Consider the following 57,671-nt stretch of genomic DNA (forward strand, 5'->3'; position numbering starts at 1 on the left):
TGACGACTTTACCTATGCAAAAGAGGCGATTAGGCTTGGGGTGACAGAGTACATCCTAAAGCCTGTAAATGTGGATGAACTCACTGAAATTCTCAAAAAAGTCAGGGCGAAACTTGATGAAGAAATAGAGTCTGCAAGAAACATAGATAGCCTTAGAGAAAGCTACAAGGCAAGCCTCCCTGTGCTTAGAGAACAGTTTCTAAATAAGCTGATTATTAAAAAGGGATTTTATGATGAAAATGCAATAGATGGCTATCTTAAAGAATATGGCATGAACATTGGAAATGCCAATAAATGGGTGGTTTGTGCAGTAAACATAGAGCTTGAAAATGCGAAAATAAATGGCGAACTCCTTAAAGAAAAGGAATTGATACCTATCTATGTTAAAAAGTTTATAGAGGATAAGCTTAGCCCTTACTACAGAAATGTGGTCTTTGATTCGGTGCAGGATGCAGAGCCTGTTATCATTGTGGCTATTGATGATGAAAATAGCCAGACAGGACTTACAAATGTAATGAGAGATGTATGTAAGAGTGCGAAGAGAGTCTTGGGAGTTGGCATTACTGTGGGAATAGGAAGGAGCAGCCAGACGCTTTCTGACATTTCAAATTCATACAAGACTGCTACTGATGCAGTAGGCTACAAGAAAATAGTAGGAGCTGAGGATGTAGTCTACATCCACGATATGGAGCCTGTGAGTACTGGAGTATTAAGGCTCGATGAAAGGGAAGAGGGAGAGCTAATCTCAGCCATCAAGTTTGGTGGTGAGGAGAAGATTGCAGAGGCTGTCGGAGTTCTTGCTTCCAAAATAGACGAAGTTAAGGTACATTCAAATCAATATCAGGCTTATATGATGAGGGTGTTGACGGGGATTATGGACCTTATGCAACAGTATGAAATAAGTCTTTCGGAGCTTGACAACTATATAGAAACAGTTTCCAAGATGAAAGACGGGGAAAGCTTCAAGAAATGGCTGGTCGGAATCTGCAACAACATCAATCTCGGAATGCAGCAAAAGAGAGAATCGACCTCCAAGCAGATTGTGAAAGAAGCTAAGGACTATATCTCAAATAACTACACCAATCCCGAGCTTTCGCTTGAAGTTATCTGTAGGCATTTACACCTTAGTCCGGCGTACTTTTCAAGCCTTTTTAAGAAAGAAACGGGGCAGACCTATATTAACTATCTCACCGATATAAGGCTCAACAAGGCTGTTGAACTCTTAAATACAACAGATGAAAAGACCTATATGATAGCAGAAAAGGTGGGATATTTGGAGCAAAATTATTTTAGCTATGTATTTAAGAAGAAATTTGGAGTGTCACCAACCAAATACAGAACAGGAAAATAAGAGATGCAGGCTGAAAGAAAGAAAATCGTTTATAACAGTAGCATTAGAAATTCAATTTTCATTTATTTTACAATCACATCGCTTGTTGCGGTGCTTTTGATTGTGATATCCATCTACTCAAGGCTCTCTTCACAGCTTTATGACACAGTTAAGCAGGAGAATGTAAGCCTTGTTAACCGCGTAGATTCATCGATGGAAGTGTATCTTAGAAATATAATGAAGCTTTCTGACACGATTTATTATGGAATTGTAAAAAATGCTAATCTCTCCGAAGATTCAATTGGCGAAAAATTGACTCTTCTCTATAACAATAATAAGGTGCAGGTATCAAACATTGCTCTCATTTCAAAGGAGGGAGAGCCAATAAGTGTGGTACCCGCAGCGAGATTTAGGAAAAATTTCAAGGCCGAAGATGAAGAATGGTTTGTAAATGCGCTTAACAAAACTGAAAACATACATTTCACCCTCCCCCACGTGCAGAAAATGTTTGAAAAGGGAGATAATGGCTACAACTGGGTAATAAGCATGTCAAGAGCAGTTGAAATAACTGTAGGAGGAAGCACAGAGCAGGCGGTTTTGCTTATAGAAATGGCATATCAGGGGCTTGACGAAGTGCTTGATGAGGTAACCCTTGGAAATGGCGGCTATATCTATCTTATGGATTCAAAGGGTGAGATAATCTGGCATCCGAAATTTGAGCTCATAGCCTCAGGCAGGGTGAAGGAAAATAATCTTGTGGCAGCTGGCTATGATGATGGCAGCAGGGAAGAAGTCTTTAACGGCATAAGACAGACGGTGGTAACAAAGACTGTGGGATATACAGGTTGGAAGCTTGTCGGTGTGATAAAGGGGACTGGAATCTCCTTAAATATGCTTAAAACAAGGCTTTTCATCGTGTTTGTCATCCTCCTTATCATTTTCATAGTCATCATTATCAATTCTTACATTTCATTTAGGGTAACCAATCCGATAAGGGAGCTGGAAAAGTCTGTAAAGGAGCTTGAAGAGGGCAATCTTGATGCTGATATCTACATGGGTGGCTCTTACGAGGTACAGCACCTGGGCAAGTCTGTTCAGGATATGAAGTTTAGGATAAAGGGGCTTATGCAGGACATTGTAAATGAGCATGAGGAGAAGAGAAAGAGTGAATTTGATTCGCTTCAAGCACAGATTAACCCGCATTTCCTCTACAATACCCTTGATATCATAGTTTGGCAGATTGAAAATGAAAAGCAGTCTGAAGCCGTACATACTGTTACTGCCCTTGCGAGATTTTTCAGGCTTTCCCTGGGTAAGGGCAAAAACATAGTTACAGTCAAGGATGAGATAGACCATGTGAAGAATTATCTTATGATTCAGCATATGCGCTTCAAGAATAAATTTGACTATGAATTTGATATAGCTGAGGATGTGCTTGAACTTCCGTCCCTTAAGCTGATGTTACAGCCTTTGGTAGAAAATGCCATTTACCATGGCATGGAGTTTATGGACGGAGATGGTATGATTACAGTAAAAGCATGGCGTAAAGAGGATGAACTGTATCTTTCTGTGGCGGACAACGGGCTTGGTATGACTGAGGATAAGGTGGAAATGATACTTACTGGAAAAAGTTCCTCAGGCAATGGGCGCGGCTCAGGCATAGGAGTTAAGAATGTAAATGAGAGGATAAAGCTCTACTTTGGAGAGGCTTACGGCTTAACCATTGATTCAGAGCCGGATGAAGGCACGAAGGTAACGATACATTTACCTGTAAAGGCTGAGAGGAGATAATATCTGGTTACCTTGCGGGTAAAGAGCCGGACTATAATAATGATATTGTGAGAGGAAAACTTATGAACAAAAAGTCAATAATATTTTGGGTATTATATGCTACCCTCCTCATATTCTTATACATCCTCTCGGCTACGGATCTAATAATAAAAGAGAATGAAACCAAGGTTTACTCTATATCCATACTGGTGGATGGGATATCGGGGGAAAATTTTGAAAATATGAAAAAGGGAATGGATGAGGCTGCCTACGAGTATAACGTGGATATGAGATTTCCGTCAGTAGCCGAGAACCTTACTTTGGAAGAAAAGGTGGAGATAGCAGAGGATGAGATAGAGACAGGTGCTAAGGCGCTAATTCTAGGGAATGCACACAAAAGTGAGGTTGCAGATAAAATAAGGGAAAAACATCCTGAATTTCCTGTGCTTGTACTAGGTGAAAAGGGAGATATTTCCTTGGATAATACCCGTATATCCGAGTTTTTATTTAAGAATATAAATAAGACTAAGGGAAAGGTAAATGAGATATGCTTAGTTGCAAAAAGCCTTGAGGGAGAGGACATTAAAGGTCTAGCACAGAGTTTGCGAAATAAATTTGAAGACGCAGGGTGCAAGGTTATCATGATGGAGGGAGAAGGACCGAAGCTTGAAAAGAGACTTAATGAGTTTGGCAAGGATGAAACTGTTTTTATTTCCCTAGATAAAGAAAGCTCACAGCGCGTTGTCAAGTATGCAAATGATAATGAAATAAACAAGAGTAAATTCAAAATATACACAGTTGGAGCTACCGATTATCTGCTTGGAAAACTTGAAGAGGGAGACGTAGATGGAATAGTGGCTTGGAATGAGTATGATATGGGATATTCTATGATTGAGAAACTAATCAATCGACTTGCAAATAAAGAAAAAATTAGCAAAGAAGTAGTAGAAACATTTTACCTTACAGCAAGTGATATGAAGAACGAAAAATATATTAAAATACTTTATCCGATAAGCGGGTAAGGAGGGTATGATGAAAAAGAAAGCAATAATTACTCTTATAGCTGTTATAATTGCCTTTGCCGCTGCATTCATTATATTTATGTGTGGAGGAAAGGATACTTCGGATAAGAAAACCATAAGAATCGGAGTTAGTCTCTATCGCAGTAACGACACCTTTATATCAAGCATTAAAAAGGAAATGGAGAATTATGTCAAGTATTATGAAAAAAGAAATAAAATAAAACTTAACATGGAAATAGTGGATGCTGGAGGCAGTCAGTCTACTCAGAATAAGCAGGTAGACAGGTTTATTTCTCTGGATTACGATGTGATTTGTATAAATCCGGTGGAGAGGGCAAATGCCTCAGTGATTATAGATAAGGCACTTGCGGCGGATATCCCTGTTGTGTTTTTTAACAGAGAACCAGTGGAAGATGACATGAAGCGCTCGGAGAAGTTCTGCTATGTTGGCGCTGATCCTAAGGAGTCTGCAGTACTTGAGGGTAAGATTTTGGTAGATGCTTATAACAATGACAGGAAATCTCTTGATTTAAATGGGGATGGAGAGGTGAGCTATATCCTCCTTGAGGGAGAAGCCAGCCATCAGGACTCCATAGTGAGAACAGAATGGTCTATAAAAACCCTAAAAAGCGGCGGAGTGCCTATAAAGAAGCTTACAGGGGACATTGCTAACTGGGACAGAAGTCAGGCGGCCGCACTTATGGAAAACTGGGTTAAGGAATATGGAAATGACATAGAGCTAATCCTATCAAATAATGATGACATGGCACTTGGAGCAATTGACATTATTAAAAATGAAAAGTCACTTAAGGATGTGAAGGTAGTAGGGGTGGATGCCACTGAGCCCGCGCTTGAGGCAATAAAAAAAGGAGAGCTTTTTGGCAGTGTATCAAGCGACAAGCCTGAATATGCCAGAGCGATAATAGAACTTGCCATAGCCAAGGCTACAGGGAATGAGCTTCCTGAGGATATAAAAGATAAGTGCCCAGACGGCAAATACTACAAGGTAAGCCAGTACATAGTAACTACGGAAAGCCTGTCAAAAATTACACATTAGCATTTCTTAAAATGAGGCTTATGAGCCTATTTTATAGGTAAATGAGAATATTTTAAACTTTGACCTGTCAAAATAACTAAAAAAATCATAGAAAAACAGAAAAAAATTCTATATATTAACTTTCCAAATTTTGATATACTCACCATTGTAAATGATTGAACCCATAGTCAAAGGGGTTCTGAAAAAAGGAGGAAAGATTTAATATGAAAAAAAGAGCATTATCACTTATGTTGGTTGCGGCTACGGCAATTTCTTTATCAGCTTGTGGCGGCAGTGGAGCAAAGACAACTTCCAGCACAAAGACTTCAAGTGCAGCTAAGAGCAGCACTGCAGCTTCTGCATCTAAGACTTCATCAGCAGCACAGACTTCAGGTGAAGTAGCAAACGCAAAGAAGCCTTTAGTTTGGTTTAATCGTCAGCCATCTAACAGTACTACAGGTGAGCTTGATATGACAGCACTTAACTTCAACGAGAACACCTACTATGTTGGCTTTGATGCTGCTCAGGGCGCTGAATTACAGGGAAAAATGATTAAAGAATACATCGAGAAAAATGCAGATAAGATTGACCGTAACGGTGATGGAGTTATCGGCTATGTACTCGCTATCGGTGATGTAGGCCACAATGACTCAATTGCCCGTACAAGAGGTGTTCGTAGTGCACTTGGTACAGCAGTTGATAAGGATGGTACTGTAGTTAGTGATCCTGTTGGAACCAATGCAGACGGTAAGGCTACAGTAGTTAAAGATGGTGAGATTGAGGCAGGAGGAAAGAAGTACAAGGTACGTGAGCTTGCTTCTCAGGAAATGAAGACAGCAGCAGGTGCTACTTGGGATGCTCCTACAGCAGGTAACGCTATCGGAACATGGTCATCTTCTTTTGGAGACCAGATAGATGTAGTTGCTTCTAACAACGATGGTATGGGTATGGCTATGTTCAATGCTTGGTCAAAAGAGAAGAAAGTTCCTACCTTCGGTTACGATGCTAACAGTGATGCAGTTGCTGCAATAGCGGACGGATACGGCGGAACTATCAGCCAGCACGCAGACGTTCAGGCTTACTTAACTCTTCGTGTACTTCGTAATGCTTTAGACGGCGTTGACATCAATACAGGTATTTCAACTGCTGATGAGGCTGGTAATGTACTCAAAGAGGGTGAGGACTATGTATACAATGCAGATCAGAGATCTTACTATGCATTAAACCTTGCTGTAACAGCGGATAACTATAAGAACTTCCTTGATGCTACTGTTCCTTTTGCAGCAGTTTCTAAGCAGCTTGACGCAGCTAAGAGTCCTGAGAAGAAGGTATGGCTTAATATCTACAACTCAGCTGATAACTTCTTAGGTGCTACATATCAGCCACTTCTTCAGAAGTATGACAAGTTATTGAACCTCAATGTTGAGTACATTGCAGGTGATGGACAGACAGAGTCTAATATCACAAACAGACTTGGTAACCCAAGTGAGTATGATGCATTCGCAATAAACATGGTTAAGACAGACAATGCAGCTTCTTATACAGCTCTTCTTAAGAATTAAGAAAGGCTATAAAGAATTAAAGGCATTAGGTGGCGGCTCATGCCGCCACCTTTTTAGATATTATCAAAGATTCAGGTGCCTTTATTATTTGACTGATATATGAATAAGGTTATAATACTGCGGGAAATGTGAATGAATTAAGTATTTGAATAAGATATAACAGGGGTATGAATATGGAAGAAAAAAACAATGAGACTATCTTATCGATACGCGGCATGAGTAAGTCTTTTGGTAGAAACAGGGTTTTACAGCATATTAATCTGGATGTAAAACGTGGCACCGTTATGGGACTTATGGGCGAAAATGGTGCAGGTAAGTCAACCATGATGAAGTGCCTTTTCGGAACATATCAAAAGGATGATGGAGTAGTTGTTTTAGACGGAAAAGAAGTAAATTTTTCAGGGCCTAAGGATGCACTTGAAAATGGAATAGCAATGGTTCATCAGGAACTCAATCAATGCCTGGAAAGAAGTGTTGTAGACAACCTCTTCTTAGGCAGATGCCCCGTAAATTCGTTAGGTATAGTAGATGAAGCAAGAATGAGAAAAGAGGCTTCAGAGCTCTTTCGTAAATTAGGTATGACTATAAACCTGACTCAGCCAATGGGTAAAATGTCAGTTTCACAGCGGCAGATGTGTGAAATAGCAAAGGCCATCTCTTATAATTCGAAGGTAATTGTACTGGATGAGCCAACCTCTTCGCTGAATGTTCAGGAAGTAAATAAATTGTTTGAAATGATGAGAATGCTTAAAGAAAAGGGAATTGCCCTTATCTACATTTCTCATAAGATGGATGAGATTTTTGAAATCTGTGATGAAATATCGGTACTAAGAGATGGTAATCTGGTTATGACCAAGCCGTCAGCAGAGACTAATATGAATGAGCTTATTACAGCGATGGTTGGTCGAGTGCTTGAGAATCGTTTTCCTCCTGTGGACAATATCCCTGGAGAGCCGGTGCTCTCTATCAAGAATCTTTCTACAAAGTTTAAGCCTCAGCTTCAGGATATAAGCTTTGATGTTAAAAGAGGAGAAATCTTTGGGCTCTACGGACTCGTAGGAGCTGGAAGAACAGAGCTTCTAGAGACTATTTTCGGAGTTAGAACTAGGGCATCGGGAAGAGTTTATTTTAAGAATAAGCTAATGAACTTTAACAGCCCTATAGAAGCTATGGAGAGTGGATTTGCAATGATTACCGAGGAGAGAAAGGCAAATGGCCTCTTCCTTAAAGGTGACCTTACATTCAATACCACAATTGCCAACTTAGGTCAGTATAAGTCAGGAGCTGTACTATCAGATCAGAAAATGGTCAAAGCAACTTCTAAAGAAATAAAAACAATGAGCACAAAGTGTATGGGACCATCAGACCTTATTTCTAGTCTTTCAGGTGGAAACCAGCAGAAGGTTATTTTTGGAAAATGGCTTGAGCGTCAGCCTCAGGTATTTATGATGGATGAGCCAACCAGAGGTATTGACGTTGGTGCAAAGTATGAGATATATGAGCTTATTATAAAGATGGCTAAAGAAGGTAAAACTATCATAGTTGTTTCCTCTGAAATGCCTGAGATACTTGGTATTACAAACCGTATCGGAGTTATGAGTAATGGAAGGCTTTCAGGTATAGTAAGTACCAAAGAAACTAATCAGGAAGAGCTTCTTAGACTAAGTTCAAAATACCTATAAATGAGGGAGATAAAGTTTATGAGTAAAATATTAACAGTGGAAGAAGAGAAAAAGCTTCGTAAGCCTATAGATGATTATGTGGGTGAGATACAGGGGAAAATCGATGCACTGAGAGTTGAGGGTACCGATAAGATAATTGCTATACAGAGTCTGATGGAGAGTATCAAAAGAGATAAGACCCTCACTAGTGACGAAAAAAATTCTGACCTTTCAGAACTTGTGGCAAAGCTTAAAAAGGCTGAGGAAGTCGAGAGGGAAAATAAGGATCAGATAGCTAAGTATATAAGTGAGGCAGAGGCTTATATAGATGCGCATTTTGACAAAGAATACTATCATCCATTAGTCTCAAGCTGTAATGAAGCAAAAAAAGCAGCCAAGTCAGACTATCAGGCAAAACTTGAGAAGCTTTCCGCTGAGCATAAGGAAAATCTTGAGGGGCTTAAGGACAGTCAGGAGATAAAAGACGAAAAATATGTGTACAAGAACCGTCTTTTTGACGCAAAACTTGAGTATGAAAAGCAGCTTCAGGATATAAAGGACAGGAAGATGGAGGCATTCAGCCACAAGTACCATCTCATTGACCTGCTTAGAATGTCTAAGTTTACCTTTATGCAGAATCAAAAGATTAAACTTGAAAATTACAAGTACAGCTTCAGCCTTAAGAAATACTTTTTGCAGAACGGTCTGTATCTGGCAATTATCCTGATATTCATAGGACTTAGTATACTTACACCTGTGTTAAAGGGGCCACAGACACACCTGCTTACTTATAACAACGTGCTTAACGTGTTACAGCAGGCATCTCCAAAGATGTTTCTTGCCCTCGGTGTTGCAGGACTCATTCTTCTTACAGGTACCGACCTTTCTATCGGTCGTATGATAGGTATGGGTATGACTGTAGCAACCATAATAATGCATCAGGGCGTAAATACAGGTCAGGTATTTGGCTATGCATTTGACTTTACAGGTCTTCCTGTAGCCTTAAGAGTTATACTTGCACTTGTTGTGTGTATATTGCTTTGTACCTTATTTACATCTATAGCGGGCTTCTTTACCGCAAAGTTTAAGATGCATCCGTTCATTTCAACCATGGCTAACATGCTTGTAATCTTTGGTTTAGCTACCTATGCTACAAAGGGTGTATCTTTCGGAGCTATCGAGTCAAGCATACCTGATATGATAATTCCTAAGATAAACGGCTTCCCTACTATTATTCTTTGGGCAGTTGCAGCAATTGCTGTGGTTTGGTTCATTTGGAATAAGACACCGTTTGGAAAGAACCTTTACGCTGTAGGTGGTAACCCTGAAGCGGCGTCAGCTTCCGGTATCTCAGTATTTGCTGTAACCCTTGGTGCCTTCATCCTTGCAGGTATCCTTTACGGCTTCGGTGCTTGGCTTGAGTGTGCGAGAATGGTGGGTTCAGGTTCTGCGGCTTATGGCCAGGGCTGGGAAATGGACGCTATCGCAGCCTGCGTAGTTGGTGGTATTTCCTTTACAGGTGGTATTGGTAAGATATCAGGTGTAGTTGTCGGTGTGCTTATCTTTACAGCACTTACCTACTCCCTCACCATCCTTGGTATCGATACCAACTTACAGTTCGTATTTGAAGGTATCATCATCCTTGTAGCGGTTACTCTTGACTGCTTGAAGTATGTACAGAAAAAGTAATTAGATATTTATCATCCCCCGGTTAGCCGGGGGTTTTGCTATACCCTTGTCTAAGGTAATGAATCCTATAAAGAAGTTTTTTCATGTTACACCGAACTAAAAACGTAATATAAAAGTTATAAATTATTTAAATAAAAAGTAAACTATATATGATATAGTATCATCGTCAATATTAGAAATTCGGAGGTAACGATGAAAAAAATCTATTTTAAGTTGTTGTTGTCGATGATGATACTCCTTAGCCTTTCATTTCTGCCAACATTTTATGAGAGTGCAAGTGCAGATACAGGTAGGGCAGTGGTTGCTGCAAAGAGCAATGTAGTAGCCTATGGGAAACTTGAAAAGGTAAACACCAGAAAGCAGCTTAAGAAAGCGGTTGCAAGACGTGTGATTAACCTTGACAGTAGAATCAGATTGTTGGTAAACAGAAAAGCTATGAAATACTCCTTCAACGAGTATAAGAAATTGCTTTATGAGATATCAGACAATCAGAAATACAACGAAATAATGGAGTATACCTCATACTGGGATATCGACAGTTATAATTACAATAAAAACTACTATGTATGGGAATTCAGACCTAGGTACACCATAAACAAGGCTCAGGCTAAGAAGATTCTTGCCAAGGTGAAGCCTATCATCAAGACCAGAAAACAGCTTATCAAGCAGGTTGCAAAGCATGTTAAGAATCTTGACAGTGAATACACCTTAAACATTAGCAGTAAGCTGGTAAAGATAGAGAATAAAGCATCATACACCAAGTTCTGGGATAAGTTATATGCTAATCCTACTATCAGTGATATTAATCATTACAGAATTAACTTTGATGATAAGTATAAGAAATACAAGAATTATTATAAGTGGAGAATCCGTGTAAAGTATAATATCTCCAAGAAGGAAATCAAAGCCTTAGACAAGTTCGTAAATAACTGGGTAGCAAATAATATAAACTCAGGGATGACACAGGAACAGAAGGTAAGAGCTATCAATGATTTCATGGTAAGCGAGTACAGATATACCTTCGGCGACAATGTTAAGCCACCTGCTAAAAATGCGAAAGTATACCCTGACGGAAAGCTTGGCAAATACTCAGTATATACCTGCTTCTCCCTTTTATACGGAAAAGGCGGGGTGTGTGATGCAAAGGCTAAGATGTTCTACAGACTTGCTAAAAAAGCAGGAATAAAGGTGCTTTACATTACAGGTCGTGCAGGAGGAATGCTTCACGCTTGGAACATGGTAAATATTGACGGCAACTGGTATCATGTTGATGTTACATGGAACAGAGGGCATTATGAAGGAAGCGGAGAGAACGAATACGTTGCAAGACTTGACTACTACCTTAAGAGCGATGCAACACTTAGGAAGGATCATAGCTGGAATGCAAAGGACTATCCTGCGGCAAACTATGATTATCCTGTATCGTAGAAGCTCTTTTCATAGCAGCTATTCATCTTGAAGGTTAACTTGTAAAGAGGTGTTATGTTAGAAACTAAATATTAAATAAATGTAACGAGGGAAGAAGCCTAGAATATTAACAGGCTTCTTTTCTCATTTATTTGGCAATTCAAAGCAAACTTATTTAAAAAAATACTAACTTATGATAATATATTGTGGTCAGAACTAAATGCTATGGAGGGTAAAATGAAGAGGATATCATTTATATTCAGCTTCGTGCTGATTTTGTGTATAACAAGTGGTGCATACACTAAAGTGAATAGTGTAAATGCAAATACATCAAGGATTGCAAAGGTCACAGTAAAAAAGAGTAAAGACGCTAAACAAAAGCAGAAAAAAATCAATACAAAAAAGCAACTGATAAACTCGATTATAAAGCATGTAATCAACCTCGATAAGGACATTAGGCTAAAGATATCAAAGAAAGCAGTCAAAAACAGTGATAATGAATTTAATAAAATATTCGATAGACTTTCTGAAAATGTAGAATATAATGAGATAATGTCGCACACAAAGGGGTATAAAACATCAACACAAGATAATGGAGGCAAATACTATTATTTCACACTAAAACTTGATTATAAGATAAACAAGGCTAAGGCAAAGACTATTTTAGCTAATGTTCAGCCCATTATAAAGACTAAGGCAGAGCTTATTAAGAGTATAGTTGCACATACAGAGAATCTGGATGAAGAATTTTCTGTTAATGTAGATAACAGAGTCTTATCGTATAACAATCAAAAAGAGTATAATGCGCTATGGGATGAACTCTACGCAATACCTGAAGTTAATGACATAGTTCACTACAGCAAGGGAGATGATTCGGATTTTATTCAGTACAAGAATTATTTTAAGTGGAAAACAAGAATAAAGTATGATATCACAAGAAAGGAAGTAGCTGATCTGAATAATTTTGTGCAATCTTGGGTTACAGAAAACATAAAGCCTGAAATGACTGAGGAAGAGAAGGCGAGAGCAATTAATGACTTTATGGTTAAAGAATACAGATATACCTATGGTGAAAAGAAACTTTCGTCAACGGATACTTTATCGTGTCCGGGAGGAAACCTGGGGAAATATTCTGTGTACACAAGCTTTGCCCTGCTTTATGGTAAGGGAGGGGTATGTGATGCAAAGGCTAAGATGTTCTACAGGCTTGCAAAGGCTGCAGGTCTTGATGTCATTTATATAACAGGAAATGTTGATGATGGGCTTCATGCCTGGAACTTGGTGAAGATTGACGGTAACTGGTATCATCTCGACAATACCTGGAATAGAGGGCAGTATGATGGAAGTGGAGAATATGACTACTTTGAAACCAGAAATTATTATTTAAAAGGAGATGCTACAATGAGTAAAGATCACAGCTGGGATAGAACAAAATACCCAGCTTCCAAGGCTGACTACCCTCTGGGGCCGGAACAGGCATTGCCAGACGATACAGAGAAAAGTTATGACTCGTTTTCTCTAAAGAAAGCCTCCTAACTGTCTATAGATTATTGGCAGAAATTGTGATATCATTATGAAGTTAGGAACGAGTTAACTATAAATTAGTATAGATTCAACCTCGGAGGAAGACATGGGGAGAGTAATTGCGGTAGCAAATCAAAAAGGTGGAGTGGGCAAGACAACCACGGTAATCAACCTGTCAGCCTGCCTTGCGGAAAAGGGCAAAAAGGTACTGGTTATAGACATTGACCCACAGGGGAATACTTCAAGCGGACTGGGAGTGGATAAGAACAATGCTGAAAACACAGTGTACGAGCTCCTCTTAGGAGAGAGTGAGCTTAGTGACTGCATTATAGAGAATGTGTATGACGGTCTGTCGGTTGTGCCTGCAAATGTAAATCTTGCAGGGGCTGAGATAGAACTTATAGGAATACCTGACCAACATTATATTCTTAAAAAGCATATCGAAACAGTAAGGGCAGACTACGACTTTATTATCCTTGACTGTCCGCCATCCTTAAACACCCTAACCGTAAATGCAATGTCAGCAGCCGATTCGGTGCTTGTGCCTATACAGTGCGAATATTATGCGCTTGAGGGACTTAGCCAGCTGATACATACAATAGAGCTTGTAAAGGCTAGGATGAATGATAAGCTCTATATAGAGGGAGTGGTCTTTACCATGTACGACGCTCGTACCAACCTCTCACTTCAGGTGGTTGAGAATGTAAAGGATACCTTGAAGCAGAACATATATAAGACGATAATACCAAGAAACGTTAGGCTGGCAGAGTCACCAAGTCATGGTGTGCCAATCAATATCTATGATTCCAAATCAGCAGGTGCAGAGGGATACAGGGCGTTGGCTGACGAGGTTATAGAGAGTGATGTAACTGGATACTAGTAGAAAGAGGATAGAAATGGCAATGAAAAAAGGCTTAGGCAAGGGACTTGATTCGATGATTCCCGAAAAAAAGACGAAGGCAGAGCTAAAAGAAACCGCCGATAAATCATTTTTAGAAATAAAAATATCTGAAATAGATCCCAATATGGGGCAGCCAAGAAAAAGATTTGACGAAGATGAGCTCTTAGAGCTTTCAGAATCCATCAAGATACACGGTGTCATTCAGCCTATCATCCTCACAAAAAGAGGAAAGCGTTATGAGATAATAGCGGGCGAGAGGCGTTGGAGGGCTTCAAAGCTTGCAGGACTCACGAAAATTCCTGCGGTAATAAGAGAGTATACCGACAAAGAAATAATGGAAGTATCACTTATTGAAAATATCCAGCGTCAGGACTTAAACCCTGTAGAAGAGGCTGAAGCATTTAAGAACCTTATAGACGAGTATAAAATGAAGCAGGATGACCTTGCTGAAAGAGTGTCTAAGAGCCGTTCTGCAATCACCAATGCACTAAGGCTTCTTAAGCTCGATGACAGAGTTAAGTCAATGCTTGCGGAAGGACTTATTTCACCGGGACACGCTAGGGCATTGCTTGCTGTTGAGGATAAAAACAAGCAGCATAACCTCGCAACAAGGATATTTGATGAGAAGCTAAGTGTGAGAGAGACTGAAAAGCTGGTTAAGCATATCTTAGAGAATAAGGAGCCTGAAAAAGAGAAGGAAACCTCAGAAAGACTTGCTTACAAGAAGCTTGAGGACAGTCTAAAGAGCATTTTGGGCAGTAAGGTAAGCATCAAGGGCAGAAACAACGGCAAGGGAAAGATAGAAATAGACTATTATTCTGTTGAAGAACTGGATAGAATAGCGGAACTACTTTCCACAATCAAGAAATAGGGATATAAGAGGTAAGCAAAATGAAGTTGTTTGGTTATGATTTTATTGCGGAGTATATAATCTGTGGCTTGGCAGGAGTAATACTGCTGCTTTTTATATTTGATATCATTCAGTTTGTTAAGATTTCAGGACTTAAAAAGAGGATAGAAAGATTAACTGAAGGCAGCAAGGGAAGCCTTGAAGATAAGATAGCTGAGAAATTTGCTCAGATTACTGAGATTAAAGAGGTTCAGAATAAGAACAGCAAAGATATTGAAATGATATTTAGAAGGCTTAAAGCCGCCTATCAGAAGGCAGCCATATACAGATATGATTCTATGGCTGACATGGGAGGTCAGTTAAGCTCAGTTATCGTTATGCTTGATGAGAGAGACAATGGTTTTCTCATTAACTCCGTACACAGTACCACAGCAGGTACCTACACATATGTTAAGAAAATAACAGATGGCCTTGCAGATGTGGAGCTTGCTGAGGAAGAGGCAGCCGCAATTGCAGAGGCAATTGGAAACAAGAAAACAAGATAGACACCTACAGATAGGAGAGACTCATGCAACCTTTATTTTTAAGGCCGGTATTTAAGGAAATGATATGGGGCGGAACTGCCCTAAGGGATTTATACCACTACGATATACCAAGTGATAAAACGGGAGAATGTTGGGCAATTAGTGCACATAAAAATGGCGGCTGCATAGTAGAAACCAGAGAGAAGTCCGAATATTCAGGAAAGAAGCTTAGTGAGCTGTGGCAAGATAACAAAGAGCTCTGGGGAAAGTCCGGAAAGGCAGAGGTGTTCCCTCTTCTAACCAAGCTTATTTCTGCTGAAACTGACCTATCCATCCAGGTTCATCCTGATGATAACTACGCTAAAGAGCACGAGGGCGGCTCTCTAGGCAAGACAGAATGTTGGTATGTGGCTGATGCAAAAGAAGGTGCAACCATAGTTATAGGGCACAATGCTAAGACCAAAGAGGAGCTCCATAAATATATGGATGAAAAGAACTTCAGAGGTCTTATCAGAGAAATCCCGGTAAAAAAAGGCGACTTTTTCTTTATTGAGCCGGGTACTGTACACGCCATAAAGGGAGGAACCGTAATACTTGAAACCCAGCAGAACAGTGATATAACTTATAGACTGTATGACTATGACAGGCTTCAGGATGGCAAGCCACGTGAGCTCCATATCGACAAGTGTTTTGACGTAATAACCTGTCCATTTGAGGAAAAAGAGCCTTCACATAGAACTTGCAAGACCTTAGAGGATGGTTCCATCGTTAGAAACCTTGTAGTATGTGACCTCTTTGAAGTAAGCTATATCAAGGTCGTGAAGCAGGTAAAACTCCCACAGGAGACAGACTTCACATTGGTGAGCGTACTAGAGGGTGAAGGAGTACTTATAAGTGGCGATGGTGATAAGTATGATATAAAAAAGGGAGAACATTTCATCCTCCCTTATGGCTTTGGTGCTTATGAACTTAAAGGTAATATGGAGCTAATAATATCTGGCTGCACTAAATGATAATATGGAGCTCATAATATCTTGTTGCACTAAACGATGATATGGAGCTTATAATATCTGGTTGCACTAACGACTAAATATATCCTCAAGTACAGGCTGTAAAAGGAGGATACCCTCTCCGTCAGCCTCGCTAAAACGCCCTAAGGTAGGACTGTCGATATCAAGTACAGCTACTACTTTGCCGGATTTATCGTGTAAAGGAAGGACTATTTCTGAGTTTGATGCAGAGTCACAGGCGATATGCCCCGGAAAGGCGTGGACATCCTTTACTAGCTGGAGGCTGTCAGTGGACACCGCGGTTCCACATACACCTTTTCCTAAAGATATGGTTACACAGGCAGGTTTACCTTGAAAAGGTCCGAGGATTAGCTTATCATCTTTAAGCAGATAAAAGCCGACCCAGTTTATATCAGTAAGCTCCGTATTTAAGAGGGCTGATACATTTGAAAGATTGGCAATGAGGTCGCTTACATCAGATGTAAGAGCCTCTATTTCTTTTGATATGAGTGAATAATTTGTCATATATTCTCCTTTGGCTGTAATATTTTGTCTCAGAATATCACAATTATTTGCTCATAACAAGTAGATAAACAGGTAACAGGAAAAAGTTTCAAAAAATTGTAAGAAAAGATTAAACTTAAGCCACTTGTAATTGACACTTATCTTGTTATATAATGAAATGTATATTTTTTGGATTTAACTTTATGTGGTAAAGGAAGAAACAGGATGAGCAATGAAGATGAATTTTTGAAGGAGATACGTAATTCTCTCGCAGAGCAGGTAAAAAAGGAAATGGACACTAAACAAAAGGGTGAAAGACACAATATGACTGATAAAAGGAAACCAAGGAAAAAGAAAAAGAAACTAAACATTTTTATTAAGGTGCTTATAGTACTCTTAGTTATTATACTGGCAGGTGGCTCTTTTCTTGTATTTACAAGACCGGGCAGAAAGATAATGTCCAATCTTGCAGTAGAATGGGCTTACTGGAGGATGGGTAAGAACGCTAAGACTGATGATAAGCCTGCTAAGAACGCTTCTGGCTCGGCGGTTGAGACAAAGGAAGAAGAGGAAGAAGGACTAAAGGTGGGTGAAATCACTGAGAACATAGACCCATCCAAGATGTCTGCCACATTTAGAAACGCACTTCACGAGGACGGAGTATATAACATCCTGCTTGTCGGAGTTGAGGCAATAGGTAATAACAGTGTGGCGTCAGGACGTACTGACTCCATTATGATAGCCACAATCAATACAAAGCAGAAAACTCTTGGACTAACATCTATTATGAGAGATAGCTATGTGACCATTCCGGGATACTATGATACTAAAATAAATGCAGCCTTTGGACATGGTGGAATTAACCTCTTATATGAAACTATTGCCTATAACTACAATTTAAGGCTTGATGGTTCAGCAATAGTAAGCTTTAAGACTTTTCAGAAGATAATAGATGAACTTGGCGGAATTGATATAGAAATTACACCGGCCGAAGCCCAGTACTTAAATACTACTAACTATGTTTCGAAAAAATCTAACCGTACCTTAAAGCCGGGAATGAACCATATGAACGGAAATCAGGCACTTGGCTATGCCAGGGTGAGATATAGAGCTACACTTGATGGTTCTGTTGATGATTTTGGAAGAACTTCAAGACATAGAAGGGTTATGGCTGCTATATTTAAGGAAGTGAAAAAGAGTAATCCTATTACTCTTGTAAAGCTGCTTGATACCGTATTCTCTCAGGTACAGACTGACATTAAGAAGAGTAACGCAAGTTCATACCTCGCAGAGGTGATGGAGCTTAGCATAGACGGTGTACCTCTTGATAATTTGCGACTTCCTATAGACGGTTCATATCAGGGCGTCAAGATAAATCGCCAAGCAGTAGTTACATTTGATTCTGCTATGAATAAGGATGCTCTGGCTAATTTTGTATTTGGCAGCCATAAAAAGCCTGCTACTGAATCAGCCATAGACGGCAAAAAGAAAACGAAGAATAAGTAAAATACAAATCTAACCGATGCAGGGCAGCCTGTGTCGGTTTTCTGTAGGAAGGAGGACGTATGGGAAATCTGTTGTTGATGTTTTCTATAATCATTTTTGCCTGTGTCCTTCTTGACAGAATATCAGCCAAGATAGGCATGCCAGTTCTTCTTGCATTTATTTTTCTGGGGATGCTGCTTGGATCTGATGGAATCTTAAGGATACCTTTTGAAGACTATAAATTTGCGGAGAATATCTGCTCAATAGCTCTTATATTTATTATATTTTACGGAGGCTTTGGTACGGACTGGGAGCAGGCAAAGCCCGTAGCCCTTAAGTCGGGACTTCTATCCACATTTGGGGTAGCCCTCACAGCATTTATAACTGCTGTATTTTGCCACTATGTGCTGGAACTTAGCTGGACAGTATCCCTGATACTAGGCTCTATATTAGGCTCCACAGATGCAGCCTCGGTCTTCTCCATACTTCGTTCCAGAAAACTAAACCTAAAATACAATACAGCGTCAATGCTTGAGCTTGAGAGCGGAAGTAACGACCCTATCGCATATATGCTTACCATTCTTTTTATTCAGCTGTTACAAAGTAGTGAGAATACATCAAATCCGGTTTTTTTGATACTAGGGCAGTTGGGCTTTGGCGTAGTAGTGGGAGTATTTGCAGCCCTTATCGCTATTTGGATCCTACACAACATACTTACAGAGGCAGACGGCTTTGATACCATCTTTGTATTTGGCGTAGCCCTGCTGTCTTATGCAGGAGCGGGTGCAATAGGTGGAAACGGATATTTAAGTGCATATATCACAGGAATAATAATGGGTAACAGCCGTATCAGGGATAAGAAGAACCTGGTGCATTTCTTTGACGGAACTACAAGCCTTATGCAGATGGTTATCTTCTTCCTTTTAGGACTCCTGTCAAGCCCTTCAAAGCTCCCTGGAGTAGCGGCTCCGGCCATATTCATATTTTTATTTATGACATTTGTGGCAAGACCGCTTGCAGTAATAGCGATACTCGGCCCTTTTAAGAGTAAGGTAAATCAGATAGCTCTTGTGTCTTTTGCAGGGCTTAGAGGAGCGGCATCCATTGTGTTTGCCATAATGGCGGTACTTGGCTCCGAACTTGACGAAAATCTCTTCCACATTACATTTTTTATAGTACTGCTTTCAATCATATTTCAAGGGGCATCCCTGCCGAAAATAGCAAAGCACCTTGACATGATAGACCACCAGGGAGACGTTATGAAGACATTTACTGACTATACTGAGGAGGTTCCTGTTCAGTTTATTCAGTTTACCATACCTGAAGGCCATTCCTGGGCGGGTAGGACACTTATGGATATAGAAACACCTCCCGAAACCATCATAGTTTCAGTACAAAATGAGTCGGGGACGAAGGTTCCAAACGGTCAGACAGTTCTAAATATAGGGGACAAGGTTATACTCTCAGCTGTTGTTCCGGAGCACATGTCGGGCACAATGCTAAGTGAAATACATATCAACAAGACAAGCAGCTACATTGGCAAGGCAATCTCCGAGATACCTACTGATGATGACACATTGATAATACTAATTAAAAGAGGGGATGATGTCATTATCCCTAATGGAAACATAGTGTTAAATGAAGGCGATATGCTTGTGATGAACAGTGTAGTCAGGTAGACTAGAAAGGGAAATTATGTTTAAGACAGGATTTGACAACGACAAGTATCTGAAAATGCAGTCAGAAAGGATAATGGAGCGAATTGAGAGTTTTGGTGGAAAGCTCTATATGGAATTTGGAGGCAAGCTCTTTGACGATCACCACGCCTCAAGAGTGCTGCCGGGATTCAAGCCTGACAGTAAGATAAGGATGCTTACACAGATTAGGGAAGACGTGGAGGTAGTGGTAGTCATAAACTCTGCTGATATAGAGAAGAATAAGGTGCGTGGAGACCTTGGTATAACCTATGACCTGGATGTACTTAGGCTTATAGACGCATTTAGGAGCTATGGCTTATATGTCGGAAGCGTAGTGCTTACAAGATTTGAAGGTCAGGAATGTGCCATCCAGTATCAGAAAAAGCTTGAAGCGCTTGGCATAAAGGTGTACAGACATTACCCTATAGCAGGTTATCCAAACGATGTGCCTACAATCATAAGCGATGAAGGCTATGGCAAAAATGATTATATAGAGACAAAGCACTCCCTCGTAGTTGTTACCGCACCGGGACCTGGAAGTGGCAAGATGGCAGTCTGCCTCTCACAGCTCTACCACGAGCATAAGCACGGAATAAAGGCCGGATACGCCAAGTTTGAGACATTTCCGGTATGGAATCTTTCTCTTTCACATCCTGTAAACCTTGCCTATGAGGCGGCCACAGCAGACTTAAATGATGTAAACATGATAGACCCTTATCACCTCGAGGCTTATGGCCTTACTACAGTTAATTACAATAGGGATGTAGCTATCTTCCCTGTGCTTAACGCAATGTTTGAAAAGATATACGGCTCATCCCCATACAAATCTCCTACAGATATGGGAGTAAATATGGCAGGAAACTGTATATTTGATGATGAGGCTGTAAGGGCAGCAGCAAGTCAGGAGATAATAAGGCGTTACTTTAAGGAAAGATGTGAGCTAAGAAAGGGTAACAGCAAGGAAGAGGTGGTAGAGAAGCTTGAACTCCTTATGAAGAAGGCAGGAACCGGAGTACAGGATAGAAAATGTGTTGCCGCAGCCAATACCAATGCTGAGGTGACAGGAGAGCCTGCAAGTGCCATAGAGCTGGCTGACGGCAGCGTAGTAACAGGCAAGACGTCAGAGCTTATGGGAGCTACATCTGCCATGCTTCTTAATGCACTTAAGAAACTGGCAGGCCTTCCAGATGAGCTGCGCCTCATTGCTCCAAGTGTAATAGAGCCTATACAGCAGTTAAAGATAAAGCACCTTGGCAATCACAATCCAAATCTGCATATTGCTGAGATGCTGATTGCTCTCACCATCTGTGCAGGAAATGATGAAAATGCAGCAAAGGTGGTTACAAAGCTTGATGAGCTTAAGGGCTGCGAAGCACATTCTTCAGTTATACTCTCAAGTGAAGATCAGCGTACACTTGCAAAGCTTGGTATCAACCTCACCTGTGAGCCAAAGTATCAGACAAAGAAGCTATTCCACAACTAAGGATAGTAACTGCGTCATTTTGGTTTACCTGGCATCTTATATTTTGACAACTGTGTATAAATGAAAAATAATTTTTAACTTGAAAAATATTTGACACATGTATATATTAGAATAATAACATTAAACCGTTTTAGGAGGGAAATAAAATTATGGCTAAAGAATTAGGAGCAGAAAGCTTTGCATTAGATCTTGAATTCCTTATAGGAGAATATGAGAAGAAGCTTAGTGCTGAGGATACAGAAGAAGGTAAGAAGCGTCTTGGTGAGCTTCTTGAGGCTTGTAAGTCATTAAATGGCAAGAGCCTTTCTGACTTACTTACACTTGTAGATACAGGAGCATTTAACAATGTTATTTCTGCATACTGCATGAAGGCTATGCAGGAGACAGGAAAGTCTGAGTCAGACTGCGAAGAAGTTCTTAACAAGCTTGAAGAGCTTTATGACTACGATGCGGATAGTGTTGTAATTCCTATGCTCACAGTTGAGACTGATGAAGACGCAGAGTAATAAGTTTTACATTTTGAGGGATTAGATGTTTATTGATGAATTAATAGAGGGCTGTGAGTTAACGCTCACAGCGCGCTTTGGTTCTAAGACCGCAAGTTTTAGCTCTAAGGCAGTAGAGATAACCAATCCGAAGGACAAGAAGGAGATATCCGGCTTTATTGAAAGACATGAAGGCGGTCTTTTTCCTTATGTGGTGGCAGAGATGTTTACCTTTAATGGACATCCTTTAAGCTTTGACAACAATGAAATATCCTGTGATTTTATTGGCATTTTGGACTCAAAGCCTTATGAATGGCACAATGTAAGGGTGTATAGGATTAACCTTGAGAACTACGGTTCTGCACACCTTATCATCTCAGAGGATGATGCTGAGTCCTTCAATAGGAGAAACAGCTTTAGAGTTCCTCTTGCCAATGAATGCTACATAAAGCTTGGGAGCGATGATACTCTTAATAAGGCCCGTCTGAAGGATCTTAGCTCAGTAGGCATTGGTATTGTTGTACCTAAGTTCTTATTTGTCGAGGCGGGAGAAGATATTCTAGTAACATTTTCGGACTATATGAAGATGTTCAAGGTAAAGACTCCTACTCACCAGCCTGAAACCAAGATAGAGAAGGACATCGCAAGGTTTAAGAAGCAGATTTCCCTTATTGAGGCTATGAACGGTGGAGGCAGTGTGGAGAAGTCCGAAAAAGTCAATCAGAGAATAGAATTTATTATAAAAGCTAAGATAGTAAGAGTAGTAGATACAATCAACAGGAAAACCATAGGTTGTAAGTTCTTAGCTATTAATCAGGAGCTTAGCAAGTATGTAAATGAGAAACAGATGGAAAAGCGAAGGGCTAAGAACAGGCCTTTACAGTAAAGATAAATAGTGTTATGGATAACCGGTCGGCGTTGTAACTGACTGGTTTTTTTGTAATAGGAAATTTAAAAGGAAAATGAGATGAAGGCGGGTAGAAATAAGACAATAGATTTATCTGTGGAAGAAGGAAATGAATATCTGAAAAAATGCTTGATCTTGGATAAAAAGGCGGGAATATCGGATGTTTTGGACAAGACCATACTTGGAAATACATTTGAAGTACTTAGACTGTTGCCTAAAGAAAGCGTGGATTTGCTAATAGTAGACCCTCCTTACAACCTCGATAAGGATTTCCATGGAAATAAATTTAAGAAAACCAGTGACGAAGCCTACTTGGAATATACGGGGAAATGGGTAAAGCTTGTAAGGCCTCTTCTTAAGGCAAATGCGACCGTATATGTCTGTTGCGACTGGATTTCCAGCTCACCGATATTTATGGTGCTTAAGGAGCATTTTCATGTGCAAAACCGAATTACATGGCAGAGGGAAAAGGGCAGGGGGGCTCTAACTAACTGGAAGAACGGCATGGAGGATATTTGGTTTGCGACGAATTCTGCTAAGTATACCTTCAATGTAGAAGCTGTTAAGATGAGAAGAAGTGTGATTGCGCCATATAAGGTGGATGGGAAGCCAAAAGACTGGGAGGAAACGGAGTCAGGTAACTTTAGAAACACCTATCCGTCTAATTTTTGGGATGATATTTCCATTCCTTATTGGTCTATGTCAGAAAATACCGCCCACCCTACCCAAAAGCCGGAAAAGCTCTTAGCCAAGCTCATTCTTGCAAGCTCCAATGCGGGAGATGTGGTTCTAGACCCTTTCCTTGGTTCAGGCTCTACCTCGGTAACTGCAAAGAAGCTAGGCAGACACTTTATAGGGATAGAGCAGAATGTACAATACTGTATATGGGCTGAGAAAAGGCTTGAAATGGCTGAAGAGGACAAGACAATCCAGGGCTATGCAGATGGCGTATTCTGGGAGAGAAATACGGGGAGGCTGCAAAGGAAGAGTAGTAAGTAGGAGGACTTTATGAAAGGAAAGATTATGTTAAAGATTGTTATAGTGGTTATTTGTCTAATAATTATAGCATTTGTAGCATTTGCATTCTGGTTACCATCGTTTGCAATGACAGGAAAAAGACAGACCTTAGAAGAAGCATTTGCCTGGCAGAGCGAGCACTACGACACCTCATTTTATAAGGGACTTAAGAAAACGGATTATACTATAAAAGGATTTGAAGACTACGTGCTTCATGTTGAGTTTCTTAAGAATCCAACTCATACAGATAAGTACATCATTCTCTCTCATGGCTATACGGATAACCGCATGGGCTCATTGAAGTATGTTAAGATGTATCTGGATTACGGATTTAACTGTATAATCTATGACCTTAGAGGGCATGGTGAAAACGACCCCACCTTTACCACATACGGGATAAGGGAGGGCAAAGACCTAATAAAACTCATCGAGGATACCAAGACAAGGTACAAGGATATTTCTGTACTGGGACTTCATGGAGAATCTCTTGGTGCTGCCACCACACTCACAAGCCTGAAGTACAAGCCTGAAGTCGACTTTGTCGTAGCTGACTGTGGATTCTCAGATATTGAAAATGTTCTAAGACTAGGCTATAAAAATGCCGGCTTACCTACATTTTTGTTTGACATAGCCAATTTTACGGGTAAGATTCGCTACCACTATTCATTGGCTGAAATGCGCCCTATAGATTCACTTGATGAGAATACAATACCTATCCTCTTTATGCATGGAGCAAAGGATAATTTCATCATTCCAAAGAATTCTGAAGACATGTCAGCAAGAACCAAAGGCTATAAGGAACTTTATCTCATAGAGGATGCAGGACATGCAGAGTCAATACTTGTTCATCCGGATGAGTATAGGGAAAGGGTAAAAGCGTTTTTGGAAAGGTAATAGGAAAGTTAATAGCTGTCCGTTGTGGGCAGCCCTCTATTTTATCTTATAAGGCTTGTAATTAGGGGATTCTTTAATGTAATCATCACAGCTATGTGACACTTCGCCCTTTGACCAAAGTCCTGCTAAGTTGATTTGTCCTGAACCGTATACTGCTTCTTTTGCACCGTCAATCTCAGGATTAACATATTTTTTAAACCAAGCTTCAAGCTCATATCTAAGCTCGGCGGCAAGCTCATCATGGCTATCTTTTAGCAGGAGATTGTTTTTTTCATCAGGATCATTTATTAAATCATACATTTCATCAGGGCCATAAGGATAGCGTTTTATGTACTTAAACTCCTTGTTTCTAATCATTCGATTTGGACCATATTCATCAAGAATAATGATTTTTTCATCCTGCTCAAAGTCCAGTCCCTTTAAGGCAGCGGCAAAGCTTCTTCCCGGGAGGGTTTTATCCTCGTAATCCGCTATTCCCACATAGTTTAAGAGCGTTGGCATAAAATCATAGGCTGAAACAAGTGCATCACAGACCTTATTCTCTGGAATAACACCCGGATGAGAAGCAATGAAAGGTACCTTAACTGAGCTGTCATACATATTGATTGGAAAGGTACCATTTCCCTTACCCCAAAAGCCATGATGACCGCAGCTAAAACCGTTATCACTGGTAAATACTATAAGTGTATCTTCTCTGATTCCAAGGCTTTCTACCTTGTCTATTATCCTGCCTATATTGGCGTCCATAGCAGTAATAGCAGCAAAATAACCTATGAGGTTAGAACGCAGGTCTTTTGCCACCTCTTTAGTAAGATAAATACTGTCAGGATGCTCCTTCTCCTTTGGAATAGAGTCAAAAGGGCAGTCCTTGTACAAGTCAGTGTATTCTTTAGGATGGTTATTAACCCAGGGAGAATGTGGAGCAGTATAGCCAACAGTAAGGTAAAATGGCTGCTTTCCAGCGTTTTCATCTATAAATTCCAAAGCATCATCGGTTATCACATCAGTCACATACCGAGGTTCATTGTATAGTACTCCGTCTTTATACAAAGGTGCATTGTAGTAAGGTCCACCGCCGGACTTGTGAGCAAACCAGTGGGAAAAACTCTTTTGAGGCTTGGCACTGTTTCCAAGATGCCATTTACCTGACAGACCGCATATATAGCCGTTTGCAGCAAGTACATCGGTATAAGCTTTCATACCTTCTAGGTATTCAATGTCTTCCTGTTTTTTGTTGTCATTTCTAAGCCAGTCGTGAACGCCATGCTGAGAAGGGATTCTACCTGTTAGAAGTGAAGCCCTCGCAGGCGAGCATACAGGGGAAGCACAGAAGAAATTGTCAAATAACATTCCCTCACTTGCCAGTCTGTCGAGGTTTGGAGTGATGATTTCCTTATTACCTGCACATCCCATAGACCACATTCCCTGGTCGTCAGATAAAATAAATATAATATTAGGCATTTTAGTATTCATATCAGCCTCCTGTATGGTATAGACGATTAATCTGTAAGAGTAGTATGCTTAGACCTTAATTTGTCGAAAAACTGCAAACTCAATCCATGCTAAATTATCATATAATAGCCCATCTTCAATGTCAATACTGTGTGAAAAAACGCAAATTATTAAAAGAAATGTCAAATAATTTATATAATAAATTTCAATTGGCTACTATGCTTTCAGGCTGTTAAATATTATTTTTCTGAATTTAACAATAAAAAATATTGGGATGTAATATGACGTATGAATGCCATATTTAAGAGGTATAATTTTGCTGAGAAATAAGCTCAGGGGTAACACTTACCTCTTCCCTGTGCAAGGGGTTAGAAATATTGCACCTAGCGAAAAGTGTTGCCATTTAGGTTATGGCAGACCCAAGCGTAGGTGGGGGTGGTATAACTCAGAAATACGCTAAAACCTTTTAAGGGAGGAACTTATGGAGAAAGAAAAAACTTCTTTGAAAAATATAAGCGCAGAGAAAAACAGCAATCCGTTTGAAGAAATTGTTACGATTATAGAAAATGCAAAAGAACGTGCATATAGAAAAGTTAATGAAGAGCTGATATTAATGTATCAAGAGGTAGGAAAATATATAAGTAAAAAAACTGATGAAGCATCCTATGGCTCCAGATTTGTTGATAATGTGGCAGAATTTTTTTCTGCAAACTATCCTGAGCTGAAGGGATTTAATCGTAGAGGACTTTACAGAATGAAGCAATTCTACGAGCTGTACAGTGGTGACGAAAAAGTGTCAACGCTGTTGACACAATTGAGTTGGTCTAATCATTTGAAAATAATGTCTGGATCTAAAAGCAAAGAAGAAAGAGAATTCTACATTAACTTAGCAATTAAGGAGAATCTAACTCATCGAGAGTTGGTAAGGCAGATGGATAGTGGCTATTATGAGCGTTATATGCTTTCAAATAGTAATAATTTACCTGCTATACAAAGGGCAAAACAGGAGACACATAGTTTGTTTATGGACAGTTATGTATTGGAATTTCTTGATGCTCCCAAGATTGGGAATGAAAGAGAATTTCAGAAGTCAATTCTTGAGAATCTGAAAAACTTTATATTAGAAATTGGAAAAGATTTTTCCTTTATAGGTAATGAGTACAGGGTACAGGTTGGAAATCATGACTACTATATAGATTTGTTATTCTATCATAGAGGATTATCCTGCTTGGTTGCTTTTGAACTTAAAATTGGAGAGTTTAAACCAGAATATGTTGGCAAAATGAACTTATACTTGGAGACACTGGATAGAGAAGTGAAGAAACAAACCGAAAATCCAAGTGTAGGAGTAATCCTTTGTGCATCTAAGGATGATGAGGTAGTAGAATTTGCGTTAAGTAGGAGTCTTTCACCTACAATGGTATCTGAATATAGATTAAAGTTGATAGATAAGAATTTGTTGCAACGAAAGTTGAAAGAATATATAGAAATTGTTGAGGAAGAAATAGAAGAATAAATTTTGGTGAGGATATAGTAAATGATTAGTGTTTTAAAAGATTGGTTACCAATGGTTATTTCAATTATTGCTATTATTGTAAGTGTTAAAATGAATAATAAGAATAAAATACAAGAACAGAACTACAATAATAGTATGCTTGATTTAGAAGAACAAAAGAATGCATTGCATTCACAAGAAAGAAGGACCGATGAACTATTTATGAAATTAAATAGTAGATCGAATTTAATTCCTTTTTTTCATATAGTGCTAGATGATTCTAAAATAGAAAAAATTGAAGGAGAGAAAATAAAATTAACTATTGGAATAATAAATATTGGAAAGGAAGCAGCAAATAATATTATGATTTATCCTATGGGAGATGGATTAGAAAATTATTTTGTTACAGTAAATGAAAAGCACAATAGCTATTTCTTGTTCAGCTATCTTAGTAAGTATTACGCAATCTCTGGAGATATAGTAGAATTTAGTTTAATAAAAGAGATACCACAAGAAAATGGAGGTAAAATCAGTGATTTTATTAGGTTTAAAGTTCGGTTTAAAGATCTTTTAGGGAATTTGTATGAACAAGAATTTGAATTTGGATATGATAATTATTTGGTAAAAGGATATAATTTAAAAAATTCTTCTAGTGTACCAGTATTAATAGAAGAACAGTAGTGGGAAGCTAATAACAGTACGAATTCTTAAGAAGGGAAGAATCAGGATTTAATAAGAACGAGCTTGAAAATGGGGAGGGAGAAAGTAATGTACTTCGACGAACTGATAAGGAAAGAAATGAGAATGGGCGAATTTTCCGAGATGGAGAGTACGGACGAAATCGTAGAGTATATAAGGGAGAAAGCGCTGGATGACTTAGAGCAACAGACAGATTTTATGGAGGAATATCCGATTCCAATCTACGCAGAGATGAGGCTGGATTATCTTACGTACAGCGAGGAGGAGCACCACTATAATTTGCTAGTGGATTTATACTTTGAGAAGGAACTGACCAATCATCTGATGGACATTCAGAGACAGGCGATAGAGTTTATCAGAACAGAGAAGCCTGCGATGATGAAGGCTTGGAAGATAGAGGATGAGAATGATCCACACTACAAAGCGATGAATTCTGCTCTAAGAGAAATGGTTATCAAGGCAGTGGTGGAAAGCTAAAAGATAATACCGATACAGGAAAAAAGAAGCTGATGAAGCTTCTTTTTTTGCGCGCCTGGCGGTGCTAGTTTCTAACGGGTTAAAGTCACGAATCCAACTGGTAGTGGGAAGGATATTTCTGTTAAGCCAAAAGGAAGTGTAAGTTATATTGACACAGGCTTTCAGGCTGTTAAATACTATTTTTCTGAACTTAACAATAAAAAACATTGAGATGTGATATGACTCATGAATGCCATATTTAAGAGGTAAAATTTGACCGAGAAATAAGCTCGGGGGTAACACTTACCTCTTCCCTGAAACAGGGGGTTAGAAATTAACTGTGTCAGCGAAAAGTGTTGCCATTTAGGTTATGGCAGACCAAAGCGTAGGTGGTATAACTCAGAAATACGCTAAAACCTTTTAAGGGAGTCTTGATGAATAATCAAGGCTCCCTTAAATTGTGTTACTACCAGCCCACGTTTCTAACTGATATTACTAAAATTCTCCTACCTAATAGCCGTAAAAAATGTTATACTAGGGTAAACTAAAATATATGGTACCACAAAAGGGGGATACTATGAAAAATAAGGGGTTTATATCGCTTTGTCTGATACTGTTTTTAGCAAGTGATATATTTAAGCTGACGACTCTTGCCAATTCTGCAAGGAGAATCTGGGATGGAGTAGATATGACGGGGACTGTGGTAAAGGGTGAAAACTGTCCGATAGAAGTGGAAGATGAGCAGCTAACCTTTGATATATCAGAATTTCCTAATAGCTACTATGAAAAAAAAGGAGATTTTTTAAAATATAATGGCAAGGTGACTGCAAAATATACATTTTACAATCCGTCTGATTATAAGGTAACTGCAAAGCTTGTGTTTCCGTTTGGATATTATCCGGAATATGGACCTGAAGAATATGGTGAAGAAAATCAGGTGTACAAAAGAATAGATGATACTACAAAGTTTGATATAAAAATAAATGATAAGAAGATTAAAAAAAACTCTTAGGCATACTTTTTATTATAGTGACTATGATTTTGATATTCATAAGGAAATGAGCTTTCTTATTGATGGCTATATAAAGGATGATTTCTATTCTCCGAAGCTTCCTGTAACAAAATATGTCTATGAGATTAGTGAAGTTGATAAAAAACTTTATAACAGAGAAGTAGCGAGGATAGAGATTCCTGCCTTTGATGGGAAAAGAAAATACTATCTTGAGCAATCCTATGGTTTTACTACTGATGACAAAGGAAGAGTCAGGATGGGTATAACTGCAGAAAATGGGAAAGAGATAGAGCTTTATGTAATAGGTGAGCCTACCAAAGAGATGTCAGAGTGGAAGTTTTATGAAAGCAGTAGTAATGAAAGTAAGGAAATAAAGGGAGAAATGCAGCTTAAATCTACGTCTAAGCTGACATTTAAGGAATTTGTACTAGCCAAGATTGACAAAAATGGACAGATACTGGAGTCTGATTGGTATAATGTAATTGTACGCTTATTTAACCAAAATACAGTAAGTAATGCCGGTGCTATATTTATGAATGTATACGACATAGAGGATATATCAAATTATCTCATGCGTTGGTATGAGTATGAAATCACTCTAAATCCGGGAGAAAAGATAACCAATACGATAGAAGCGCCAATGTATCCAACAATAGACGAAGAATATGATCCCGACATTTATAGATACAACTATCTTCTTTCCCCTGCATCAACCTGGGCGAAGTTTGGGAATTTGAATGTAGATATAAATACGCCGTTCTACCTGATTGATAACAGTCAAGATGGATTTACCAAAACCAAAACAGGCTATAATTTTAAGTCTAGTGGACTTCCTGAAGGAGAGCTTAGATTCTCCCTTAGCACAGTCGAAAAACCTGAAAGAAAAAGTAATATAGGCACATTTTATATTCTTGGAATGTTGTTGTTTGGCGTGTTACAAATTTTGCCCATTATCGTGGGTGTGGTGGCTGTAGTTGTACTGGTGGTTGTTTGGGTGAGGAGGAGATTTTAAAAAAATTCACATTGGGAGGTCGGGATGAACAAGTTGATTAAAAAAAGTCCGGGCAAACTCATTATAATAATGCTTGTAGCATTGACTTTCGTAATTGTAGTATTCTGTTATAGGCTGTTCATAAAGCAGGATACAATCAGCTCTATAGCGTATTCCGGCTTAAAAAGCAAAGATGATTATAGAGTTTATATCAAGGAAGATGGCAAGTATGTGCCGTTTTTGGTTATAGATAATGGATATGATAAAGAAAGTACCCTTCTTTTGAGGGAGGAAATCCTAGCTGAAACAAAGAGGATGAATGAGTATAGCTCGTACTATAAAGACAGCGAAATAGACAGGTTCTTGAATGGTTCATATTATGAGAATCTTAAAGAAATTCACTCTCTTATAGAGAGTACTGCGGTTGAAATTATTAAGGATGAGGCAATTGGTTCAACTGGAGATGGAACCGAAAAGATAAATAGAAATGTATTTTTACTTTCAGCCTATGAACTTGGGATTGATATGGAAAAGGAAGGTAAAAGACTAGGTTATTTCTCTAATCCTGACAATAGGATATGTTACTTAAGTGGAGAATCCGTATCGTGGCTACTGCGAACTCCCAATACCTGGGAGCGTTCTGTGGTATGTTGTTTAACCTATGACGGAGCGTTTGGTTCTTGGAACGCATATACTAAGTGTGGAATTCGTCCGGCATTTTGTGTTAATTCTTTAGTAATAATAAAGAAAAAAGCGGGAATCGTTGAGGGGAAAGAGGTCTATGTGTTGGAGTAGAGATTGATGCGATTGGTGCATATGGGTAGCATATTGTAATCTAATATTACATAGAGTTCCACAGTGAGAGGTCAAAATGAGTAAACTAATGAAATCTCTATCAATCAAGGGAATAATCATAATCTTATTATCAATAATATCTGCATTTATAGGGATAAACTGTTATATAACACATATTAGGCAGGATACAATCAGCTCTATAGCGTATTCCAGCCTAAAAAGCAAAGATGATTATAGAGTTTATATCAAGGAAGATGGTAAGTATGTGCCGTTCTTGGTTATAGATAATGGATATGAGAAAGGAAGAACCCTTCTTTTAAGGGAGGAAATACTAGCTGAAACAAAGAGGATGAATGAGTTTAGCTCGTACTATAAAGACAGCGAAATAGACAGGTTCTTGAATGGTTCATATTATGAGAATCTTAAACAAATTCACTCCCTTATAGAGAGTACTGCGGTTGAAATTTACTCAGATGCTTCAATTGGATGTTCAGGTGACGAGACTGAAAATATAAACAGGAATATATTTTTGCTCTCAGATAAGGAACTATCATATGGTTATGGAATAGAAGGTAAAGAGCTGAGGTATTTTAGAAATCCAGATAACAGACTTAGTTATTTAGATGGGACTCCGATGGGATGGTTGCTAAGAACCCCTGTGACATCATATCTTTCTGCAGTGTGTGAAGTAAGTTTTGATGGTAAACTTAGTCTTGGCAATTCTTTTGGTAAACATGGAATCCGCCCAGCCTTTTGTGTCGATTCTTTAGCAAAGATAAAGAAAAAAGCGGGAATCATTGAGGGGAAAGAGGTATATGTGTTGGAGTAAGGATTTACCCTACTTCTTCAAGCAATGTATATACTCCACGACCTCGCTGCCTGCTATCCTCCTATTTTCGTCTTTATCAGCCTTAAACCTTTTGTATTCCCTGGTAAACACGCTATAATCTCCGTAAGCAGACATAATATCTCTTATGGTGTCAGCAGACATAAGGCCTTCGTTGTTGTAGCTTAGGAAAATATAGCCAAAATCAGCATTTTTAATAAGTGTATCAAGGGCAGAAGAGGCTGTACGCTTCGAGCAGAAGCTGCTCTTTTGCTGCTCATAGTCACGAAGCCCTGTTATGCCACGAAGAGCAGGATTGTCATACTTTGCTATGGTTTCAAGGATGTGATAATTGGCAGAATACTGCCTTGTATTATATGGCGGATCAAGGTAGAGGATGTCTCCACTTATTTTCTTTATTAGAACATTTACATCTTCGTTATATACTTTGCCTGCTTGCCCGGAAATGACAGGCAGCAGGGATAGTGTGAAGTCCTTTGCTGCTGATTTTTTGATGTGTTTTAAAAAGGCTGCGTAGACAGAAGCCGTATTTGCATATTTATCTATTGAATTGATGAGGCTTGCAAGGTAGTAAAAATAATCAGCATCAGCCATTTTGCCGGCGCCATGGGCTTCTTCCAAAAAAGTTCTTATCGCATCGCATTTTTGCCCGTTGCTATTTGTAAAATAATTTCTCCCGGAGCCTGAACCTTCGCAGTAATTATTGTAAATAAAGCCTTTAAGAGGCTTAAGAGAATTAAGCACTATTCCTAAGTCATTATTTAACGGAGGGACATTTTCGATAAAATGCTTGTTTAGGACATAGCTGTAGTACTGTATATCATTTGCAATTACATAGGCACCCTTTCCCTTATAAGCACTTCCCACCACTCCTGTACCTGCAAATATATCGGCAAAGACATAATTATCCCCTGTTTTATATCCGCTGACATTTTCAATGACATTTTCAATAAAATCCAGAAGTGAGTACTTTGAACCTATGTAATTCATTGCTTATCCCCCATTTTTAAGTAAGTCTACAGATAAGAAGAATAACATATTTTTACGGAAAAATAAACTGTTTGGTGGATGAATTATATAGAGTGAAAGGTGAAAATGTGATGTAAGCGTTGAAGATGATGTTGGAATGGAGATTAAAATATTATATACTTGTAGTGATATTTATATTATTGCAAGAGTGGGAGAAACAAATCTGAACCGCAGGGAGCAGATATTTCATATATCCATATCATTTAAGAAAAAGGAGATAACATTATGCAGGCAAAAGCAGGGGATGTGTACTGTGTTTACAATGAGAAATTAAAAAAATATACTGCTTGTCAGATAACCAAGGTAGAAGATAAAGATGGAAAAGAAATGGCGGTAAAGCTGTCTCTTAACTGGTCGGGAGAGGAGCCCCTTAAAGAGGAAGAACTGTCGGAGTTAAAGCCACTTTATGTTGATTATATGTATTGGGACAACAGTTTGGACATAAATCATGTGGAAGTAGATGTTCCGGAAAAATATATTTTTGTAGGAAATGTGGCTCCTATAATGGATGAGAGCTCAGACTCGTATTCATATGGCTGGGGTAGTGGAGACATAGTATACAGACAGTTAAGATGGCAGGATATCCCGAAGGAGATGAGAGATGCCTTTAAGGCAGCAGATAAAAGCGAAGAAAAGGTTGTTTTAGAGGGAGAGGAATGTAGAATATCAAGGAGAAATATGAGTGATGAGTGGATTCACTTTGAAGATGTGCTCAGTCTTAGGGTTTTTCCTTGTTTAAGCCACCTTACCTTACATAAATGGTATAAAAACCTATATGAATATTTAGAGGGCTATCCATTCTTAAGAGAGCTGGAGCTTAATAACCATGGGCAGAAGAAGCTTGATTTCTCAAAAAGCTATATAGACAGGCTTTCCGTTGATATGACAGGGGTAGAAGAGCTTGTATTAAATGACGGTATGGAGCATCTTATTTTGTTCGGCGAAGTTTCAGACAACTGCAAGATAGGGGCTGAGGATAATGGAAGCACCCTGATTTTATATGTTGATGGGGCTCTTCCAAGGCTGTCAGGTATTGAGAACTTAGAAAGTTTGCATATTAGAAGTATAATGGAACTTGATATAGAGGAGGTTTTGTCTCAGTATCCTGACCTTTTGGAATTAAGGCTATGGGGGAAGCCCGGCAACCTGATTAACTTTGACAAGCTATCAGGGTTTAGCAAGCTGAGGTTCTTCTCCACTATGGAATTGTTTGGTTTCTCTGAGAAGGATATTCCAGAGCCTGAGAGCTTCCCTAATCTTTGCAGCCTGTGGATGGACAGCCTGCCTGAGGATGCAGCCAAAAAGATAAAGAAACTATATAAAAACCGTGCTAAAGAGGAACTACACCTTTGGATTACGAAAGCAAGAAAACCTGAATGGCTGGCACAAAACCTGGACAATCCGTTTCGCTCATGGGATGGCAGGGAGGGTATCACTCCTTCAAATGCCAAAAAGGCTGCTGACCTCTACAGAAAGACAAGGGCGCAGGTTATAAAACTAGTAGAGGGGACCACATCAGACTTTGAGCAGGATATCGAAGTCTTGGTGAGAAGCTACACCGAGGGCTTTAACAAGATGGATAAACGAAAATACTTTATTACAACTATCGAAAGAGACGAGGTCTACGATGCCCTGTCCGAAATATTAGACCTGATTCCGGATGAATTTGGGATTGATAAGAATAGGATGATTGATATTTTTGATGAATTGAAGGAGTTTTAAGCCAAACTTTAGATTTTTAACACATGAAACTTTAGATTTAGATTATCCCATAGGGAACTTTTCGCAGATAAAGTACCGAAAAGTTCCCTAAAATCATTTCTGCTAATTTTTGCCTGTAACTGTATGAGTTTTACCTGCCTCCACGGTTTTTTTGCCGGACGGGGTGGAGACTAAGAGGCTGGTACCTGTATTGTTTGTGACTGTTATAGGTGTCTTGTAGTCAAGGGTTGTTATTTTAGAGTCCTTAGCTCCGCTATTCACTACAAGAGTAGTGCGGGCATCAGCAAAAATAGTGATGCTTTTATCTGCCGTAACCTTTGTCTCTTCTGCAGAATCATTTATGGCAACTACATCTTTCTTTTTATTTTTACCGCTTATCTTAATATCTGACTTTGCAAGTACGTAGATATTGCTAGGTTCTTTTTTGCTATCTGATACAAAATCAAGTTTTGCAGGATTTTCAAGGAAGACAGTATGAACAATGGCTTTCTTTCCTGAAGATTTAAGGGATATTTTAGCATTGTCTTTTCGCGCATAGAGGTAAGACAACTGTCCTGCGACATCGATTTTCACAGCCTTAGAGCCTGTTATTATCACCGAATTAAGGGAACCGCCCTCGGATATCATAAGTGAAAGGCTGTCTCCCGCACTTTCAAGATTCTTACCGAAACTCCCTTTTGGTATAGTAAACTTAGCCTTTCCATTTACAATGATATCGCTTACTTTCTTATTTTTAAGAAGGCTTACAAGCAAAGACTGGGTAGTGGCATAGCCCTTATTATCTACCTTAACATTTGCTTTAAGAGTATATTTAAGCTTGTTCTTGTTGTAGACTTTGGCGTAAACAACAGTCTTTCCACTGGAATTTCCTTTTACAACCCCTTTTAATGACACAGTGGCTATTTTCTTGTTTCCTGCTGACCATTTAACAGTAAGTTTCTTATCAAGACCTTTTATTTTTAAGCTGTATCCCTGTTCTATGTGAAGATTTATGGATGATTTATTTAGTTTAGGTTTAGCAGCCTGCACCGGAGCGGTCCAAAGAAGTCCTGTCATCAAAAGCATTGCTATAGTTAATATGGAAAGTATACTTAATTTTTTCATAGTTCCTCCTTTTTGGTATATCTTAATTGTAGCATTAAAACGCGGGGACTACAATAACCTATGATATATTTGAATATATGATTTTACACATTTTTCCGACTTTTTAGAACAAAATCCCACATTTTTCCGACTTACCCTTGCCTCTTTACATTTCCCACCGTTTTCGTATAAAATTACATAAGAGTTTTAGCAGTATAACAACAAGGAAAAGGATGGTGGGTAAGACGTGAAGCTGGATATTAAAACAATAAGCAGAGAAGTAGTAAAAAATATATATCAAAATAAATTCGGATATTACACAAAGGCCGTCATATTGCAGCTTTTTATGGCAACTGTGGGGAGTTATTCACTGAGGTTCATATTCAAACTAATACTTATGAGTGCCGGACAGGACAATTTTACCACTAATAACGTGATATCTATACTCAGTGCACCGCTTAGTATACCCCTTTTATTTGTCTTTGTAATACTTTTAAGTATGCTTACCTTGTTTGAATTTTCTGTACTTACGCTGATGGTTTACAGTTCATACAAAAACGAAAAGATTCTTTGGAGGGATAGTCTTACAAAGGAATTTATAAAATGGAAGAACTTTAGCCCCAAGCAGTTATTTTTATTTGTTATATATTTTATACTGATGATACCTATGTCAAACCTCGGGCTAAGCTCTGCATTTTCGGAAAAATTCTTCATACCTTCATTTATCACTGAGGAACTAATGAAGATGAAGAACGGAGTGGTTGTATACATAGTTTTTCTTGTAATATGCGGATACATCAATATAAGGCTGATTTTTACCATCCCGCTCACGGTCATTAACAACCAGCCTTTTTCAACCAATATGAAAAAAAGTCTTGAAATTACCAAAAAGGGAAAGATTAGACTGCTGTTTATGTGGTTTAGGCTGGAAGCTGTCCTAGTCATAATCGGAGGCATTTTACTCTGGGTTAACACTTTGATATTTGAGCTTCTTGATTCATCTGGAAGAGAAATAGTATATAACAATGTATTTTATATTATTTCGCGTATCATTTTATTCTTTTTTATAATAGCATCTAAGCTGATTCTTATATCTTCGATAGTGAAGATAATAAGTGACAGGGGAGAAAAACTCTTTTTTAAGACAGCTCCGAGGGTGGATAATGAGATAAAAAGGCGTAAAAAGCTGGCGGCTATAACGAGCGTAATAATGATAATTATATTTGGGCATATGGGATACCAGATGTTTTCTACAGAGATAAATAAAAATGTGCTGATTATAGCACATAGAGGATATAGTAAGTTGGGAGTTGAGAACTCCCTGGAGTCTCTTGCGGGTGCTAAAAAGGTAGGCGCAGACTATGTAGAGCTTGATATACAGTTAACGAAGGATAATAAATTTGTGGTAATGCACGATTTCAACCTTAAAAGACTTGCAGGGGTTGATAAAAAGGTAAAAGATTTGACCTTTGACGAGATAGAAAAGCTTACCATAAGTCAGGGGGAGTTTAAGAGCCATATACCATCATTTGAGGAATTTGTTAACCGCGCAAAAGAGCTTAATATCAAGCTTTTGGTGGAATTAAAGCCTCACGGCGGGGAGCCTTACAACTACGCCGAACTTTTTATAAATGAAATGAAGAGGCTCGGTGTCGAGAAGACTTACAAAACTATGTCCGGAAATCTTGATATAATGGAGGAAATAGAAAAAAAAGATCCCGAAATAGAGACTGGTCACATTATTGCCCTGCAGTTTGGTAATTTCTCAGATGAAAAGGTAGACTTCTTTGTACTGGAAGACTTTTCATTTAATGACATATTAAGTGCTGACGCAAAGAAAAAAGGTAAGGACATCTTTGTCTGGACTATAGATGACAGTGAGAATATAGTAAAATATCTGCATAAGGATGTGGCCGGCATCATTACAGATTATCCTGATATGGTAAAGGAAGAGATAGAAAATGAAGAAGACAGCTATTTCGAGAAGTTGACAAGGCTGTTGTATCAAAACATAAAATAATTATGAAAGGTAAAATGGTGGGAAATTTGACTTTTAGAGACTTCGGAGTAGACGAAGAAGAAGTAAAAAAGATAATGGCAGAGCTAAGATTCGCTGTTAATCTGGGTCTGATAACGGATGATAGCTTACAAGGTGTAGAAAGCAGAAGGCTTGCTAAGGAGGCAGAAACCACTGCTGCATTAGGTGAAAACAAAATAGTCTATGGGCTAAGTTCATACTCCAGGCAGGCGTATTTAAGATATGAGCTTACAAGATTTAGGCTTGATTTTATAAGTGAGGACTCAGTTATCAACTATAAATATACTGATATATCTGAAAAAGATGCAATAGATTTTTATGAGAAAAACAGAGATTTATATACAAGAGCTAACGGCGAGAGCTTTGCATTTGAAGAGGTCAGGCTTATAGTAAAAAAGAAAATCAGAGAATTGGAGTATGAGAAAAATGTCAACTTATTATGTGAGCAGCTTTAATGGAAATGATGCAAATGACGGACTTAGTGAGAGTTCTGCATTTGGAAGCTTATTTAAGATAAATTCTCTTAAGCTTAAAGCTGGGGATAAGGTTTTGCTTGAAAAAGACTCGATATTTGAACATCAGTATCTCCATATAAGCGCCAGAGGAAGCAAAGAGAGCCCTATATTAGTATCTTCGTATGGTAGTGAAGGGAGTCTGCCTATTATAAAATGCGGCGGTTGTGGCATCTGGTATCAGGATTATGGAAGGGAGCTTGACTCAAAGGCTCATACTTTCAAGGGCTATGTGTCCTCTGCGGTTTTACTGTATGACTGCGAATATATTGAAGTTGAGGGACTTGAAATATGCAATAAGCCGGTTAATTTCTTTGGAGAGTCCTACAATCAGGCGGATAAGATGAATAGGACAGGGGTAGCTGTAATAGCGAAAAACTGCGGAACACTCCATGATATTTCCCTTAAAAACCTATATATTCACGATGTAGAGGGCAATGTCTATGACAAGCATATGAACAATGGCGGGATATATGCGACTGCACTTACACCTGATGATGAGCAGACTACAGGTGTAGCAAGATATGACGGCTTTGCGATAGAGGGCTGCACAGTGAGGAGGGTAAGCAGGTGGGGAATAGCTATGGGCTATACCTATGAGCATGATAAATTCCTTGGAGCTTATCTTGACGAAGAAGCGTTTAGGAAATACGGACACGAAAATGTTGTCATTAAGAATAATTATGTATCTGAGGCAGGTGGTGACGCCATCACTGTTATGTATGCACTAAGACCTCGCATAGAGCATAATACGGCGGACAGTGTAGCCACAGAGATGAATGACAGAGCTTATAAATATCCTGAAAAGAGAAGTGGCAAGGTGGCGGCGGGCATCTGGCCTTGGAAGTGTAAGGATGCCTTATTTAGATACAATGAGGTGACTGACACTAAGTTAAATCAGGACGGAATGGCCTATGACGCTGACTCGGGAGATGGAACGGTTTATGAGTATAACTACAGCAGGCTGAATGAGGGCGGCTGTGTTATGTTCTGCCTTGAGGAAGCAGTGAACAATATATTCAGGCACAATATAAGTGTAGACGATCTTGGCGGAACCATAAGCCCTGCCGGCAATCCCGATGCCTATATTGCGGAAAATGAGTTTTATGTAAGGGAAGGTACACCATTTTTAAGGAAAAATATGTCAGGTGGAAATTATGAGCTGGTTGATAATAAGATTGAGGTGATAAAGTAAGAATAAATGCCAGGGGAAGCTATAAATACTCCCCCAGCATCTCATTAACGACCTCCCTTATCTCATTAGCAGTCACCTTAGCATAACCGGTGCTGATTCCGATATTCTTAGCGACATTTATAAGATGCGTTATATCGGGGTTAGCGCCTTCTCCGTCTACTGTGGTAGCGTGTTCACCCCCAAGTGAATTGCTATAGGTTAGGTCGTAGGCGGGAGAAAGAATCCAGCGTTTTTCGTCTTCAAGGTAAATATACGAAAAATTCTTGGAGTGATCGTCCCTGTTGTGAGCAAAAACATTGAAGCACATAAGCCTGTATAGCTTTTTACATTCACTTATATCCTTAGTCAGTTCCAATGTAAGCCTCATAAGGAGGTTATAATCCAAATTAGGCAGTCTGTGCGATGTTTCAAGAAGTCCGGACACAGATATCATATGTCTTTTGTATGGCGGAGTTTGAAGCCTGTCGAATCTTTCCACTCCAAAATACCCCGAGCATAGCCTTGAAGGAAAAAGCCTTGTTTCAGGCATTTCTATACCACACGCCTTCGCACAAAGAGAGTAATCATATTCAAGTTTACCTATATTTTTATTATCTTCTTTAGAATGAAATTTTATGATGTAATCTACACCCTCTATAGTAGTAAGAATCTTTGGCCTGGCGCCTCCTGAAGAACCTCCCAGAATAAAAAGTTCATCCAGCTCAGACGAATATTTAGTATTCAACAAATTGTTGCATTCTATGCAAATCTCATCCAAATCAAGGTTTATCACATTATTTTCCATATCTGCAACAGGCTTGTAGCTTAATGCACCCATACCTGAATCGCCTACAATAGAAAGCCTTTCAAGGTTGCCGAGGTTAGCAGGGGTTATTTTATTTCTCAGCATAAGCCTGTCAACTAATAGTCTTCCCCAGCCATCAGGAAGGCTGTCATTAAATACTCCGAAAAGCCCGTCAAAAGGCTCTATCTTAGGTATGAATAAGTCTTCTTTTAGAGGGAGAGAAAATGGACTTATTGAAAATCCTGTCTCAAGCCATTCTTTAGAGTATTGGAAGGCGGCAAAATAATCCTTGTACAGGGCGAGTGTTCCAACCTCTCTATCGCCGTAGTTTACCTTCAAGCTTTGTATTTTCATCTATTAACTCCTGAATTGATTTATATGGTACTTCGCTAAACAAATTATTAAGCTCTTCCTCCACTTCAAGAGCTATGGAAAGTTTTATAAGTGATGTTAGCGAAATTTCGCCTGTATGTTCAAACCGCTTAAGAGAGCCAAGACTTACGCCTGACTTTGTTGCAAGCTTTGCCTGTGAGAGTTTTCGTCTCTTTCGTATACTGATGAGGTTATGTGCTATATTGTTTGCAATCTCAGGAGGAGTTTTCTGTGTTAAATTAATCATAGCTAATATATTATCCGAATTAGGCTTAAATGTCAATAACTGGATAATATATTAGCTATTATTATATCTGAGACATGAGTTCTGCAAGCATTTGAAATTCTATGATAACGATTGCATAAATTTTTATGGAAAATGTTTGCGTAGATGCTATTATAATAGTAAAGTTACTTAAAATTGTTCTTTTAAAGGACTATTATAGCTTTGATTTTTAGGAATCTTGCAAAAATATTTGTAGCTGGGTCATTTGTATATTTATATAAAAACAGGAGAAACTTATGGCAGATAATCTAATAGTTATACATGGAGGAGGGCCGACTGCGGTGATAAATTCCTCCCTCTATGGGGTCTTAAAATTTGCAAAGAAGGATGAGAGAGTAGGTAAAATCTATGCTGCAAAAAACGGTACAGGCGGACTCTTAAAAGAAGAACTGATAGACCTTAGCGATGTAGCTGATGAAAAGCTTGAACTACTCAAACAGACTCCGGGCACAGCTATCGGGACATCTAGAGATCCTCTTAAAAAAGAGGATTATGAAAAGATGGTGGATATCCTTGTCAAATACGGCATAAAGTATGTGCTCTTTAACGGTGGAAACGGCACCATGGATACCTGTGGCAAACTTTGTGAGACTTGTAGGGAGATGGGAAAGGATATATTTGTGATGGGCATACCAAAGACTATGGACAATGACCTTGCAATTACAGACCATAGTCCGGGCTTTGGAAGTGCAGCCAGATACATAGCAACAAGCGTAAGGGAACTATGCTTCGATGTAGAAAGCCTGCCTATCCATGTGGTGGTAGTTGAAGCATCCGGCAGGAATGCAGGATGGATAACCGCAGCAAGTGCTCTTGCTGATAGAGAAGGTAGATATGCACCAGACTTGATATATTTGCCTGAAGTTCCATTTTCAGAAGAAAGATTTCTTGAAGATGTGCGAGAGAAGCTTAAAACCAAGAAGGGTATAGTGGTTGTTGTCAGTGAAGGACTTAGCGATAAAGCGGGAAAACCTATAGTTAAACCTATATTTCAGGTTGGCAGGGCGACTTACTTCGGAGACATAAGCTCACACCTTGCAAATCTTGTGATTAAGGAGCTTGGCTACAAGGCAAGAGGTGAGAAACCGGGGCTTCTTGGCAGGGCGTCAATTACCTTGCAAAGTGAGATAGATGTCGAAGAAGCCATACTTGTAGGCAGTGAAGCTGTAAAGGCTGTACTTAACGGAGAAAGCGGCAAGATGATAGCCTTATCAAGAAATGAAGGAAATGAGTACGGAGTTCATACTACAGCAGTAGATATAAAAGATGTAATGATGTTTGAAAAGAAGCTTCCCGAGAATTTTATAAATGAATCTAAAAACGGAGTGACCGAGGATTTTATAAAGTGGTGTGAGCCTTTGGTCGGGGAAATAGGGAATGAAATGGTGAGTTTTAAGTAGTTCATAATGTGTAAATATATGATAGCAGAGCAAGTTGAGATTACGTAAGAGTGCAAATATAAAATGCTATACTGAAAGATATGAAAAAAAGAATTGGAAAAGTAGTCAAAGAAGTAACTAATAAAGTACATTTTAACGGTATATATAAAGTTTTAAATTAATAAAGAAATGAAATAATGAGGTGAGAATATGTTAGTAAATATGAGGGATGTACTAAAGGCAGCAGATGACAATTTATACGGACAGGGTGCATTTAATGCCAATTCCGTAGCACAGATAAAGGCTCTTGTCGAGATACACGAAGAGCTTAGAAGTCCTGCCATTATTCAGGGAGCAAACCTTGCCAATGGCTTTATGGGTGGCTGTATTGATTTTACTAAATGTACGCTTGAAGATAAGAAAAAAGGTGCTAAGAACATAGGGGATGCGGTTAGAAAATACGCTGAAAACAGCAAGGTACCAGTAGTACTTCACCTTGATCACGGCAATGACTTTGATGCCTGCAAGGCTGCCATAGACGGTGGCTACACAAGTGTTATGATAGATGGCAGCAGTCTCCCTTATGAGAAAAATGTGGAACTTACCAGAGAGGTGGTAAAGTATGCCCACGAAAGAGGAGTGTCTGTTGAAGGCGAGCTTGGAGTACTTGCAGGGGTAGAGGATGATGTATTCAGCGAAAAGAGCAGCTATACCAATCCTTTGCAGGCTTTGGACTTCTTTAAGAAGACAGGGGTGGATGCCCTCGCTATTAGCTATGGAACCATGCATGGCCCTAACAAGGGTAAGAATGCCGTGATTAGGAAGGAGATTGCAATCGCTATAAAGGAGATAATGAGGCACGAGGGAGTTGACGGCTTCCTTGTAAGCCACGGCTCCTCAACTGTTCCTCAGTACATAGTTAAGGAGATAAACGAGCTTGGCGGCGACATTACCAATGCCTACGGAATAGATGTAAATCAGCTTGTTGAGGTAACAAGAAGCGGCATTAACAAGGTGAATGTAGATACAGATATTAGGCTTGCTACCACAAGGAATATGAGGGAGTTGTTTAAGAACAAGCCTGAGCTTAAAAATGTGCAGTTTTGTGATGAGATATTTAAACTCCTTGAAGCAAACCCTAAGGTATCAGACCCTAGAGCCTACTTACACCCTATAATGGATACACTTATGTACGGGCATATTCCAAATGAAGGCGTGGCTGAGATAGTAAGAGAAGTAGAGCTCGCAGTCAAGGAAACTGTCGGAACTCTGATTGTAAAGTTTGGCAGCGTTGGTAAAATGCCCCTTGTATTGCCTCATACACTTGATGAAATGGCTGATTACTACAAGAGTAGAAAGTAAGGAGGAAGGATGAAAAAGTATTTATATCTTAACTTAAAAAGATTTGACGTACTGAGAGAATTTGGCGGTGTTAATGGGGACTTAGACCTTAAAAACTGGTCTGTTAACATCATCAAAAAGATAACAGAGCCATTAAAGGAGATTAAGGCTAAGTCAGATGTCGAATTTGTAATGTATCTCCCTGAGCTTCATTTATTTAATGCATTAGAAGCTGCTGATGAAACTATATCTGTCGGCTGTCAGGGTATCTTCTATGAAAATGTGAGCAAGGGAGGCAACTTTGGAGCATTTACAACTCACAGGGTAGCTGCGGCAATGAAGCAGATAGGGATAAAGGATGTGATTATAGGCCATTTTGAAGAGAGAAAAGATAAGAACAATCTCTTATCAATGGCGGGGACTGAGGACAAGGCTTTGGTAAATAGGATATTAAACAAAGAGCTTGCCCTTGCGATAGAGTCAGGCATAACTCCTTTATACTGCATTGGAGAGAGCCTTGAGGAGAGGCAGACTTCCTGGAAAGAAGTTCTTAAACTACAGATAGAAGAGGGCTTAAGGGGAATTGACTTATCAAAGGTTAAAATTGCCTATGAGCCGCTTTGGGCGATAGGACCGGGTAAAACTCCTGCAACTGCTAAGGAAATAAAAGAAGTGGTTGATTTTATCAAGTCAATTGTTGATGTACCTGTACTTTACGGAGGCGGCCTTAAGAGTGATAATGCTGCTTCCATTTCACAGATAGAAGGAGTGGATGGAGGCCTCATAGCACTAACCAGATTTACTGGGGATATAGGTTTTTATCCTGAGGAATATTTGGAGATAATTAGGCTGTATTTAGCTTAATATACTAGTAACATATATTCGTGCAGGCATACTTGAACAGAATCTTATAATTTTGATACCTATATCACAAGCTTGAATGGTGTTTATAAGAGCAGATAAATATTTGTTTGCTGTTACATAAAAGTTTGGAGTGTTAAAAGATCTTATATAAACAAAATATTCGGAGGTAAACATGAACTTAAATTTTGAGTATGGACATGGTTTCATGAAGGCGGAATTGCCTGATAATACTGATATATTTATACCGGGGGAGACAGTTGCGGATCCACCTCATATACCGGAGGAGCTCCTTGTGGAGAAGACCCTGTATTCTATCAGGAATCCTATAGGAATGGAACCTATAAGCAAGCAGGTTAAGGCAGGAAGTAAGGTTACCATCATCTTCCCTGACAGGGTTAAGGGTGGAGAGCAGCCTACATCTCACAGAAAAATCTCCATAAAGCTAATCTTACAGGAGCTCTACGCTGCAGGGGTGAAGAAAGAGGACATCCTCCTTATCTGCTCAAACGGACTTCATAGGAAAAATACTGAAAAAGAAATAAGAGGGGTATTAGGAGATGAGCTCTTCTTTGAATTCATTCATACAGGCCAGATAATAAACCACGACAGTGAGGACTACGAGCATCTTGTAGACCTTGGCAAGACTCCTCAGGGCGACCCTGTCATTATGAACAAATATGTCTACGATGCTGACTTTGCAGTGCTTATAGGCCATACTCAGGGCAACCCTTATGGTGGATATTCAGGAGGATACAAGCATTGTGCAACAGGTATTACACATTGGCGTTCAATAGCAAGCCACCATGTGCCAAAGGTGATGCACAGAGAAGACTTTGTGCCTGTTAACAACAGCTCCGCTATGCGCCATAAGTTTGATGAAATAGGCTCATATATGGAAAAATGCATGGGCAAGAAATTCTTCTGCTGTGATGCTGTCCTTGATACCAAGTCAAGGCAGATAGAGATAAACTCAGGCAGTGCTGACGGAGTTCAGGAAAAGGCCTGGGTAATGGGAAATCAGAGAACCTATGTGCCATTTGCAGAGAAAAAATACGATGTAATAGTCTTCGGTATGCCACAGTTCTTCCACTACGGAGACGGCATGGGTACCAATCCTATCATGCTTATGCAGGCGCTCTCTGCTCAGGTTATCCGCCACAAGAGGATAATGAGTGATAACTGTGTCTTCATCTGCTCCAGCACCTGCAACGGATATTTCAACGAAAGGCTTTGGCCTTATCTTCCTGAACTCTTCGAGCTTTTTAAGGAAGAGGGAAATACCTTGGTTGACCTAAACAGATATGGAGAGTATTTTGCGACAAATGAGGAATATATCAGAAAGTACCGATATGCAAACGCTTTCCATCCTTTCCATGGCTTTAGCATGATATCCTGTGGACATTTGGCTGAAAAACATACATCAGCAATCTACCTTGTAGGAGCTGAGAAGCCGGGATATGCAAGGGCTATGGGCTTAAAAACCAGGGAGACTTTTGAAGAGGCACTTAAGGATGCAAGACTTAAATATCTTCCAAAGGAGCCTAACATCCTTGCCCTCCCAAGAACCTTTACCACTGCGGCAGTCCACCTTATGATGAAGGACGATGTGATGCCTGTAGCTGATAGATATTTAAAATAATTTGTGATTGAAGTATCGGAGGTATAACAATTTTGCGTTACGAATTTGCAAAAGAATTTATTCTATTTTGATAGGCAAAATGTGAATATCGCTTGTTTTTAATAATAAGCTGATTACGTATATCTGACAGAAATTGGGATAAGAACGCTAGAAATCAGGATGTAAGTGAGTTTTGACATCCTGATTTTTTACTTCAGTTAATGCAATCGTTTGCCTAAATTTGTGTATTAATTTGCCTAAATTTATGGTACAATATCCTTACCTTATAAGGCAAAGGGGAAAAGCATGGAAAAGAATACAACCCTTAAAGATATAGCTGACAAGCTTGGAATATCAGTATCAACCGTTTCAAGAGTAATAAATGGCAATTCGATAAAGGCAGCGAACAAAAAGCTTCAGGATGAAATCTGGAGGACTGCCAAAGAGTTAAACTATGTTCCCAATACCGCAGCTCAGCTTCTAAAGAGGAGCAGAGAGACAGATAGGGATAGTCTTAGAACGATAGCCTGTGTATTTGCAAGGGCTGACACAGACCAAAGTGATCCGTTTTTTTCGGAAATATCCAGGGCACTTGAGACTGAACTTCTAAGACAGGGCTTCATTATGAAGTATTCCATTTACAATAAGGGACTACCACAGGTGGTACTTGAGACCTTTCTTAAGACTGAGAGGGTGGATGGAGTTATCATACTTGGAAGACCTGATAAGAAGATAATTGAGTTAGTATGTAAGTACAACAAATATGTAGTCTATGTAGGACTTAACAAGATAGATGGAGACATAGACCAGGTTATCTGTGACGGCTATGAAGCGGGAATGGCTGCATTGAAGCACTTACAAAAGGCAGGGATAAGAAAAATATTTTATCTTGGTGAGACAAAAAGTGAAGCAAGGTATAAGGCATTTAAGGACTTTATGAGGCAGCATGGACTGGCAAAGGAGCCTGCTGACTATACTATAGAATCACCTTTTAGACTTCAGGCTGCCTACGATAAGATGAAGCACTTCTTAAAGAAGGGGGAGCTTCCCGAAGGAATGTTTTGTGGTAATGACCTGGCAGCGCTAGGTGCGCTGAAGGCTCTGATTGAAGAAGGAATCAAGGTGCCAAAAGACATATCGGTTATAGGGATTGATGATATTGCGATGGCAGGCTTTTCAACCCCAATGCTCACTACAGTAAGCATACCGAAAGAACAGCTCGGTAAAAAGGCGGCTAAGTTCATAGTGGACAGGATACTTAATGGAAATGACATTAATGTAATAATGATGATTCCCTTCAAGCTAATTGTGAGGGAGTCAACTAAAAAAGTAAAAGAGGTAAAAAGATGATTAAGAACAAAAAAGTAGTTTTAACAGCATTATTTATAGCACTTGGACTGACCTTGCCTATGATAACCGCCAATGTACCAATGATAGGCAATATGCTGCTTCCAATGCATTTCCCTATTATTATCTGCGGTCTTATCTGTGGGGCGGGCTATGGTGCTCTGGCAGGAGTGATAACACCACTGTTAAGAAGCTTTATCTTCGGCATGCCTCCTCTTTTTCCGATTGCGACAGCTATGGCCTTTGAACTTGCTGCTTATGGGGCAGTTGCAGGACTTGTATATGTGGTTATTCAAAAGAGCAAAGGTTCGGTTTACCCTGCCCTGATTATATCAATGTTATCAGGAAGGGCAGTATGGGGAGTTGTAACCTTCATCCTCTTTAGAATGATGGGCAAGACACTTACACTCCAAATGTTCATTGCAGGAGCATTTACAAATGCGGTACCGGGAATAGTAGGACAGTTAATCATCATCCCTGCGCTTATGTATTATCTTGCAAAGCACAGGGCTGCATCAGTAGAAACTATATAGGTATGAAATGAAATATTCTTATGATGAAATTAAGAATCTTGTAGAAAAATATATGCAGGATGAAGATGAAAGCTCTGTTTTAATTGCGATTGACGGTAATTGTGCCGCAGGCAAGACAACGCTTGCGGCAAGGCTACAAAGCGACCTTGGAGGCAATGTGTTTCATATGGATGACTATTATCTGCAAAGCTTCCAAAGGACAAAGGAGAGGCTAAGAGAAACAGGCGGTAATGTAGACTATGAAAGATTTAAAAAAGAGGTGATTGAGCCTCTTAAAAAGGGTGAAGCAGTAGGGGTGTATGCCTGCATTCACCCTGATTTCGTTTTAGAATACAGGAAAACTCTCGAATTTAAGAGGTTTAACATCATAGAAGGCTCCTATTCCTGTCATCCCTATTTTAACTCTCCCTACAAGCTGCAAATATTCGTAGAGGCTGATTATGAGCTACAGATTGAAAGGATTAGAAAGAGAAATGGGGAGGTAATGCTTCAAAGATTTATAAATGAATGGATACCCAAGGAAAATGAATATTTCAGAAAAATGAAGATAAAGGAGAATTGTTTACAGATAAAGGTGTAGAAAGAAAAAGGATGATAAAAAATCATACTTATAATCAGACAAGCACAGTGGTACAATAGCCTTAACTTGATGAAGGGAGATGGTTACATGAAGAAAAAAAGTAAACTCTCTGTAATCCCTAAACAGTTATGGCTATTGTTTTCTTTTTTGGCAGCGATGGTGGTGTGGTACCTCTTATCTATCAATCCACAGACTGCAAGAAGTTTTCCAAATGTAGTCTTAACTGTAGAATCTGTAAAAACAATGATTGGCAGGGGAGTTTTCTTTACAGACATTAGTAGCAGTTTGATATCGGTAAGTGTGGGATTTTTGCTTGGCTTTGTATTGTCCTTACCTACCGCTATACTTATGGCTTGGTATGCACCGGTAAGAAATATTATAGAGCCTTGGATACAGTTTATCAGAAATATCCCACCTCTTGCTTATGTTCCTCTTGTAGTTATTTCAGCGGGGGTAGGCAGGAGACCTCAGATTATAGTAATTACTATTGCGACCTTTCTTATAATGACGGTTACTATATATCAGGGTGTTGTAAATGTGGATGAAACCCTTATAAAGGCTGCCAGGGTACTTGGCGCAACGGACAAGGATATATTCTTTAGAGTTATTGCCCCTGCGACTCTGCCTTTTATAATAACAGCCATAAGACTTGGAAGCTCAACAGCTCTAACCACGCTGATTGCGGCAGAATCAACAGGAGCGGTTGCAGGACTGGGTATGAGAATCCGCTCGCTAAACAACAGCTTTGAGTCAGCACCTATGCTTATGTATATCATTATTATCGGTATCATCGGTATGTTGGTAGAAAAGCTGGTTAAGTTCTTAGAGAGGAGGTTTACATCATGGCAGGAGAAGAGAGAAGTGTAAGCGGGAATGTAAAGCTTCAGATAAACAAGCTAAGAAAGGTATTTAACACAAGAAACGGTGAGATGGTAGCCTTAAACGGAGTTGACCTGGATATAAGGGAAAATGAATTCATCTGTGTTGTAGGACCATCAGGCTGTGGTAAGTCTACCTTGCTCAATATTATTGCAGGACTGTCAGAGCCTACCTCAGGAGAGGTCTACTGTGACGGCAAGCTTGTCAAGGGAACAGGTACTGAAAGAGGAGTTGTATTTCAACAATATGCCCTATTTCCTTGGCTTACAGTAAAAAAGAATGTAATGTTCGGACTTGAACTTGAGGGGATTAAGGGAAAAGAAGCTGAAGAGAGAGCCATGAAATACATCAAAATGGTCCAGCTGGAAGAGTTTGCTGACCATTATCCTAAGGAGCTTTCAGGTGGTATGAAGCAGAGAGTTGCAATTGCCAGAGCCTATGCGGTGAATCCGTCTATTTTGCTTATGGATGAGCCTTTTGGAGCCCTTGATGCACAGACCAGAACCCAGCTTCAGCAGGAGCTTTTGGAGACCTGGGAGAAGGAGAGAAAGACCTGTTTTTTTATCACACATGACGTAGATGAAGCTATCATCCTTGCTCAAAGGGTTATCATAATGAGTGCAAGACCGGGAAGAATCAAGGAGATAGTTGAGATAGACATTCCTTATCCAAGGGATCAGGAAACCAAGATGTCACCTAGATTTTTGGAACTTAAGAACCATATTTGGAGCCAGGTATACAAGGAATATCTGGAAGTAAAGAAGTAAAACCTGCGTGCAGGATATTTACAATATAAGGAGGAGAAAGATATGAAGAAAAGAATAATGGGACTGGCACTTTGTGCTACACTTCTTGCGAGTGCCTTAGTAGGTTGTGGAGGCAATACCACAAAGACTACATCAGACACAAAGGCAAGCACAGCAAGTACCTCACAGGCTGCAAGCACAGCTTCAACCAAGTCAGAGACTAAGAGCGAAACTCCTGCAAGCACAAAGCCTGAGGCAGTTACCCTCAATGTGGCGTATATGCCTAACTATGGAAGCCTCTGGGCAATTGAAAATGCCATTGCACAGGGCTATCTGGAGGAAGAGGGAATTACAGTTAACCTGACTGAGTTCCAGGATGGACCTACAATTATAGCGGCTATGGAATCTGGAAGCATTGATATCGGATACATTGGACAGGGTGCTCATAAGCTTTGTATCAACGGAAAGGCTTCAATATTTGCACTTTCACACATTTCAAACGGTGACGCTGTTATCGGCGGAAAGGATATCAAGAAGATAGCAGACCTTAAGGGAAAGAAGGTTGCTTATTCCTCAGGGACTTCAAGCGAGGATATCTTACTTAAGACTCTTGCTAAAGAAGGAATGAAGCTTGCAGATGTAGAGGCAGTAGATATGGATGCGTCAGCAATAGTAACAGCTATGCTTTCAGGTGGTGTAGATGCCTGTGCAACCTGGTCTCCAAATACACTTAAGATATTTGATGAGATGAAGGATGCAACGAAGCTATCAGACAACCTCACCTTTAAGGATACTACAGTTTCACTTGCAAGCTGGATTGTAATGCCTAACTTTGCTAAAGAGAAGAAGGATGTACTTGTTAGATTTACAAGGGCATTATTTAAGGCTATGGATTATGCGGCAAAAGACCATCAGGAAGAGACAGCAGAGCTTATAGCCAAGCGTATTGCAAGTGATAAGGATACAGTATATGCTCAAAGAGGCGATGCTGACTGGCTTACAGGCAAAGAGGTGGCAGCAGGTGCAGCGGATGGAACTGTTGAGAAGTACTATGAACTTCAGAAAAAGGACTTTATTGCGGCAGGTGCAGTAGAAGGAGATCCTGCAGTTAAAGACTATGTATTATTTGATGTAATGATTGAAGCAGGTAAGTAAACGCTATATTATATGGCTGTCGGAAGCGGGAGGATGCTTGCTTCTGACAGCTTTATCAGGTTTAAAGGAGGGAATATGAGACACGACTACTATAATTATTCAAAGGAAGAGCTGCTTAAGAATCCCAAGATAGAGCTTATTCCTATGGAGGACGGTGAGAAGGTATTTCAGTCAATGGCTGAGGAAATGGTGGCTGAGATAGAAAAAAACAATGAAACGGGAGAAAATACTGTATTTATCTGCCCTGTGGGTCCTGTCGGACAGTATAAATACTTTGTAGAGGCAGTGAATATAGGAAAGATAAGCCTTAAAAATGTATGGTTCATAAATATGGACGAATACCTTACAGATGAAAAGGAATGGATAGGTAAGGAGGATCCTCTTAGCTTTAGGGGATTTATGTACAGCGAAGTATATGATAGAATAGATAAAGACTTAGTAATGCCTGAAAACCAGAGAGTATTTCCAGATCCAAGAAGGCTTAATTATATCCCTGAGCTCATTGCTGAGCTTGGCGGTGTGGATATCTGCTTTGGAGGAATTGGTATCAATGGTCATGTGGCATTTAATGAGCCAGAGGAGAGTTTTAGTGAAGAGGGATTTAGAAGTCTTCAGACAAGAGTGCTTGAGATAAAGCCTGAAACCAGGGCAATTAATGCAGTAGGTGCTCTAAACGGCGCTATTGAAGATATGCCAAAGTACTGTATAACCATTGGCTTTAAGGAAATATCAGAGTCTAAGAAAATAAGGCTTGGCTGCTTTAGAGACTGGCACAGAGCGGTGGTAAGAAGGGCTGCCTATGGAGAGATGACTACAGAGTTCCCAGTGAGCCTATTACAGTCACACAATGATATAAATATCAAATTTCCGAGGTTGGTAGCGGAGATAAAATAGGAGAAGATATGAGAAATACATTTATTAAAGGAGCAGAAGTATATATTGACAAGGCATTTACAAGGAAAACTATAGAGATAGAAGGTTCTAAAATAAAGATACATGAGGAGGATTACGCCCTTCCAAGTGATGCAGTTGAAGTAAACGGTGAAGGGAAAAAGCTTGTACCCGGCTTCATAGACATTCATACTCATGGAGGAGTGGGAGTTGATGTAAACTCTGCTACAGCAGATGAACTTGAAAAAATAGGAGAGTTTTTTGCTTCAAACGGCACTACTTCCTGGCTTTGCTCTATACTTACAGACACTAAAGAACAGACAGAGTGGTGCATAGAGCAGTTTAATGAATACCAAAAATCAGAAAGAAGTGGTTCAAATTTGGTAGGAATCCATCTTGAAGGACCGTTTCTTGCAAAAGAGTACAAGGGAGCCATGCCCGAGTACCTCCTTAGAAAGTTTGACATAGATTTACTTAGGGAATATCAGGAGAAATCAGGAGGAAATGTCCGCTATCTAACAGTTGCCCCTGAGGTTGACGGAATAGCGGGTGGAGTAAGAGAGATAACAAAGCTAGGTATAGCTGTTTCCTTGGGACACTCAGGTGCAGACTATGAAACAACGATGAAGGCTATTGAAAATGGAGCCACTGCCTGCACCCATACCTTTAATGCCATGAAGCTTTTACATCAGCATTTTCCAAGCATCATGGGAGCTGTACTTGAGACGGATGTATACTGTGAGGCCATTTGTGATGGCAGACACCTTCATCCTGGAGTAGTAAGGCTTCTTATCAAGGTTAAGGGGCTTGACAGGGTGGTAGCAGTTACAGACTCAATTATGGCAGCAGGTCTGCCTGATGGAAAGTATAAGTTAGGTGTAAATGATGTGGTTGTGGAAGACGGAGATGCAAAGCTTGCTGAGAATGGAGTAAGGGCAGGAAGTACGCTTACTCAGAATGTAGCCCTTCTCAATTTACTTAAATTTACAGGCAGGCCTCTTGAAGAGATTTTACCTATACTTACGGAAAATCCTGCAAAGCTTGTAGGCATATATGACAGAAAAGGCTCTATAGCTGACGGAAAGGATGCTGACCTGGTTTTACTTGATGAAGATGCCAAGATATCAGAGGTCTTTGTTATGGGAAAGAAGCAGGAGAGAAAGTAAGAACGGGATTTGGATTAGGAGAGAAAGATGCTTATTATACTGACTATTTTTTTGGTTATATCAACTGTAATCATGGTATTTCTAAAAAAGAACAGGGAGATGCTATTACTTTTAGGACTATGCATCTGCCTGATGATGGAAATAGCCGGAGTTATGATATACATAGCCAAAAAGGGCGGTATATCCTACAATGTAATGCAGTTTTTCTATTTTACCGATGCCCTAAGGGATAAATTCAGATATTTATACATCAGCCTCGGGCAGCTGGGATTTCTGATTACATTGGGACGTCTTTTCTTTCCTTATTTTTTGCTAAACCTTGCCCTAAGCTACTCTATGATTGAAGCAATAAGACGAAATAACAGGCTGAAGACAATTACCCTGATTCTGCCGGTACTAACAACTGTTTTATATTATCCAAGTATCTACCACAAACTGGTAGATACAAGAGAAAGCTGGCAGATATATATAGCTGAGGGGAGCATGATATGGATAGTAGCCTATCTCATCATAGCCACAGTTTTGCTTATGGTAGAGTATGCTTCTATAACGATAAAGCTTTGCAAGGTACAGTTTAGGAAGATTATTATAAGCCTCCTTGCTCTTACAGGTATCTATTTGCTCTATTGTAGGCAGGATCCCGGTCAGGTATACAAGTTTTACAGCTCTCCCTTTGCCTGGAACAAGGGAATAGGATATCTCCAGGGCAACCCTACGCTTATTAGCTATATTACACTTATTACGGTAAGTGTGGTGTGCTGTGTAATGGGCTTTTACAGCCTATTTAGCTTCACCAGTGACAACTATACCGAGAGTAAAGACGATGCTATCATAAGGAGGAAGTTTGACACTGCAAGAATCGGTGCTTCCATGTTTGTGCACAGTATGAAGAACCAGATTCTCTCAAACAAGGTAATATATAAAAGAATATCGAATTTGTTTGAACATGAGCCCCCAGACATGGTAAAATTAAAGGAGTATATATCTGCCCTTGAAAATGCTAATACCAATATGTTAAACAGAATGGAAGAGCTGTACAGACATGTAAAGGCTAATGAAATATACATGGTACCGGTTTCCATGGAAGAAGTGGTAGAATCGGCTATTAGCAGGTTTCATGAAAAATATCCGGATGTAAAGGTGGATGAGACATTTAGTGAAGAAATGCAGATACTGGCGGACAAGTCCCATCTATCAGAGGCTGTCTGCAATATAATTGCAAACGGCTATGAATCAATGCTTGAGGCAGGAACGGATAAAACCAAGGACATTGAGATTAAGTGCTACAATGAAAGGCTCTACAGTGTGATTGAGATAAAAGACTATGGTAAGGGAATGAACAAGAAGCTAAAGAAAAAGGCTTTTGATCCATTTTTCTCAAGTAAGAATTCCAATTATAACTGGGGTATGGGGCTTTATTATGTAAGGGAAATAGTGAAAAGCCACCTTGGCCAAATCAATATAGAAAGTGTGGAAGGAAGGGGAAGCAGCTTCTATATAATGCTGCCAAGGTACAAATGATGTGGGTGTCAAAAGTATTTGATGCCTATGATAGATTGACAGGTGAATAAGAATTGGAAAGAAAAATAAGAGTTTTAATTGCGGATGATTTCGTGTATTTGAGAGAAGATTTGACAGAGCTGATAAATAAACAGGAAGACATGGAAGTGGTGGGAACTGCCGCAAGTGGAAGTGAAATCATTGAACTTGCGGAAAATACAGACCATGATATTGTGCTTATGGATATTGAAATGGAGCAGACTAATGCCGGAATACTTGCAGCTGAAGCCATCAGAGATGACAATCCCGACTCGATGATTATCTTTCTTACAGCGCACGAAACCAAGGAAATGATACTTACGGCTATGGGGGCAGGAGCAGTTGACTATGTTGTAAAGGGACTTGAAGATGAGGTCCTTTTAACCCATATAAGAAGTGCCTACGAGGGCAACCCTATTATGCAAAGCAGGGTTAGGGATACTGTCATGCAGGAATATGAGAGGCTTCAAAAAAGCGAGAGAAGCCTGCTCTTTTTTATCCACTGTATATCAAACCTTACAGGAGCTGAAAGGGAATTGGTTAAGCTATTGCTTCAAGGGTGTAAGGTCTCTGAGATTGCTGATATAAGAAAGGTTGAAAACAGTACAGTTAAGACGCAGATTAAAAGCCTGCTTAGGAAGTTTGGCTGTGCCAGAAGCAAGGAAGTGGTAAGCCTTATTGAGGAGCTTAAGATAGGGCATCTGTTTTAATAATATAAGTGTTTGAAGTATAAAATCTGATTGTGGCATATTTTCAGAGGATTTATCATCTTTTTAAGTGGCAGCGGTTTTATAATACAAGTGTAGAATAATTGGGGAAAATAGCAATGGAAATTTTGTTTTTTGTAGTTTGTTTTTTGGCATCAATAGTTGGGGCAATCTGTGGAATAGGCGGAGGTGTTATTATTAAGCCTCTTCTTGATGCGCTTCAATTCCTTGATGTGAGTCAGATAAGCTTTTTATCAGGTTGTACGGTTTTGTCTATGTCAACTTACTCTGTGATTAAATCTAAGCTTAGTGGTAAAAAAGAGGTTGATATAGCGATGGTTTTACCTGTGGGTGTGGGCGGTGCTATAGGAGGAATAGTAGGCAAATGGCTGTTTTCATTTATAAAAAGCCTTAGCGACAACCCCAACAAGGTGGGAGTGGTACAGGCTGCCTGCCTTCTCATAGTAACTGTATTTACTCTGGTTTACACAGTATTTAAGGATAGGATAACTACTAAGAAGCTAATAGGTCTTCCTATCCTCATACTTGTGGGCTTACTCCTTGGTATCATGTCATCCTTCCTTGGCATTGGCGGTGGGCCTATCAATCTGGTGGTTTTATTTTACCTCTTTTCCATGACTACAAAGGAGGCTGTAATTACCTCTCTTTACATCATCTTCATATCCCAGATAGCAAGCCTCGCTACATCTATCATTACCAATACAGTACCGGAATTTCCTGTAAAGGTATTGGTTGTTATGGTGGCTGGCGGCATCCTTGGCGGAGTTGTAGGAAGAATAGTGAATAAGAAGATTGCAGATAAGACCGTAGACAAGCTCTTTATAGGACTTATGGCTGTGATGATAGCTATAAATATTTATAATATTATTAGCCTTGTATGAGAGAGGGGGAAAATAAAAATTTTAAAAACCTCTTGCAATATACTTAAAAACATGTTATACTAGCTTTCGTTCGATTGAGAAAATTGAATAAAGAAATGCGGAAGTGTTGAAATTGGTAGACAAGCAAGACTAAGGATCTTGTGGCTATTGCAGTCGTGTGGGTTCAAGTCCCATCTTCCGCACTATTTTTTTGCCCATACCGGTTTATCTGCGGATGTGGCGGAACGGTAGACGCGCTAGATTCAGGTTCTAGTGAGAGCAATCTTGTGTGAGTTCAAATCTCATCATCCGCACTAATCAAAAACTGTTGCAATAAGGGTTAACTTAGGTTATCTTTATTGTAACGGTTTTTTTTATTTATGATACGAGTGTAGGAAGTATAGAATTCGATGAAAGATTACGGTAAAAAGTTTATCACGCATCTGATTTGTGCGGTGTGAACTGTATTCTTATTTTAGAGGAGGACAATATGGTAAAGGCGGTTTATCCCGGCAGTTT

The 57,671-nt window shown here is 39.4% G+C and carries 53 protein-coding genes and 2 tRNA genes (1 of these 55 running past the window's edge); 49 read left to right on the forward strand and 6 right to left on the reverse strand.

The window, feature by feature from the left end; genetic code table 11:
* The 13 genes from ACO6HM_RS03640 to manA form a co-directional block, all read left to right on the forward strand.
* Positions 1-1,351 (forward strand): helix-turn-helix domain-containing protein (locus ACO6HM_RS03640; RefSeq protein WP_485389814.1); only part of this gene is annotated, 1,351 nt, incomplete at its 5' end.
* A gap of 3 nt (positions 1,352-1,354) precedes the next feature.
* Positions 1,355-3,121: a sensor histidine kinase gene (locus ACO6HM_RS03645; protein ID WP_485389815.1), complete on the forward strand. Its 1,767-nt coding sequence runs from the start codon at positions 1,355-1,357 to the stop codon at positions 3,119-3,121.
* Between the two features lie 62 nt (positions 3,122-3,183).
* Positions 3,184-4,122 (forward strand): type 1 periplasmic-binding domain-containing protein, encoded by a 939-nt coding sequence (locus tag ACO6HM_RS03650; protein ID WP_485389816.1) that lies wholly within the window; start codon positions 3,184-3,186, stop codon positions 4,120-4,122.
* Positions 4,123-4,132: 10 nt separating this feature from the next.
* The gene (locus tag ACO6HM_RS03655) at positions 4,133-5,179 is read left to right on the forward strand and encodes a galactose ABC transporter substrate-binding protein (RefSeq protein ID WP_485389817.1); all 1,047 of its coding nucleotides are present in this window, start codon (positions 4,133-4,135) and stop codon (positions 5,177-5,179) included.
* A gap of 203 nt (positions 5,180-5,382) precedes the next feature.
* Positions 5,383-6,720, forward strand: a complete 1,338-nt coding sequence (locus ACO6HM_RS03660; RefSeq protein ID WP_485389818.1) for a substrate-binding domain-containing protein — start codon at positions 5,383-5,385, stop codon at positions 6,718-6,720.
* 173 nt (positions 6,721-6,893) lie between these two features.
* A complete protein-coding gene (locus ACO6HM_RS03665; RefSeq protein ID WP_485389819.1) occupies positions 6,894-8,402 on the forward strand; it encodes a sugar ABC transporter ATP-binding protein in 1,509 nt (502 codons plus the stop codon).
* Positions 8,403-10,070 carry a galactose/methyl galactoside ABC transporter permease MglC gene (locus ACO6HM_RS03670; RefSeq protein ID WP_485389820.1) on the forward strand — a complete coding sequence of 556 codons (1,668 nt, stop codon included), beginning with the start codon at positions 8,403-8,405 and terminating at the stop codon, positions 10,068-10,070.
* 192 nt (positions 10,071-10,262) lie between these two features.
* Positions 10,263-11,498, forward strand: a complete 1,236-nt coding sequence (locus tag ACO6HM_RS03675; protein WP_485389821.1) for a transglutaminase domain-containing protein — start codon at positions 10,263-10,265, stop codon at positions 11,496-11,498.
* Between the two features lie 216 nt (positions 11,499-11,714).
* Positions 11,715-13,013: a transglutaminase domain-containing protein gene (locus ACO6HM_RS03680; RefSeq protein WP_485389822.1), complete on the forward strand. Its 1,299-nt coding sequence runs from the start codon at positions 11,715-11,717 to the stop codon at positions 13,011-13,013.
* A 94-nt stretch (positions 13,014-13,107) separates the two neighbouring features.
* A complete protein-coding gene (locus ACO6HM_RS03685; protein ID WP_485389823.1) occupies positions 13,108-13,881 on the forward strand; it encodes a ParA family protein in 774 nt (257 codons plus the stop codon).
* A gap of 16 nt (positions 13,882-13,897) precedes the next feature.
* Entirely contained in the window at positions 13,898-14,773 is an 876-nt protein-coding gene (locus ACO6HM_RS03690) for a ParB/RepB/Spo0J family partition protein (RefSeq protein WP_485389824.1), read from the forward strand.
* Between the two features lie 20 nt (positions 14,774-14,793).
* The gene (locus tag ACO6HM_RS03695) at positions 14,794-15,297 is read left to right on the forward strand and encodes a DUF4446 family protein (protein WP_485373145.1); all 504 of its coding nucleotides are present in this window, start codon (positions 14,794-14,796) and stop codon (positions 15,295-15,297) included.
* Positions 15,298-15,320: 23 nt separating this feature from the next.
* A complete protein-coding gene (gene manA, locus ACO6HM_RS03700) occupies positions 15,321-16,289 on the forward strand; it encodes a mannose-6-phosphate isomerase, class I (protein ID WP_485389825.1) in 969 nt (322 codons plus the stop codon).
* Between the two features lie 66 nt (positions 16,290-16,355).
* On the opposite strand, the gene ACO6HM_RS03705 is transcribed toward manA, so the two are convergent.
* A complete protein-coding gene (locus ACO6HM_RS03705; protein ID WP_485389826.1) occupies positions 16,356-16,811 on the reverse strand; it encodes a GAF domain-containing protein in 456 nt (151 codons plus the stop codon).
* 204 nt (positions 16,812-17,015) lie between these two features.
* Here ACO6HM_RS03705 and ACO6HM_RS03710 point away from each other — a divergent pair, with 204 nt between their 5' ends.
* The 7 genes from ACO6HM_RS03710 to ACO6HM_RS03740 all read left to right on the forward strand — a co-directional run bounded on the left by ACO6HM_RS03710 (position 17,016) and on the right by ACO6HM_RS03740 (position 24,758).
* Entirely contained in the window at positions 17,016-18,296 is a 1,281-nt protein-coding gene (locus ACO6HM_RS03710; protein WP_485389827.1) for an LCP family protein, read from the forward strand.
* A gap of 59 nt (positions 18,297-18,355) precedes the next feature.
* Complete coding sequence (locus ACO6HM_RS03715) at positions 18,356-19,954, forward strand: potassium/proton antiporter (RefSeq protein ID WP_485389828.1); 1,599 nt, start codon at positions 18,356-18,358, stop codon at positions 19,952-19,954.
* A gap of 16 nt (positions 19,955-19,970) precedes the next feature.
* Positions 19,971-21,455: a DUF1846 domain-containing protein gene (locus ACO6HM_RS03720; protein WP_485389829.1), complete on the forward strand. Its 1,485-nt coding sequence runs from the start codon at positions 19,971-19,973 to the stop codon at positions 21,453-21,455.
* A gap of 149 nt (positions 21,456-21,604) precedes the next feature.
* On the forward strand, positions 21,605-21,961 hold the full coding sequence (locus tag ACO6HM_RS03725; RefSeq protein ID WP_485389830.1) for a hypothetical protein: 357 nt from the start codon (positions 21,605-21,607) through the stop codon (positions 21,959-21,961).
* Positions 21,962-21,986: 25 nt separating this feature from the next.
* Entirely contained in the window at positions 21,987-22,826 is an 840-nt protein-coding gene (locus tag ACO6HM_RS03730; RefSeq protein ID WP_485389831.1) for a PilZ domain-containing protein, read from the forward strand.
* A gap of 81 nt (positions 22,827-22,907) precedes the next feature.
* On the forward strand, positions 22,908-23,846 hold the full coding sequence (locus ACO6HM_RS03735) for a DNA-methyltransferase (protein WP_485389832.1): 939 nt from the start codon (positions 22,908-22,910) through the stop codon (positions 23,844-23,846).
* 9 nt (positions 23,847-23,855) lie between these two features.
* Complete coding sequence (locus ACO6HM_RS03740; protein WP_485389833.1) at positions 23,856-24,758, forward strand: alpha/beta hydrolase; 903 nt, start codon at positions 23,856-23,858, stop codon at positions 24,756-24,758.
* Between the two features lie 36 nt (positions 24,759-24,794).
* Here ACO6HM_RS03740 and ACO6HM_RS03745 read toward each other — a convergent pair whose 3' ends face one another.
* The gene (locus tag ACO6HM_RS03745; protein WP_485389834.1) at positions 24,795-26,231 is read right to left on the reverse strand and encodes a sulfatase family protein; all 1,437 of its coding nucleotides are present in this window, start codon (positions 26,229-26,231) and stop codon (positions 24,795-24,797) included.
* 460 nt (positions 26,232-26,691) lie between these two features.
* Here ACO6HM_RS03745 and ACO6HM_RS03750 point away from each other — a divergent pair, with 460 nt between their 5' ends.
* The 7 genes from ACO6HM_RS03750 to ACO6HM_RS03780 all read left to right on the forward strand — a co-directional run bounded on the left by ACO6HM_RS03750 (position 26,692) and on the right by ACO6HM_RS03780 (position 32,487).
* Entirely contained in the window at positions 26,692-27,726 is a 1,035-nt protein-coding gene (locus ACO6HM_RS03750) for a PDDEXK nuclease domain-containing protein (RefSeq protein ID WP_485389835.1), read from the forward strand.
* 21 nt (positions 27,727-27,747) lie between these two features.
* Positions 27,748-28,386, forward strand: coding sequence for a hypothetical protein (locus ACO6HM_RS03755; RefSeq protein WP_485389836.1), 639 nt, complete (start codon positions 27,748-27,750; stop codon positions 28,384-28,386).
* Between the two features lie 87 nt (positions 28,387-28,473).
* Positions 28,474-28,881: a hypothetical protein gene (locus ACO6HM_RS03760; protein WP_485389837.1), complete on the forward strand. Its 408-nt coding sequence runs from the start codon at positions 28,474-28,476 to the stop codon at positions 28,879-28,881.
* A 556-nt stretch (positions 28,882-29,437) separates the two neighbouring features.
* Entirely contained in the window at positions 29,438-29,872 is a 435-nt protein-coding gene (locus tag ACO6HM_RS03765) for a hypothetical protein (RefSeq protein WP_485389838.1), read from the forward strand.
* Positions 29,844-30,884, forward strand: coding sequence for a hypothetical protein (locus ACO6HM_RS03770; protein WP_485389839.1), 1,041 nt, complete (start codon positions 29,844-29,846; stop codon positions 30,882-30,884). The genes ACO6HM_RS03765 and ACO6HM_RS03770 overlap by 29 nt, the downstream gene beginning before the upstream one ends.
* Before the next feature lie 24 nt (positions 30,885-30,908).
* Complete coding sequence (locus ACO6HM_RS03775) at positions 30,909-31,658, forward strand: DUF6273 domain-containing protein (protein WP_485389840.1); 750 nt, start codon at positions 30,909-30,911, stop codon at positions 31,656-31,658.
* Between the two features lie 76 nt (positions 31,659-31,734).
* Complete coding sequence (locus ACO6HM_RS03780; protein ID WP_485389841.1) at positions 31,735-32,487, forward strand: DUF6273 domain-containing protein; 753 nt, start codon at positions 31,735-31,737, stop codon at positions 32,485-32,487.
* A gap of 9 nt (positions 32,488-32,496) precedes the next feature.
* On the opposite strand, the gene ACO6HM_RS03785 is transcribed toward ACO6HM_RS03780, so the two are convergent.
* Positions 32,497-33,495 carry a DNA adenine methylase gene (locus ACO6HM_RS03785; RefSeq protein WP_485389842.1) on the reverse strand — a complete coding sequence of 333 codons (999 nt, stop codon included), beginning with the start codon at positions 33,493-33,495 and terminating at the stop codon, positions 32,497-32,499.
* Between the two features lie 264 nt (positions 33,496-33,759).
* Here ACO6HM_RS03785 and ACO6HM_RS03790 point away from each other — a divergent pair, with 264 nt between their 5' ends.
* Positions 33,760-35,256 (forward strand): hypothetical protein, encoded by a 1,497-nt coding sequence (locus ACO6HM_RS03790; RefSeq protein ID WP_485389843.1) that lies wholly within the window; start codon positions 33,760-33,762, stop codon positions 35,254-35,256.
* A 102-nt stretch (positions 35,257-35,358) separates the two neighbouring features.
* On the opposite strand, the gene ACO6HM_RS03795 is transcribed toward ACO6HM_RS03790, so the two are convergent.
* Positions 35,359-36,360, reverse strand: coding sequence for a hypothetical protein (locus ACO6HM_RS03795; RefSeq protein ID WP_485389844.1), 1,002 nt, complete (start codon positions 36,358-36,360; stop codon positions 35,359-35,361).
* A 226-nt stretch (positions 36,361-36,586) separates the two neighbouring features.
* On the opposite strand from ACO6HM_RS03795, the gene ACO6HM_RS03800 reads away from it, so the two are divergent.
* From ACO6HM_RS03800 to ACO6HM_RS03810, 3 genes are read left to right on the forward strand one after another with little or no spacing between them, the layout of a single operon-like run.
* Positions 36,587-38,359, forward strand: coding sequence for a glycerophosphoryl diester phosphodiesterase membrane domain-containing protein (locus ACO6HM_RS03800; protein ID WP_485389845.1), 1,773 nt, complete (start codon positions 36,587-36,589; stop codon positions 38,357-38,359).
* A gap of 26 nt (positions 38,360-38,385) precedes the next feature.
* Positions 38,386-38,832 carry a hypothetical protein gene (locus ACO6HM_RS03805; RefSeq protein WP_485389846.1) on the forward strand — a complete coding sequence of 149 codons (447 nt, stop codon included), beginning with the start codon at positions 38,386-38,388 and terminating at the stop codon, positions 38,830-38,832.
* On the forward strand, positions 38,804-40,084 hold the full coding sequence (locus tag ACO6HM_RS03810; RefSeq protein WP_485389847.1) for a right-handed parallel beta-helix repeat-containing protein: 1,281 nt from the start codon (positions 38,804-38,806) through the stop codon (positions 40,082-40,084). The genes ACO6HM_RS03805 and ACO6HM_RS03810 overlap by 29 nt, the downstream gene beginning before the upstream one ends.
* 19 nt (positions 40,085-40,103) lie before the next feature.
* Here the strand turns inward: ACO6HM_RS03810 and ACO6HM_RS03815 are convergent, their stop codons facing one another.
* Positions 40,104-41,222 carry a type II toxin-antitoxin system HipA family toxin gene (locus ACO6HM_RS03815; RefSeq protein ID WP_485389848.1) on the reverse strand — a complete coding sequence of 373 codons (1,119 nt, stop codon included), beginning with the start codon at positions 41,220-41,222 and terminating at the stop codon, positions 40,104-40,106.
* On the reverse strand, positions 41,185-41,487 hold the full coding sequence (locus tag ACO6HM_RS03820; protein ID WP_485389849.1) for a helix-turn-helix domain-containing protein: 303 nt from the start codon (positions 41,485-41,487) through the stop codon (positions 41,185-41,187). Before ACO6HM_RS03820 ends, ACO6HM_RS03815 begins: the two co-directional genes overlap by 38 nt.
* Before the next feature lie 275 nt (positions 41,488-41,762).
* Between ACO6HM_RS03820 and ACO6HM_RS03825 the strand changes: the two genes are divergently transcribed.
* The 18 genes from ACO6HM_RS03825 to coaD form a co-directional block, all read left to right on the forward strand.
* Entirely contained in the window at positions 41,763-42,926 is a 1,164-nt protein-coding gene (locus ACO6HM_RS03825; protein ID WP_485389850.1) for a diphosphate--fructose-6-phosphate 1-phosphotransferase, read from the forward strand.
* A 189-nt stretch (positions 42,927-43,115) separates the two neighbouring features.
* Positions 43,116-44,267 carry a class II fructose-bisphosphate aldolase gene (locus tag ACO6HM_RS03830; RefSeq protein WP_485389851.1) on the forward strand — a complete coding sequence of 384 codons (1,152 nt, stop codon included), beginning with the start codon at positions 43,116-43,118 and terminating at the stop codon, positions 44,265-44,267.
* Positions 44,268-44,276: 9 nt separating this feature from the next.
* A complete protein-coding gene (locus ACO6HM_RS03835) occupies positions 44,277-45,110 on the forward strand; it encodes a triose-phosphate isomerase family protein (RefSeq protein ID WP_485389852.1) in 834 nt (277 codons plus the stop codon).
* A gap of 172 nt (positions 45,111-45,282) precedes the next feature.
* Positions 45,283-46,749, forward strand: coding sequence for a lactate racemase domain-containing protein (locus ACO6HM_RS03840; RefSeq protein WP_485389853.1), 1,467 nt, complete (start codon positions 45,283-45,285; stop codon positions 46,747-46,749).
* 285 nt (positions 46,750-47,034) lie between these two features.
* A complete protein-coding gene (locus ACO6HM_RS03845; RefSeq protein WP_485389854.1) occupies positions 47,035-48,078 on the forward strand; it encodes a LacI family DNA-binding transcriptional regulator in 1,044 nt (347 codons plus the stop codon).
* Positions 48,075-48,608: an ECF transporter S component gene (locus tag ACO6HM_RS03850; protein ID WP_485389855.1), complete on the forward strand. Its 534-nt coding sequence runs from the start codon at positions 48,075-48,077 to the stop codon at positions 48,606-48,608. Before ACO6HM_RS03845 ends, ACO6HM_RS03850 begins: the two co-directional genes overlap by 4 nt.
* A 7-nt stretch (positions 48,609-48,615) precedes the next feature.
* Complete coding sequence (locus ACO6HM_RS03855; RefSeq protein ID WP_485389856.1) at positions 48,616-49,188, forward strand: uridine kinase family protein; 573 nt, start codon at positions 48,616-48,618, stop codon at positions 49,186-49,188.
* 87 nt (positions 49,189-49,275) lie between these two features.
* The gene (locus tag ACO6HM_RS03860; protein ID WP_485389857.1) at positions 49,276-50,055 is read left to right on the forward strand and encodes an ABC transporter permease; all 780 of its coding nucleotides are present in this window, start codon (positions 49,276-49,278) and stop codon (positions 50,053-50,055) included.
* A complete protein-coding gene (locus tag ACO6HM_RS03865) occupies positions 50,031-50,834 on the forward strand; it encodes an ABC transporter ATP-binding protein (RefSeq protein WP_485389858.1) in 804 nt (267 codons plus the stop codon). The genes ACO6HM_RS03860 and ACO6HM_RS03865 overlap by 25 nt, the downstream gene beginning before the upstream one ends.
* 42 nt (positions 50,835-50,876) lie before the next feature.
* Positions 50,877-51,968, forward strand: a complete 1,092-nt coding sequence (locus ACO6HM_RS03870; protein ID WP_485389859.1) for an ABC transporter substrate-binding protein — start codon at positions 50,877-50,879, stop codon at positions 51,966-51,968.
* A 75-nt stretch (positions 51,969-52,043) separates the two neighbouring features.
* Positions 52,044-52,862 (forward strand): sugar phosphate isomerase family, encoded by an 819-nt coding sequence (locus tag ACO6HM_RS03875; RefSeq protein ID WP_485389860.1) that lies wholly within the window; start codon positions 52,044-52,046, stop codon positions 52,860-52,862.
* A gap of 8 nt (positions 52,863-52,870) precedes the next feature.
* Positions 52,871-54,025, forward strand: a complete 1,155-nt coding sequence (nagA, locus tag ACO6HM_RS03880; RefSeq protein ID WP_485389861.1) for an N-acetylglucosamine-6-phosphate deacetylase — start codon at positions 52,871-52,873, stop codon at positions 54,023-54,025.
* A gap of 27 nt (positions 54,026-54,052) precedes the next feature.
* Positions 54,053-55,546 carry a sensor histidine kinase gene (locus tag ACO6HM_RS03885; protein WP_485389862.1) on the forward strand — a complete coding sequence of 498 codons (1,494 nt, stop codon included), beginning with the start codon at positions 54,053-54,055 and terminating at the stop codon, positions 55,544-55,546.
* Between the two features lie 53 nt (positions 55,547-55,599).
* Positions 55,600-56,274, forward strand: coding sequence for a response regulator (locus ACO6HM_RS03890; protein WP_485389863.1), 675 nt, complete (start codon positions 55,600-55,602; stop codon positions 56,272-56,274).
* Between the two features lie 116 nt (positions 56,275-56,390).
* A complete protein-coding gene (locus ACO6HM_RS03895) occupies positions 56,391-57,173 on the forward strand; it encodes a sulfite exporter TauE/SafE family protein (protein WP_485389864.1) in 783 nt (260 codons plus the stop codon).
* A gap of 97 nt (positions 57,174-57,270) precedes the next feature.
* Positions 57,271-57,355, forward strand: a tRNA-Leu gene (locus ACO6HM_RS03900).
* Between the two features lie 28 nt (positions 57,356-57,383).
* Positions 57,384-57,466 (forward strand) — tRNA-Leu (locus ACO6HM_RS03905).
* A 176-nt stretch (positions 57,467-57,642) separates the two neighbouring features.
* Positions 57,643-57,671: the start of a pantetheine-phosphate adenylyltransferase gene (gene coaD, locus ACO6HM_RS03910; RefSeq protein WP_485389865.1), read on the forward strand. Its footprint extends 460 nt past the window's final position; the window shows 29 of its 489 coding nt (coding positions 1-29); its start codon is at positions 57,643-57,645; its stop codon lies off the right edge, out of view.

It is taken from the genome of Catonella sp. (assembly GCF_057250765.1).

Bases quoted from the DNA above. Each gene is read 5' to 3' on its own strand.
- ACO6HM_RS03845 (WP_485389854.1), top strand. From the start codon at position 47,035: ATGGAAAAGAATACAACCCTTAAAGATATAGCTGACAAGCTTGGAATA.
- ACO6HM_RS03715 (WP_485389828.1), top strand. From the start codon at position 18,356: ATGGGAAATCTGTTGTTGATGTTTTCTATAATCATTTTTGCCTGTGTC.
- ACO6HM_RS03695 (WP_485373145.1), top strand. From the start codon at position 14,794: ATGAAGTTGTTTGGTTATGATTTTATTGCGGAGTATATAATCTGTGGC.
- ACO6HM_RS03820 (WP_485389849.1), bottom strand. From the start codon at position 41,487: ATGATTAATTTAACACAGAAAACTCCTCCTGAGATTGCAAACAATATA.
- ACO6HM_RS03855 (WP_485389856.1), top strand. From the start codon at position 48,616: ATGAAATATTCTTATGATGAAATTAAGAATCTTGTAGAAAAATATATG.
- ACO6HM_RS03825 (WP_485389850.1), top strand. From the start codon at position 41,763: ATGGCAGATAATCTAATAGTTATACATGGAGGAGGGCCGACTGCGGTG.
- ACO6HM_RS03745 (WP_485389834.1), bottom strand. From the start codon at position 26,231: ATGAATACTAAAATGCCTAATATTATATTTATTTTATCTGACGACCAG.
- ACO6HM_RS03770 (WP_485389839.1), top strand. From the start codon at position 29,844: ATGATAAGAAGATTAAAAAAAACTCTTAGGCATACTTTTTATTATAGT.
- ACO6HM_RS03645 (WP_485389815.1), top strand. From the start codon at position 1,355: ATGCAGGCTGAAAGAAAGAAAATCGTTTATAACAGTAGCATTAGAAAT.
- ACO6HM_RS03675 (WP_485389821.1), top strand. From the start codon at position 10,263: ATGAAAAAAATCTATTTTAAGTTGTTGTTGTCGATGATGATACTCCTT.
- ACO6HM_RS03765 (WP_485389838.1), top strand. From the start codon at position 29,438: ATGAAAAATAAGGGGTTTATATCGCTTTGTCTGATACTGTTTTTAGCA.
- ACO6HM_RS03775 (WP_485389840.1), top strand. From the start codon at position 30,909: ATGAACAAGTTGATTAAAAAAAGTCCGGGCAAACTCATTATAATAATG.
- ACO6HM_RS03830 (WP_485389851.1), top strand. From the start codon at position 43,116: ATGTTAGTAAATATGAGGGATGTACTAAAGGCAGCAGATGACAATTTA.
- ACO6HM_RS03650 (WP_485389816.1), top strand. From the start codon at position 3,184: ATGAACAAAAAGTCAATAATATTTTGGGTATTATATGCTACCCTCCTC.
- ACO6HM_RS03685 (WP_485389823.1), top strand. From the start codon at position 13,108: ATGGGGAGAGTAATTGCGGTAGCAAATCAAAAAGGTGGAGTGGGCAAG.
- ACO6HM_RS03740 (WP_485389833.1), top strand. From the start codon at position 23,856: ATGAAAGGAAAGATTATGTTAAAGATTGTTATAGTGGTTATTTGTCTA.
- ACO6HM_RS03660 (WP_485389818.1), top strand. From the start codon at position 5,383: ATGAAAAAAAGAGCATTATCACTTATGTTGGTTGCGGCTACGGCAATT.
- ACO6HM_RS03735 (WP_485389832.1), top strand. From the start codon at position 22,908: ATGAAGGCGGGTAGAAATAAGACAATAGATTTATCTGTGGAAGAAGGA.
- ACO6HM_RS03705 (WP_485389826.1), bottom strand. From the start codon at position 16,811: ATGACAAATTATTCACTCATATCAAAAGAAATAGAGGCTCTTACATCT.
- ACO6HM_RS03850 (WP_485389855.1), top strand. From the start codon at position 48,075: ATGATTAAGAACAAAAAAGTAGTTTTAACAGCATTATTTATAGCACTT.
- ACO6HM_RS03885 (WP_485389862.1), top strand. From the start codon at position 54,053: ATGCTTATTATACTGACTATTTTTTTGGTTATATCAACTGTAATCATG.
- ACO6HM_RS03795 (WP_485389844.1), bottom strand. From the start codon at position 36,360: ATGAAAAAATTAAGTATACTTTCCATATTAACTATAGCAATGCTTTTG.
- ACO6HM_RS03840 (WP_485389853.1), top strand. From the start codon at position 45,283: ATGAACTTAAATTTTGAGTATGGACATGGTTTCATGAAGGCGGAATTG.
- ACO6HM_RS03760 (WP_485389837.1), top strand. From the start codon at position 28,474: ATGTACTTCGACGAACTGATAAGGAAAGAAATGAGAATGGGCGAATTT.
- ACO6HM_RS03815 (WP_485389848.1), bottom strand. From the start codon at position 41,222: ATGAAAATACAAAGCTTGAAGGTAAACTACGGCGATAGAGAGGTTGGA.
- ACO6HM_RS03895 (WP_485389864.1), top strand. From the start codon at position 56,391: ATGGAAATTTTGTTTTTTGTAGTTTGTTTTTTGGCATCAATAGTTGGG.
- ACO6HM_RS03870 (WP_485389859.1), top strand. From the start codon at position 50,877: ATGAAGAAAAGAATAATGGGACTGGCACTTTGTGCTACACTTCTTGCG.
- ACO6HM_RS03670 (WP_485389820.1), top strand. From the start codon at position 8,403: ATGAGGGAGATAAAGTTTATGAGTAAAATATTAACAGTGGAAGAAGAG.
- ACO6HM_RS03780 (WP_485389841.1), top strand. From the start codon at position 31,735: ATGAGTAAACTAATGAAATCTCTATCAATCAAGGGAATAATCATAATC.
- ACO6HM_RS03680 (WP_485389822.1), top strand. From the start codon at position 11,715: ATGAAGAGGATATCATTTATATTCAGCTTCGTGCTGATTTTGTGTATA.
- ACO6HM_RS03835 (WP_485389852.1), top strand. From the start codon at position 44,277: ATGAAAAAGTATTTATATCTTAACTTAAAAAGATTTGACGTACTGAGA.
- ACO6HM_RS03785 (WP_485389842.1), bottom strand. From the start codon at position 33,495: ATGAATTACATAGGTTCAAAGTACTCACTTCTGGATTTTATTGAAAAT.
- ACO6HM_RS03755 (WP_485389836.1), top strand. From the start codon at position 27,748: ATGATTAGTGTTTTAAAAGATTGGTTACCAATGGTTATTTCAATTATT.
- nagA (WP_485389861.1), top strand. From the start codon at position 52,871: ATGAGAAATACATTTATTAAAGGAGCAGAAGTATATATTGACAAGGCA.
- ACO6HM_RS03860 (WP_485389857.1), top strand. From the start codon at position 49,276: ATGAAGAAAAAAAGTAAACTCTCTGTAATCCCTAAACAGTTATGGCTA.
- ACO6HM_RS03730 (WP_485389831.1), top strand. From the start codon at position 21,987: ATGTTTATTGATGAATTAATAGAGGGCTGTGAGTTAACGCTCACAGCG.
- ACO6HM_RS03865 (WP_485389858.1), top strand. From the start codon at position 50,031: ATGGCAGGAGAAGAGAGAAGTGTAAGCGGGAATGTAAAGCTTCAGATA.
- ACO6HM_RS03875 (WP_485389860.1), top strand. From the start codon at position 52,044: ATGAGACACGACTACTATAATTATTCAAAGGAAGAGCTGCTTAAGAAT.
- ACO6HM_RS03810 (WP_485389847.1), top strand. From the start codon at position 38,804: ATGTCAACTTATTATGTGAGCAGCTTTAATGGAAATGATGCAAATGAC.
- ACO6HM_RS03720 (WP_485389829.1), top strand. From the start codon at position 19,971: ATGTTTAAGACAGGATTTGACAACGACAAGTATCTGAAAATGCAGTCA.
- ACO6HM_RS03690 (WP_485389824.1), top strand. From the start codon at position 13,898: ATGGCAATGAAAAAAGGCTTAGGCAAGGGACTTGATTCGATGATTCCC.
- ACO6HM_RS03790 (WP_485389843.1), top strand. From the start codon at position 33,760: ATGCAGGCAAAAGCAGGGGATGTGTACTGTGTTTACAATGAGAAATTA.
- manA (WP_485389825.1), top strand. From the start codon at position 15,321: ATGCAACCTTTATTTTTAAGGCCGGTATTTAAGGAAATGATATGGGGC.
- ACO6HM_RS03665 (WP_485389819.1), top strand. From the start codon at position 6,894: ATGGAAGAAAAAAACAATGAGACTATCTTATCGATACGCGGCATGAGT.
- ACO6HM_RS03725 (WP_485389830.1), top strand. From the start codon at position 21,605: ATGGCTAAAGAATTAGGAGCAGAAAGCTTTGCATTAGATCTTGAATTC.
- ACO6HM_RS03655 (WP_485389817.1), top strand. From the start codon at position 4,133: ATGAAAAAGAAAGCAATAATTACTCTTATAGCTGTTATAATTGCCTTT.
- ACO6HM_RS03710 (WP_485389827.1), top strand. From the start codon at position 17,016: ATGAGCAATGAAGATGAATTTTTGAAGGAGATACGTAATTCTCTCGCA.
- ACO6HM_RS03750 (WP_485389835.1), top strand. From the start codon at position 26,692: ATGGAGAAAGAAAAAACTTCTTTGAAAAATATAAGCGCAGAGAAAAAC.